60 protein-coding genes and 1 other annotated feature are annotated in these 57,274 nt (G+C 35.4%); of the genes, 54 read left to right on the top strand and 6 right to left on the bottom strand.

The window, feature by feature from the left end:
- The 3 genes from K5Q12_RS07270 to K5Q12_RS05985 form a co-directional block, all read left to right on the top strand.
- Positions 1 to 137: SH3-like domain-containing protein (locus tag K5Q12_RS07270; protein ID WP_220742805.1), on the top strand; the 137-nt coding region annotated here is incomplete at its 5' end.
- A 396-nt stretch (positions 138 to 533) separates the two neighbouring features.
- On the top strand, positions 534 to 1,817 hold the full coding sequence (locus tag K5Q12_RS05990) for an adenylosuccinate synthase (protein WP_220742802.1): 1,284 nt from the start codon (positions 534 to 536) through the stop codon (positions 1,815 to 1,817).
- 18 nt (positions 1,818 to 1,835) lie between these two features.
- On the top strand, positions 1,836 to 2,348 hold the full coding sequence (locus K5Q12_RS05985; RefSeq protein ID WP_220742801.1) for a YiiX/YebB-like N1pC/P60 family cysteine hydrolase: 513 nt from the start codon (positions 1,836 to 1,838) through the stop codon (positions 2,346 to 2,348).
- Positions 2,349 to 2,389: 41 nt separating this feature from the next.
- Here K5Q12_RS05985 and K5Q12_RS05980 read toward each other — a convergent pair whose 3' ends face one another.
- Positions 2,390 to 4,444, bottom strand: a complete 2,055-nt coding sequence (locus K5Q12_RS05980) for an ATP-dependent Clp protease ATP-binding subunit (protein ID WP_220742800.1) — start codon at positions 4,442 to 4,444, stop codon at positions 2,390 to 2,392.
- A gap of 165 nt (positions 4,445 to 4,609) precedes the next feature.
- Here K5Q12_RS05980 and ykzS point away from each other — a divergent pair, with 165 nt between their 5' ends.
- From ykzS to K5Q12_RS05805, 35 genes are all read left to right on the top strand, one after another.
- Positions 4,610 to 4,783: a protein YkzS gene (gene ykzS, locus K5Q12_RS05975; protein WP_220742799.1), complete on the top strand. Its 174-nt coding sequence runs from the start codon at positions 4,610 to 4,612 to the stop codon at positions 4,781 to 4,783.
- Positions 4,784 to 4,871: 88 nt separating this feature from the next.
- Positions 4,872 to 5,879 carry a rod shape-determining protein gene (locus K5Q12_RS05970; protein ID WP_220742798.1) on the top strand — a complete coding sequence of 336 codons (1,008 nt, stop codon included), beginning with the start codon at positions 4,872 to 4,874 and terminating at the stop codon, positions 5,877 to 5,879.
- Between the two features lie 72 nt (positions 5,880 to 5,951).
- Complete coding sequence (mreC, locus tag K5Q12_RS05965) at positions 5,952 to 6,809, top strand: rod shape-determining protein MreC (RefSeq protein ID WP_220742797.1); 858 nt, start codon at positions 5,952 to 5,954, stop codon at positions 6,807 to 6,809.
- The gene (mreD, locus tag K5Q12_RS05960) at positions 6,809 to 7,336 is read left to right on the top strand and encodes a rod shape-determining protein MreD (protein ID WP_220742796.1); all 528 of its coding nucleotides are present in this window, start codon (positions 6,809 to 6,811) and stop codon (positions 7,334 to 7,336) included. The genes mreC and mreD overlap by 1 nt, the downstream gene beginning before the upstream one ends.
- Before the next feature lie 43 nt (positions 7,337 to 7,379).
- Positions 7,380 to 7,713 (top strand) — a binding site (T-box leader).
- A gap of 58 nt (positions 7,714 to 7,771) precedes the next feature.
- Positions 7,772 to 8,413, top strand: a complete 642-nt coding sequence (locus K5Q12_RS05955) for an amino acid ABC transporter permease (protein WP_220742795.1) — start codon at positions 7,772 to 7,774, stop codon at positions 8,411 to 8,413.
- Between the two features lie 3 nt (positions 8,414 to 8,416).
- A complete protein-coding gene (locus K5Q12_RS05950) occupies positions 8,417 to 9,055 on the top strand; it encodes an amino acid ABC transporter ATP-binding protein (protein ID WP_220742794.1) in 639 nt (212 codons plus the stop codon).
- Positions 9,055 to 9,906, top strand: coding sequence for an amino acid ABC transporter substrate-binding protein (locus K5Q12_RS05945; RefSeq protein WP_220742793.1), 852 nt, complete (start codon positions 9,055 to 9,057; stop codon positions 9,904 to 9,906). The genes K5Q12_RS05950 and K5Q12_RS05945 overlap by 1 nt, the downstream gene beginning before the upstream one ends.
- 116 nt (positions 9,907 to 10,022) lie before the next feature.
- Positions 10,023 to 11,477 carry a cardiolipin synthase gene (gene cls / locus K5Q12_RS05940; RefSeq protein ID WP_220742792.1) on the top strand — a complete coding sequence of 485 codons (1,455 nt, stop codon included), beginning with the start codon at positions 10,023 to 10,025 and terminating at the stop codon, positions 11,475 to 11,477.
- Complete coding sequence (yfmF, locus tag K5Q12_RS05935) at positions 11,474 to 12,748, top strand: EF-P 5-aminopentanol modification-associated protein YfmF (protein ID WP_220742791.1); 1,275 nt, start codon at positions 11,474 to 11,476, stop codon at positions 12,746 to 12,748. The genes cls and yfmF overlap by 4 nt, the downstream gene beginning before the upstream one ends.
- Positions 12,745 to 14,016, top strand: coding sequence for an EF-P 5-aminopentanol modification-associated protein YfmH (yfmH, locus tag K5Q12_RS05930; RefSeq protein WP_220742790.1), 1,272 nt, complete (start codon positions 12,745 to 12,747; stop codon positions 14,014 to 14,016). The genes yfmF and yfmH overlap by 4 nt, the downstream gene beginning before the upstream one ends.
- 13 nt (positions 14,017 to 14,029) lie before the next feature.
- Entirely contained in the window at positions 14,030 to 14,908 is an 879-nt protein-coding gene (locus K5Q12_RS05925) for a helix-turn-helix domain-containing protein (RefSeq protein WP_220742789.1), read from the top strand.
- A gap of 9 nt (positions 14,909 to 14,917) precedes the next feature.
- The gene (pgsA, locus tag K5Q12_RS05920) at positions 14,918 to 15,499 is read left to right on the top strand and encodes a CDP-diacylglycerol--glycerol-3-phosphate 3-phosphatidyltransferase (protein WP_220742788.1); all 582 of its coding nucleotides are present in this window, start codon (positions 14,918 to 14,920) and stop codon (positions 15,497 to 15,499) included.
- 133 nt (positions 15,500 to 15,632) lie between these two features.
- A complete protein-coding gene (gene recA, locus K5Q12_RS05915) occupies positions 15,633 to 16,784 on the top strand; it encodes a recombinase RecA (protein ID WP_220742787.1) in 1,152 nt (383 codons plus the stop codon).
- 113 nt (positions 16,785 to 16,897) lie between these two features.
- Complete coding sequence (locus K5Q12_RS05910) at positions 16,898 to 17,587, top strand: response regulator transcription factor (protein WP_281418954.1); 690 nt, start codon at positions 16,898 to 16,900, stop codon at positions 17,585 to 17,587.
- 165 nt (positions 17,588 to 17,752) lie between these two features.
- Positions 17,753 to 18,667, top strand: coding sequence for a phosphate ABC transporter substrate-binding protein (locus tag K5Q12_RS05905; RefSeq protein ID WP_220742786.1), 915 nt, complete (start codon positions 17,753 to 17,755; stop codon positions 18,665 to 18,667).
- Between the two features lie 71 nt (positions 18,668 to 18,738).
- Positions 18,739 to 20,094 carry a sensor histidine kinase gene (locus tag K5Q12_RS05900; RefSeq protein WP_220742785.1) on the top strand — a complete coding sequence of 452 codons (1,356 nt, stop codon included), beginning with the start codon at positions 18,739 to 18,741 and terminating at the stop codon, positions 20,092 to 20,094.
- 97 nt (positions 20,095 to 20,191) lie between these two features.
- Positions 20,192 to 21,073 (top strand): phosphate ABC transporter substrate-binding protein PstS family protein, encoded by an 882-nt coding sequence (locus K5Q12_RS05895; RefSeq protein WP_220742784.1) that lies wholly within the window; start codon positions 20,192 to 20,194, stop codon positions 21,071 to 21,073.
- A gap of 112 nt (positions 21,074 to 21,185) precedes the next feature.
- Entirely contained in the window at positions 21,186 to 22,109 is a 924-nt protein-coding gene (pstC, locus tag K5Q12_RS05890; protein WP_220742783.1) for a phosphate ABC transporter permease subunit PstC, read from the top strand.
- The gene (pstA, locus tag K5Q12_RS05885; RefSeq protein ID WP_220742782.1) at positions 22,109 to 22,993 is read left to right on the top strand and encodes a phosphate ABC transporter permease PstA; all 885 of its coding nucleotides are present in this window, start codon (positions 22,109 to 22,111) and stop codon (positions 22,991 to 22,993) included. Before pstC ends, pstA begins: the two co-directional genes overlap by 1 nt.
- A 76-nt stretch (positions 22,994 to 23,069) precedes the next feature.
- On the top strand, positions 23,070 to 23,909 hold the full coding sequence (gene pstB, locus K5Q12_RS05880; RefSeq protein WP_220742781.1) for a phosphate ABC transporter ATP-binding protein PstB: 840 nt from the start codon (positions 23,070 to 23,072) through the stop codon (positions 23,907 to 23,909).
- The gene (pstB, locus tag K5Q12_RS05875) at positions 23,906 to 24,676 is read left to right on the top strand and encodes a phosphate ABC transporter ATP-binding protein PstB (protein ID WP_220742780.1); all 771 of its coding nucleotides are present in this window, start codon (positions 23,906 to 23,908) and stop codon (positions 24,674 to 24,676) included. Before pstB (K5Q12_RS05880) ends, pstB (K5Q12_RS05875) begins: the two co-directional genes overlap by 4 nt.
- Positions 24,677 to 24,713: 37 nt before the next feature.
- On the top strand, positions 24,714 to 25,388 hold the full coding sequence (gene phoU / locus K5Q12_RS05870; protein ID WP_220742779.1) for a phosphate signaling complex protein PhoU: 675 nt from the start codon (positions 24,714 to 24,716) through the stop codon (positions 25,386 to 25,388).
- A 173-nt stretch (positions 25,389 to 25,561) separates the two neighbouring features.
- The gene (locus K5Q12_RS05865; RefSeq protein WP_220742778.1) at positions 25,562 to 25,915 is read left to right on the top strand and encodes a phage holin family protein; all 354 of its coding nucleotides are present in this window, start codon (positions 25,562 to 25,564) and stop codon (positions 25,913 to 25,915) included.
- Between the two features lie 2 nt (positions 25,916 to 25,917).
- Complete coding sequence (hprK, locus tag K5Q12_RS05860) at positions 25,918 to 26,880, top strand: HPr(Ser) kinase/phosphatase (RefSeq protein ID WP_220742777.1); 963 nt, start codon at positions 25,918 to 25,920, stop codon at positions 26,878 to 26,880.
- Entirely contained in the window at positions 26,873 to 27,883 is a 1,011-nt protein-coding gene (locus tag K5Q12_RS05855) for an NAD(P)H-dependent glycerol-3-phosphate dehydrogenase (RefSeq protein ID WP_220742776.1), read from the top strand. The genes hprK and K5Q12_RS05855 overlap by 8 nt, the downstream gene beginning before the upstream one ends.
- Before the next feature lie 34 nt (positions 27,884 to 27,917).
- Positions 27,918 to 28,790 carry a UTP--glucose-1-phosphate uridylyltransferase GalU gene (gene galU / locus K5Q12_RS05850; protein WP_220742775.1) on the top strand — a complete coding sequence of 291 codons (873 nt, stop codon included), beginning with the start codon at positions 27,918 to 27,920 and terminating at the stop codon, positions 28,788 to 28,790.
- A gap of 69 nt (positions 28,791 to 28,859) precedes the next feature.
- Positions 28,860 to 29,810, top strand: coding sequence for a thioredoxin-disulfide reductase (gene trxB, locus K5Q12_RS05845; protein WP_220742774.1), 951 nt, complete (start codon positions 28,860 to 28,862; stop codon positions 29,808 to 29,810).
- A 275-nt stretch (positions 29,811 to 30,085) separates the two neighbouring features.
- Positions 30,086 to 31,288 carry an MFS transporter gene (locus K5Q12_RS05840; RefSeq protein ID WP_246570511.1) on the top strand — a complete coding sequence of 401 codons (1,203 nt, stop codon included), beginning with the start codon at positions 30,086 to 30,088 and terminating at the stop codon, positions 31,286 to 31,288.
- Positions 31,289 to 31,374: 86 nt separating this feature from the next.
- The gene (gene gtfA, locus K5Q12_RS05835) at positions 31,375 to 32,826 is read left to right on the top strand and encodes a sucrose phosphorylase (RefSeq protein ID WP_220742773.1); all 1,452 of its coding nucleotides are present in this window, start codon (positions 31,375 to 31,377) and stop codon (positions 32,824 to 32,826) included.
- 63 nt (positions 32,827 to 32,889) lie between these two features.
- Entirely contained in the window at positions 32,890 to 33,546 is a 657-nt protein-coding gene (locus K5Q12_RS05830; RefSeq protein ID WP_220742772.1) for a DedA family protein, read from the top strand.
- Between the two features lie 45 nt (positions 33,547 to 33,591).
- The gene (locus K5Q12_RS05825; protein WP_220742771.1) at positions 33,592 to 35,292 is read left to right on the top strand and encodes a phospho-sugar mutase; all 1,701 of its coding nucleotides are present in this window, start codon (positions 33,592 to 33,594) and stop codon (positions 35,290 to 35,292) included.
- A 119-nt stretch (positions 35,293 to 35,411) separates the two neighbouring features.
- Positions 35,412 to 35,771: a 50S ribosomal protein L19 gene (gene rplS / locus K5Q12_RS05820; protein WP_220742770.1), complete on the top strand. Its 360-nt coding sequence runs from the start codon at positions 35,412 to 35,414 to the stop codon at positions 35,769 to 35,771.
- Between the two features lie 310 nt (positions 35,772 to 36,081).
- Positions 36,082 to 37,167 carry a DNA polymerase IV gene (gene dinB, locus K5Q12_RS05815; protein WP_220742769.1) on the top strand — a complete coding sequence of 362 codons (1,086 nt, stop codon included), beginning with the start codon at positions 36,082 to 36,084 and terminating at the stop codon, positions 37,165 to 37,167.
- A gap of 62 nt (positions 37,168 to 37,229) precedes the next feature.
- Positions 37,230 to 38,201: a DHH family phosphoesterase gene (locus K5Q12_RS05810; RefSeq protein ID WP_220742768.1), complete on the top strand. Its 972-nt coding sequence runs from the start codon at positions 37,230 to 37,232 to the stop codon at positions 38,199 to 38,201.
- 33 nt (positions 38,202 to 38,234) lie between these two features.
- Positions 38,235 to 39,605: a DEAD/DEAH box helicase gene (locus K5Q12_RS05805; protein ID WP_220742767.1), complete on the top strand. Its 1,371-nt coding sequence runs from the start codon at positions 38,235 to 38,237 to the stop codon at positions 39,603 to 39,605.
- Positions 39,606 to 39,631: 26 nt separating this feature from the next.
- On the opposite strand, the gene K5Q12_RS05800 is transcribed toward K5Q12_RS05805, so the two are convergent.
- Both K5Q12_RS05800 and K5Q12_RS05795 read right to left on the bottom strand, forming a co-directional pair.
- Positions 39,632 to 40,456 (bottom strand): alpha/beta hydrolase, encoded by an 825-nt coding sequence (locus K5Q12_RS05800; RefSeq protein ID WP_220742766.1) that lies wholly within the window; start codon positions 40,454 to 40,456, stop codon positions 39,632 to 39,634.
- Complete coding sequence (locus K5Q12_RS05795) at positions 40,456 to 41,661, bottom strand: PTS sugar transporter subunit IIC (RefSeq protein WP_220742765.1); 1,206 nt, start codon at positions 41,659 to 41,661, stop codon at positions 40,456 to 40,458. The genes K5Q12_RS05800 and K5Q12_RS05795 overlap by 1 nt, the downstream gene beginning before the upstream one ends.
- A gap of 174 nt (positions 41,662 to 41,835) precedes the next feature.
- On the opposite strand from K5Q12_RS05795, the gene K5Q12_RS05790 reads away from it, so the two are divergent.
- From K5Q12_RS05790 to dltD, 5 genes are read left to right on the top strand one after another with little or no spacing between them, the layout of a single operon-like run.
- Positions 41,836 to 41,976, top strand: coding sequence for a teichoic acid D-Ala incorporation-associated protein DltX (locus K5Q12_RS05790; RefSeq protein ID WP_220742764.1), 141 nt, complete (start codon positions 41,836 to 41,838; stop codon positions 41,974 to 41,976).
- 15 nt (positions 41,977 to 41,991) lie between these two features.
- Positions 41,992 to 43,524, top strand: a complete 1,533-nt coding sequence (gene dltA, locus K5Q12_RS05785; protein ID WP_220742763.1) for a D-alanine--poly(phosphoribitol) ligase subunit DltA — start codon at positions 41,992 to 41,994, stop codon at positions 43,522 to 43,524.
- On the top strand, positions 43,517 to 44,722 hold the full coding sequence (dltB, locus tag K5Q12_RS05780; protein WP_220742762.1) for a D-alanyl-lipoteichoic acid biosynthesis protein DltB: 1,206 nt from the start codon (positions 43,517 to 43,519) through the stop codon (positions 44,720 to 44,722). The genes dltA and dltB overlap by 8 nt, the downstream gene beginning before the upstream one ends.
- Positions 44,723 to 44,752: 30 nt before the next feature.
- Entirely contained in the window at positions 44,753 to 44,989 is a 237-nt protein-coding gene (gene dltC / locus K5Q12_RS05775) for a D-alanine--poly(phosphoribitol) ligase subunit DltC (protein WP_220742761.1), read from the top strand.
- 6 nt (positions 44,990 to 44,995) lie between these two features.
- Positions 44,996 to 46,279 carry a D-alanyl-lipoteichoic acid biosynthesis protein DltD gene (gene dltD, locus K5Q12_RS05770; RefSeq protein ID WP_220742760.1) on the top strand — a complete coding sequence of 428 codons (1,284 nt, stop codon included), beginning with the start codon at positions 44,996 to 44,998 and terminating at the stop codon, positions 46,277 to 46,279.
- A 37-nt stretch (positions 46,280 to 46,316) separates the two neighbouring features.
- Here dltD and K5Q12_RS05765 read toward each other — a convergent pair whose 3' ends face one another.
- A complete protein-coding gene (locus K5Q12_RS05765; protein ID WP_220742759.1) occupies positions 46,317 to 47,018 on the bottom strand; it encodes a YslB family protein in 702 nt (233 codons plus the stop codon).
- Between the two features lie 90 nt (positions 47,019 to 47,108).
- Between K5Q12_RS05765 and murI the strand changes: the two genes are divergently transcribed.
- Genes murI through ruvA form a run of 7 tightly spaced genes read left to right on the top strand, consistent with a single transcriptional unit; the run spans position 47,109 to position 52,761 of the window.
- A complete protein-coding gene (murI, locus tag K5Q12_RS05760) occupies positions 47,109 to 47,951 on the top strand; it encodes a glutamate racemase (RefSeq protein WP_220742758.1) in 843 nt (280 codons plus the stop codon).
- A 4-nt stretch (positions 47,952 to 47,955) separates the two neighbouring features.
- Complete coding sequence (gene rdgB / locus K5Q12_RS05755; protein WP_220742757.1) at positions 47,956 to 48,564, top strand: RdgB/HAM1 family non-canonical purine NTP pyrophosphatase; 609 nt, start codon at positions 47,956 to 47,958, stop codon at positions 48,562 to 48,564.
- On the top strand, positions 48,564 to 49,100 hold the full coding sequence (locus tag K5Q12_RS05750) for a YfcE family phosphodiesterase (RefSeq protein WP_220742756.1): 537 nt from the start codon (positions 48,564 to 48,566) through the stop codon (positions 49,098 to 49,100). The genes rdgB and K5Q12_RS05750 overlap by 1 nt, the downstream gene beginning before the upstream one ends.
- Positions 49,101 to 49,140: 40 nt before the next feature.
- Positions 49,141 to 50,202, top strand: coding sequence for a Holliday junction branch migration DNA helicase RuvB (gene ruvB / locus K5Q12_RS05745; RefSeq protein ID WP_220742755.1), 1,062 nt, complete (start codon positions 49,141 to 49,143; stop codon positions 50,200 to 50,202).
- Positions 50,199 to 51,059, top strand: a complete 861-nt coding sequence (locus K5Q12_RS05740) for a metallophosphoesterase family protein (RefSeq protein WP_220742754.1) — start codon at positions 50,199 to 50,201, stop codon at positions 51,057 to 51,059. Before ruvB ends, K5Q12_RS05740 begins: the two co-directional genes overlap by 4 nt.
- The gene (queA, locus tag K5Q12_RS05735) at positions 51,052 to 52,119 is read left to right on the top strand and encodes a tRNA preQ1(34) S-adenosylmethionine ribosyltransferase-isomerase QueA (protein ID WP_220742753.1); all 1,068 of its coding nucleotides are present in this window, start codon (positions 51,052 to 51,054) and stop codon (positions 52,117 to 52,119) included. Before K5Q12_RS05740 ends, queA begins: the two co-directional genes overlap by 8 nt.
- Positions 52,120 to 52,170: 51 nt before the next feature.
- Entirely contained in the window at positions 52,171 to 52,761 is a 591-nt protein-coding gene (ruvA, locus tag K5Q12_RS05730) for a Holliday junction branch migration protein RuvA (RefSeq protein ID WP_220742752.1), read from the top strand.
- 31 nt (positions 52,762 to 52,792) lie between these two features.
- Here ruvA and K5Q12_RS05725 read toward each other — a convergent pair whose 3' ends face one another.
- Both K5Q12_RS05725 and mscL read right to left on the bottom strand, forming a co-directional pair.
- On the bottom strand, positions 52,793 to 53,425 hold the full coding sequence (locus K5Q12_RS05725; protein ID WP_220742751.1) for a deoxynucleoside kinase: 633 nt from the start codon (positions 53,423 to 53,425) through the stop codon (positions 52,793 to 52,795).
- Positions 53,426 to 53,522: 97 nt separating this feature from the next.
- Positions 53,523 to 53,903, bottom strand: coding sequence for a large-conductance mechanosensitive channel protein MscL (mscL, locus tag K5Q12_RS05720; protein WP_220742750.1), 381 nt, complete (start codon positions 53,901 to 53,903; stop codon positions 53,523 to 53,525).
- 157 nt (positions 53,904 to 54,060) lie between these two features.
- On the opposite strand from mscL, the gene K5Q12_RS05715 reads away from it, so the two are divergent.
- The 4 genes from K5Q12_RS05715 to rpsP all read left to right on the top strand — a co-directional run bounded on the left by K5Q12_RS05715 (position 54,061) and on the right by rpsP (position 56,720).
- Positions 54,061 to 54,249 (top strand): hypothetical protein, encoded by a 189-nt coding sequence (locus tag K5Q12_RS05715; RefSeq protein WP_220742749.1) that lies wholly within the window; start codon positions 54,061 to 54,063, stop codon positions 54,247 to 54,249.
- 27 nt (positions 54,250 to 54,276) lie between these two features.
- Positions 54,277 to 54,768: a PH domain-containing protein gene (locus tag K5Q12_RS05710; protein WP_220742748.1), complete on the top strand. Its 492-nt coding sequence runs from the start codon at positions 54,277 to 54,279 to the stop codon at positions 54,766 to 54,768.
- A complete protein-coding gene (locus K5Q12_RS05705) occupies positions 54,761 to 56,218 on the top strand; it encodes a PH domain-containing protein (protein WP_246570509.1) in 1,458 nt (485 codons plus the stop codon). The genes K5Q12_RS05710 and K5Q12_RS05705 overlap by 8 nt, the downstream gene beginning before the upstream one ends.
- A gap of 88 nt (positions 56,219 to 56,306) precedes the next feature.
- Positions 56,307 to 56,720 carry a 30S ribosomal protein S16 gene (gene rpsP / locus K5Q12_RS05700; protein WP_220742746.1) on the top strand — a complete coding sequence of 138 codons (414 nt, stop codon included), beginning with the start codon at positions 56,307 to 56,309 and terminating at the stop codon, positions 56,718 to 56,720.
- Positions 56,721 to 57,274 lie beyond the last annotated feature (554 nt).

The following is a 57,274-nucleotide window of genomic DNA, read 5'->3' as shown; positions in this document are numbered from 1 at the left end:
CAACTGCGTATCAAAATCAAGCTGTCCATGTGACAGGAGAATATACGAATGCTTCAGGAATCACATGGAGTCAGTTCACGTTAAGTGGCAAAGAAGACAGCAAGCTATGGATTGATAAGCGTGCTTTGCAAGCTTAATTATTCTTCAAATAAAAAGAGTAGCACTTTAAATGACAAGGTTACTCTTTTTTATTTGGCTAATATAAATATAATAGTATGAAATATGCACTTGATTTTGTTTTTTAAATAAAAATTTATGTCAATATACGTTAGGTTATAGCCTTACTATTTAATAAACATCAAAATAGAATTTTAATATGCTTTAGCCTATCTTATGCTTAGTTTGTATGGTAAAATTTATTAGTAAAAGACGTTCAAGCGTTTATTGTTCGTTTTTTACTAAAAAATAAAAATGTACACTCACAGAGGGACACTCACGGATGGGCGCAAACAAATTTGACAATGATGAATTGTTAACTTTCTCCGACAAACTCATCCCGTCTGAAAGCAGCTGTATTGTACTAGGAGAAAAAAATGTCTGGTGTAATTGTTGTCGGTTCTCAATGGGGCGATGAAGGTAAAGGTAAGATCGTTGATTTTTTTGCTGAAAATGCAGATGCGGTCGTTCGTTATCAGGGTGGAAATAATGCTGGTCATACTATTTGGCATGGTCAAACAAAGTTTGAATTATCCGCATTACCTTCAGGAATTCTAACAAAAGGGCAATTAGCAGTAATTGGAAATGGCGTTGTCGTTAATCCGGAAGCCTTATTAGCAGAAATTGCAGAAGTGCAGTCCCAGGGAATAGCCGTTGATAATTTACGTATTTCTAATCGAGCACATGTCATTATGCCTTATCATATTGCACTTGATAAAGCTGCTGAATCTTCAACGAATAACCGCATTGGGACAACAAAGAAAGGAATTGGTCCAGCTTATACGGACAAAATTTCACGTGTTGGCATTCGTGTTGCAGATTTAATTGATCCAGAGGTTTTTGCTAAATTATTAAAAGAATATTTACCTTTTAAAAATGATCAACTAACTAAATTGTACGGTGAAGAGGCACTTGATTATAATCAAATCTATGAAACGTATGTAGAATATGGACGTCAATTAGCGCCATATGTTACAGATACTTCTTATTTACTAGGGCAACTTATGGCAGAGAATAAACGTGTCGTATTTGAAGGGGCTCAAGGTATTATGTTAGATGTTGACCATGGTACATACCCGTATGTTACAAGTTCTAACCCGACTGCAGGTGGGGTCATGAACGGTGCTGGAGTAGGACCAAAGCAAATTCAAGATGTTGTTGGTGTCATCAAAGCCTATACGTCACGTGTTGGAGAAGGTCCATTCCCAACTGAATTACATGATGACATTGCTAGTCATATTCGTGAAGTTGGTCATGAATACGGTGTTGTAACAAAACGACCAAGAAGAATTGGTTGGTTAGATGCAGTGGCGTTGAGACATGCTGTTCAAGTTTCTGGACTAACAAAGTTAGCAATTAACTCGTTAGATGTTTTATCTGGCTTGAAAGAGTTAAAAATAGCAACATCATATACCTATAAAGGAGAAGAAATTCACCATTTTCCAGCGTCAGATACTTGGTTTGAAGGCTTGGATGTGAATTTTGAAACTTTTCCTGGATGGGATGAAGATATTACCGGTGTTCAAACATTTGACGAATTACCACAAAATGCTAAAAACTATCTCAATCGTATATCAGAACTTCTAAATGTTGAGTTATTAAGTTTTGCAGTAGGACCAAAACCTGAAGAAACACATCTAATGACTGATGTTTGGCATTAAAATATAAGGAAATATGGCATGATAAAACCTGCGGATTTACTATTTGTATCTAACCAACATGAGGGTATGGATGATGCGATTGTTGCTTCAACAGGGAATTATGTTCATGTTGCGCTAGTAGTTGATGATAGACACATCATTGATGCTTCCCCTAAATATGGTGTTGCCTTACGAACATTATCTGATTTTTTAATCACATCACCGCAACCTGATATTTTTAGGCCAAGGATTACTAATCAAAATCAAATAGTTCTAAAAGCTAAAATGTTTATAGGCTTACCATACAATGTGTCATTTTATCCTGAAGACAAGGGAATGTATTGTTCAGAATTCATTACAAACGTTTTTAAAGATACAATAACGTTTGAAAATCAACCGTTATCGTTTGCGGATGGCTCGCAACTGATATCAAACTACTGGCAGCACTATTTTAATAAATTAGGGGTGCCAGCACCTGTCGGTCAAAATGGTTCCAATCCTACGGCAATGGCAAAAAATGAATATTTAGATTTTATTGGAAAGCTAAAATAAAAAGTGTTTGCAGATTTTTTGACTGCAAACACTTTTTATTTTTATATTTTTGCCTGAACAAATGACTTTTCGTCAATGATAATATGTCCGTTTTCGTCAATATCAGCGTAGAAATTAGAACTATTAGGGTTTGATAAATAATAATCAGCTAATTTGTCTGCTATCTCAGTCTGTAGAACACGACGCAATGGGCGAGCGCCCATTTTAGGGTTATAGCCAAGATCAACCAATTTAATTTTTGCATTCTTACTGATTGATATATGTAAATGATTATCTGACAAGCTATGGTTCATGTCATCAATTAGTAAATCAATAATCGCCATAAGATGTTCTTTGGTTAGCGCTTTGAATTCGATAATGTTATCGAATCTGTTTAAAAATTCAGGTCGGAAATAATTTTCTAATCGTTCGATTAAGCGATTTTGTTCAGTAGCTTGATTAAAACCGACTGGTGAATTTCCAGTGTCTGACGAACCAGCATTAGAGGTCATAATAATAATAGTATCTTTGAAGCTAACAACATGCCCTTGAGCATCTGTTAATCGACCATCATCTAATATTTGAAGAAACATGTTCATGACATCAGGATGAGCTTTTTCAGCTTCATCAATTAATACTAATGAATAAGGATGACGTCGAACTTTTTCGGTCAATTGTCCGGCTTCTTCGTAACCGATATAACCAGCGGGAGCACCAACCAGTTTTGATATTGCATGTTTTTCCATGTATTCAGACATGTCAAACCGAATGAGGGCATCTTCGCTACCAAATATTTCCTTGGCAAGTTGTTTAGCTAACTCAGTTTTTCCAACACCTGTTGGACCAACGAATAGAAATGAGCCGATTGGACGTCCTGATTTTGTTAAACCAATGCGGTTTCGTCGAATAGCTTTGGCCACGGTTGTAACCGCTTCTTCTTGCCCAACGACATGATTTGAAAGATGAGAGTCAAGATTTTGCAATTGATTTGCTTCATTGTCTTTTAGTTCACCTACAGGAATGTTGGTCTTGGATTCGATAATCTTTAAAATATCTTTTTCTGTTACAGATTGAGGCTTGAACATTTCTGGATGCGCTTCAATTTGAGCTTTTTGTGACTCTAATTGATTCGTTTGATCACGCCAATAACTCGCTTTTTCAAAGTCTTCTTTATCAATTGCTTCCTGTTTTAATTGTTCTGCATTATCAATTTTTGCTTGAATTGTTTTTGGATCTGGAATTTTCATAGATAGATTTTTGCGAGATCCTGCTTCATCCATTAAATCAATTGCCTTATCGGGTAAGAAACGATCAGTAATATAACGATCTGATAAATCTACTGCTGCCTGAATAGCTTCTTCAGTAAAAATAACGTGATGATAGGTTTCGTAACGTGCTTGAATGCCTTTCAAAATAGTTATAGTTTTTTCTTTTGAAGGCTCTTCAATTTGAACAGGTTGGAATCGTCTTGCAATGGCACCATCTTTTTCAATTTTTCGGTATTCATTAAGAGTTGTTGCACCAACAAGTTGGAATTCACCTCTCGCAAGAGCTGGCTTTAATATATTACCAGCGTCCATACCGCCTTCAGCGTTTCCTGCTCCCATGATTTCATGAATCTCATCAATAAAAAGAATGATGTTAGGATCATTAGCAACTTCTTTCATTAATTGGCGCATACGTGCCTCAAACTGGCCACGCATTGCAGTCCCTTGTACCATTGACGACATGTCTAATTGTATTACTTCTTTTGATTGCAATTTTTCTGGTACGTTGTTTGCTACGATAGCTATAGCTAATCCTTCAACAACAGCTGTTTTTCCAACACCAGGTTCACCAATGAGAACAGGATTATTTTTTGTACGACGATTTAAAATTTCAATTGTGCGTTTTATTTCTTGGTCTCTTCCAATAACAGGGTCTAATTTACCATCTCTTGCTTGTTGTGTAAGATTAATACCATATTCTTCCAGTAAAGTAGATTGCTTATTTTTTTTATTTTGAGATTGATTAGAAGTTGTGTGACCGCTTTGAGCTGATTGCATTTGTTCGTTCATTGCTCTCATCATTTCATCAAAGTTAATATTTCCAAATCCAAATGGGTCTTGAGATGCCATAATATGTCACGTGTGGAACAAGCAATATTACTGTTCCTACACTTCCTTTCTATGTTTATACTTGAATTATAGCAGTAATAGATTAAATTGCAATTAAAATTGGCACTCTTTTTAAACGAGTGCTAATTTTTAAAATAAGATATAATTATGGTGGAGGTGTCAAAAATGAATTATACAGAATTACTTGATAACTTAAAAGATGGTAAAATTGATGAAATCAACATTACACCAGAAAACTTTCCAGAATTTCAAAAAATATGGCGTGACTTTCCTTCACAAAATAAAGTTCGAGGGATTGCCGGTAAGGGAGGACATATTAAGTATGTACGAGCAAATTAATCGGCATTTGAGAGTGGTTTTATGCTACAATACTATAAGTTAAGCATATTATTACATGCGAAGTTTTAAAAGATAAAGGGGCAGCACAGTGGCATTCTCATTTGGACAACGAAACGTCGGTATCGATCTTGGCACAGCCAACACATATGTATATATTGAAGGGCGTGGTATAGTGTTGCGAGAGCCATCAGTTGTTGCACGTAATACACAAACAAACGAAGTGGTAGCTGTTGGTTCTGAAGCCAAAGATATGTTAGGGCGTACACCGGCTAGCATTGCCGCAATTAGACCAATGCGTGATGGCGTTATTGCTGATTATGACACAACTGTTGCTATGATACGATACTACTTGCAAAAGGCACTGGGTGGACGTATTGGCAAGCCTTATGTCACTATTGGCGTACCGTCTGGAGTGACTGCCGTCGAACGACGTGCTGTTATTGATGCAGCACGTGTAGCGGGTGCTCGTGATGCATACGTTATTGAAGAACCGTTTGCTGCAGCTGTTGGTGCAGGATTGCCAGTTATGGATCCTACTGGATCAATGGTAGTTGATATGGGAGGCGGCACAACAGATGTTGCGTCAATTTCTTTAGGTGGTATTGTATCGAGCCGTTCGATTCGCATTGCTGGTGATAAATTAGATGAATCAATCGCTAATTTTGTTCGCAATAAATACAATATCACAATTGGTGAACCAACTGCAGAACGATTAAAAATTGAAATTGGTGCAGCTTCTCTAGAATTAGCAAGAACTTTACCTAATGCATCTGTACGTGGACGTGATTTATTGACTGGATTACCAAAAACAATTGACGTTACAGCTGAAGATGTAGCATTAGCTATTCAAGAACCTGTTCAAGAAATCGTGGTTGCTATCCGTGAAACATTAGAATCAACTCAACCTGAATTAGCAGCTGATGTCATTGATCATGGTATGGTTCTCACTGGTGGTGGTGCCATGCTACGTGATATGGATAGAATTATTCAAGAAGCTACAAAAGTGCCTGTCTTAATTGCCAATGAACCACTCGATGCTGTGGCTATTGGTACGGGAGAAGCTTTAAAATCCATAGATGTTATGCGACAAGGATAGTATGGTAATGTTAACATCAATTAGCGTAGCGCTTGCGCTACGCTTTTATTTTTAAACAAGGGGAAAAACTACATGCGTAAACTATTTTCATCGCGAACTGTAGTGACAATTATTATTGCTTTCATTGTTATTGTTGGTTTGATTACAGGATCAAATTGGTTATCTAAACGGACTAATACACCACCTTTTGTGCAACGATTCAGTAATGATTTGGCTGGAGGCGTAAGCCGTCTAATTTCTGTTCCAACAACAGCAATCGGACGAACAGCAAATAGTATTGGTAACTTACTTGATACATTTGAAGAAAATCAAATACTAAAAGCTAAAATTGATCAGTTTGCTCAGGACAAAGTGCGCTTGCAAACAGTTGAAGAAGAAAATAGGTCATTAAAAAAACAGTTAGGATTACAAGCAACATTAACTGATTTTAAGACGGTTTCAGCTGTGACAATTAGCCGTTCACCGACGACTTGGCAATCACAGTTGGTGATTAATCAAGGTATTAAGGCTGGTCTAAAAAAAGGCATGCCGGTTTTATCTGGTGCGGGAATTATTGGTAGAATTAGTGAAGTCAATACGACTAACTCAAAGGTTGCTCTAATTTCAGATACTAGTGAGGATGCTAATCGATTCGCCATAACTATCAAAGGAAATAGTGGTGAAATTAATGGTATTATTACAGGATTTAATCGTGAAAAAAATCAGTTAATTATGGGTCAAGTCACCTCAGATAATACGATAAAAGCTGGAGATTTAGTTGAAACATCTGGATTAGGCGGTGTAATTCCTTCTGGTCTGTTTGTCGGAAAAGTAGCACGTGTTACTAAAGATGACTATGGTTTATCGAAGCGAATTTACATTGAACCTGCTGCTGATTTAGGAAACATAACGACAGTCGTTGTTGCTGTATCAGAGATTGGAGCAAAATAATGGCATTTTGGCAATTAACAAGAATTCGTGTTGTTTATCCTGTTATACTATTTTTTTTATTATTTGTTGATGGTGCCGTCATGTCTGGAATGGGCGCATTTTTTACCGCCTTTCCCTGGCATGTACTACCATTAGCAACACTAATTTGGTTATTTTATGGTGTGCAATTTGATGTGGATAAAGATATGCCCTTTTGGATTTATGTTACAGCAACAGGTATTTTATTTGATGCTTATTACACAGGTATTTTTGGAACTTACACCGTTGCTTTTTTAATAGCGACTATGGTAATGAAGCAAGCAAAAAATATACTTGATGAACGCTTGTTAAGCGGATTAACAATGTTTCTGTTCGGTATCCTAACATTTTTAGTCATTACATATTTTGCTGGTTATATAATCGGGATCGCTAACGTTAGTATAGTAACATTTTTATTGTTTGAAGTACTACCAACAGTCGCTTTGAATGCCTTTTTTGCTGTAATAGGTTATTTTCCTGTATGGTCATTTTTTAATTTCTTGAGATAGAACTTGACAGTTACTGAAAAATAAGATATATTAATAACAATATTAAAAAACGATGAGCAGAAGAGTAGTTTAACTTTTTTTAAAGGGAGTTTGCGGGTAGTGTGAGCAAATAAAAATGTTAAGTGAACCACATCTGTGAGTATACATCTGAATTCAGTAGGTTGTATCGGAAGTGCCCGTTATCGCATCCAGTCTTTTGACTGATTAAGACATATTCAGTGATGATAATGTGATTAAGAGGTGGCACCGCGGTAAACGCCCTCTAAGTAGATATCTACTTAGAGGGCGTTTTGTGTTAACAAACAAGAGACTGACTAAGTGGTTTTGTGTGAACAAAATCAAAATATGAGGTGGTACCACGCTCAAGCGTCCTCTTGCTTTTTGCAAGAGGTTTTTTAATACAAATCTTTATTAAATTAGGAGAAGGAGAGCAGAATGAATTATTTTCTTGAAATTTTGCCCAGCTTGTTATCTGGATTAAAAATGACACTAGGGGTATTCTTTATTACAATTATTGGTTCTGTACCCCTAGGTATTGTTGTTTCATTGGGAATGAAGTCAGAATTCTTTGTACTTCGCTGGCTAATTAATGGATATATCTGGATTATTAGAGGTACACCATTACTTTTACAGCTAATTTTTGTATACTATGGTTTAGGCATGATGGGCATTACGTTTCCAAGATTTGAGGCTGCTATTATTGCGTTCATTATTAACTATGCAGCTTATTTGGCAGAAATCTTTCGCGGCGGATTGCAATCAGTTCCTAAGGGACAATACGATGCTGCTAAAGTATTAGGGTTTAGTAAGACGCAAACTTTTTTCAAGATTGTGTTGCCACAAGTGATTAAAATTGTTGTACCATCTTTTGGTAATGAAGTGATTAATTTAGTAAAAGATACTTCATTAATTTATGTTATTGGTTTAGGCGATATATTAAGAGCTGGGAATATTGCTGCCAGTCGAGATGTGACGCTCATTCCCTACTTATTGGTAGGATTAATTTACCTACTCATGACAGCTGTTGTGACCGTAATATTACGGCGCAGCGAAAGTCGTTTAAATATATGGAGGTAGCAGATGTTAGAAATAAAAGGATTAACCAAAAAATATTCAGATAGTGTTATATTCAAAGAATTATTTTTAACCGTTGGGGATGGCGAAGTACTTAGTATTGTAGGACCTTCTGGAATTGGGAAAACAACTTTAATTAAAATATTGGCAGGTTTAGAATCAGCTGATCAAGGGGAAGTATTATTAAATGAGGAGAAATTAGCTATCGATGGGTCACAATCTGGAGCAAAAGTTGGCCTAATATTTCAAGATTTTAATTTATTTCCAAACTATACAGTTTTACAAAATATTATGTTGGCACCAATAAATGTTTTAAAAACAAGTAAGACAGATGCCAAGAAATCAGCACAAGAGCTGCTGGCCACATTAGGTATGTCTGATAAAGGTAATTTATATCCCTTTCAATTATCAGGAGGACAAAAGCAGCGAGTGGCGATAGCTAGAGCTTTGGCAATGCAACCTCAGATTTTAGCTTATGATGAGCCGACAAGTGGTTTAGATGAAGTTTCTACAAAACAAGTAGCAGAAGTTGTCAATACATTAAAAATACAAGGTGTGACGCAATTAATTATTACACACGACCAGTATTTTGCGGAGTTAGTTTCTGATCGGGTATTTGATTTTTCAACAGAGGTAAAACGTTAATGACTAATAAAAGTAAGAAAATTATTGTTAATAGTGTGATAGGGGTAGTTGTCATTTTGATTGCAATATGGGCATTTACCAGTTTAGGAAGTAGTTCTAAAGATAGCAAATCAACTAAATCAAACATTCAGACTGATCAATGGTCACGTATCAAAAAAGATAAGCAAATTACAATTGGCTTGGATGATACCTTTGTACCTATGGGATTCCGTGATAAGGATGGAAAAATTGTTGGATTTGATGTCGATTTAGCTAACGCAGTCTTTAAAAGTATGGATATCAAAGTCAAATGGCAACCAATTGATTGGTCTATGAAAGAAACCGAATTAAATACTGGTAACATTGATGCTATTTGGAATGGGTACACGGTAACGGATGATCGTAAGAAAAAGGTAGCATTTTCAGATTCTTACCATAAAGCAACCCAAGTTTTGGTTACCTTGAAGAAAAACAATATTAATCGTTTTTCTGATATGAAAGATAAGGTACTTGGTGACCAGACTGCATCAAGTGGAGATGAACAATTTAATAAGTCACCCAATATTTTAAAACAATATGTCAAAGACCAAAAAGTAATTGGCTATGATACTTTTGACAAAGCATTTAATGATTTAAATGCTGGACGAATTGATGGCTTATTGATTGATGAAGACTATGCACGTTACTATGTAGCACGTCAACCTAAACCAGAAGATTACACGATTACTGTGGGTGATTTTCCAATTGATAATACCGCTGTTGGGTTCAGAAAGTCTGATGATAAGTTGCGCGAAGCTGTCAATAAAAAGCTGCAAGAATTTAAGTCGGATGGACGTATTAAGGAAATTGAAAATAAGTGGTTTACCAAATAAAATAAAAGCTAAAGTTATATAACTTTAGCTTTTTTATATGGCATGATTACTGTCATATAAATCTTTAAAAATGTTACACTAGTATTGTTACATCTATTTCATTTAAGGAGTGACAGATGCTAAGAGATTCACTTTGGATAATTGTTGTCACGCTTTTAGTTACAAACACGCTTGGTGCCATACTAACTGTTTTTAGTCAGAAAAGAGATATAGCAACAATATGGGCATGGCTCCTAGTACTTATTACATTACCTGTTGTGGGGTTTTTCGTATTTTTTCTTGTGGGAAGTCGAATATCTAATAAAAAAATATTTAGATTGCGTACACAAGAGCAACGTGGACTGGAACAAATAGCTGATAATCAAAAAAAGCAGTTACAACAAATTGAAGAACTATTACCGATTCCGGATGCTGCCTCGGAACTTGTTAATTTATTTTTAGTCTCCGATGAGGCTATATTGACCCGTGGTAATAGTATTGATATTTTTGACAATGGTGAAGATAAATTTGAAGCATTATTTAATGATATCCGCCAAGCAAAACATCATATACACATTGAATACTTCACTATATATGATGATAATATTGGCAATCAACTCATTGATTTACTAACTGAAAAAGCCCAGCAAGGGATCGAGGTACGTGTTATTTTTGATCAGTTTGGATCCCACGGTCAGCATAGAAAACTTTACAAACGACTACGTCAATCTGGTGGTATTGCAGTATCTTTTTTGATGAGACCTTTTCAATTATTGACTTTAAGATTTAATTTTAGGAATCATAGAAAGTTAGCGATTATAGATGGTCTGATTGGTTACATAGGTGGATTTAATGTTGGGGACCAATATCTTGGTGAGTTTAAAAAGTTTGGGCATTGGCGTGATACGCACATTCGTATAACTGGAGATGCCGTGTTATCATTACAGAATCGTTTCTTAATGGATTGGAATGCTACAGCAGAAGCGCATGAATTATTAGTCAATACAACGGTATATTTTCCTGTAATTTCTAAATTACCAGGTAGATCAATGATACAAATTGTATCTAGTGGTCCAGATAATGATATGAAACAAATTAAACAAGGATTTATGCGAATGTTTGCTTCAGCTCGAAAAAGTATTACAATCCAAACACCATATTTCATACCAGATGCTGCTATTTTAGAAACCTTGGAAATTGCAGCTATGTCAGGAGTACGAGTTAGGTTAATGATTCCTGATAGACCAGATCATCCATTTGTTTATCGCGCAACACAATATTATGCCAAAGAATTACTTGATTTAGGTGCCGAAGTTTATAGATATGATGGTGGATTTTTGCATAGCAAAGTCGTCATTATTGACAATGAAATTTCAACGGTTGGGTCAGCAAATATGGACATTCGGTCTTTTGAACTTAATTTTGAATCTAATGCTTTCATGTATGATCCTGATTTTGCTGAAAGGTTAGAAAAACTATTTGAAAAAGATGTTAGTCAGTCTACTCAACTCACAGTTACTTATTTTGAACAACAATCTGTTTGGATGACTATTTTACAAAAATTTAGCCGACTATTTTCACCAATACTATGAAAAAAATAATGATTAAAAAGGGTGTTAACTTAGTGTTAATGCCAACAACACAATTTAAAACACTAAACATCGCAGTTGATTTTTGTGCGCCTATAGATGTCACGGATTTATCCTCACGAGCTTTGCTAACTTATGTTACAGCTGTAAGTTCGCAAAAATATCCAACTCAGCAAGCGGTAGCTAAAAAAACAATTGAACTCTATGGTGCACAATTTCAAACCGATGTTATTCGATTTGGCCAAACACATCATGTGCGCTATAATTTGCAATTACCAGCGCCTACATATGTTGCTAACAGCGAGAATAATAATTTAATGTCTATGGCTTTCCAATTTATGGAAGACATGATTTTTGATCCCTTGATTTTAGACGAGCATTTTGATACAGCAGTATTTAATCAAGAACGACAAAGTCTCATAAATGAAATTACTTCAATTAATGAAGATAAGAAACGTTATGCTTTAAGTAAATTACGTGCGATAACTTATGAAAACCGAGCCCTTCAATTACCTGCTTTGGGTTCAGTTGAATACGCTAAAAAAATAACTAGTTCCGGTCTATTAAAAACATATACAAACATGATTAACAATGATAATATCAATATTGTTGTTTTTGGCGACATATCAGGAAATGAAGTTGAAGAACTGGTTAAACGTTGGCCACTGACTAATCGGGATTCAACAGTAGAGACACCTTTCTACCGTCAAAAGAAGAGGACACAATTCGAACACGTAGTAGAAAAACAATCTGACATTAATCAGGCAGTTTTGACTTTATCATATCAATTAAGTTTGAAACCAAATGACCCACGTCGCTTTACAGCAATCGTTTTTAACGCGTTATATGGTGGTTCACCATTATCAAAGTTATTTATGAATGTTCGTGAAAAAGCTTCTTTAGCTTATAGTATTTATTCACGTTGGCAACATGATACTGGTATGTTATCAGTTATTGCAGGGCTGTCCGTAGATGATGTTGAACGGGCAGATAAAATGATTCAAGAAGAATTAAAGAAAATTCAACTAGGTCAATTTGATCAATCAACTTTATCTGCGATTAAGACATCTATTATCAATGATTACTTAAGCCAACAAGATTCCCCTAGTAGTGAGATGTCATTAGCATTTTTGCGCATTTTAACACAACGAACAATAAGTATTCAGGAATGGGTAAATGCTGTTGAGAATGTATCAATCGAAGATGTTGCTGACTTAGCTAAAGAAGTAACTTTACAGGCTAAATTCACATTAATTCCCGAGACCTCAAAATGAAAATAAAGAAATACGAACAATTAAAAGAAACAGTTATCTCAGAGACACTTGATAATGGCTTGAAAATTACGATGGTACCAAAAAATGATTATCACAAGACATTTGCTGTTTTGACAACACCATTTGGTTCCTTGCACCAACACTTTAGCATTGATGATGGTAAGTTGATTGATATTCCCGCAGGAACAGCACACTTTTTAGAACATAAATTGTTTGAAAAAGAAGACGGTGATGCTTTTTCTCGGTTTGGCGAATTAGGTGCTGATGCTAATGCGTTTACAAATCAATACCAAACAAGCTATTTGTTTTCTTCAACAAGTAATTTTAAACCAGCGTTAATTCATTTATTAGACTTTGTTCAAACACCTTATTTTACAAATGAGACAGTAGCAAAAGAGCAAGGAATTATTGGTCAAGAAATTAAAATGTATGAAGATGATGTTAATTGGATTGTCTACATGGGGCTACTACAGACGTTGTATCCTAATTCTGCAATCTCATATGATATCGCAGGAACGCAGGATTCGATTGCCAAGATAACACCTGAGTTACTCTATCAAATACACCAAGCTTTTTATCAACCTAGCCAGTTAACTTTACAAATAGTGGGCGCTTTTGATCCACAAGAAACACTAGCCATTATCAAATCTAATCAAAAGCATAAAACAATTAATTCTTGTCAAGTTAACGTGATACAAAATACATTACCAGAAACACAAATGAAAATAAAAATTCAACATTTTGACGTTTCAAGACCTAAAATTGCGTTAGGTATACGTTTGCCAGATAATCACATCACAGGTAAAGAAGCAACCAAAATTGGATTAGTTGCTGACATTTTATTAGATATGATGTTTGGAGAACATACAGATTGGTATCAAAAACTGTATAATAAAGGTATTATAGATACAGAGTTTGAAACGTCTTTCGATATGATGTACCCGTATCAATTTATCAGTTTTTTTTCAGAAACTACCGAATATGAAACGCTAACGACAGAGATTTACAAACACATTACTAACTATAAAGAGGTGTTGTCAAATCAAGAGTTGACTTTCAATGCTTTAAAGAGAGCAACGCTTGGAGAAGGAATTCAACGTCTTAATAGCTTAGAGAGTATTGCTCTTAGAGGAGATGACATTTTGTTTGGCAATAATTTGTTTGATAAAATTATGTTGTTACAAAAAATTACGTATAATGACGTATTAGATCTTTCAGAAATAGTCTATAAAAATTTTGAATTGCAACGTTTTATTTTAAAAAAATAATATTGGAAAAATTATGAGTGAAACTTTAACACAACAAATTGGTGAGCAACTGAAGTCAGCAAGATTAGTAAAACATCTTACTTTAGATGACATTCAAGACATCACTAAAATACAAGTGAAATATTTAGAAGCAATAGAGACCAATAATTTAAGTGTGCTTCCCGGTGATTTTTACGTACGTGCATTTATTAGACAGTATGCTATGGCTGTCAACTTGAATCCGGAAGAAGTGCTTGGTGAAACGCGTCCTGCTTCTATTTCTCGTACGAATAATTTAACGCGTGCGCACAGGGATACAGATGGCGTTGTCAGGGCAGGTAAAGAGACTAAATTATCAACTAAGTCTCGTCTATCAAATATGCTGCCTTCTATTTGGATTGGTTTTTTTGTGGTTGTAGTTTTGATTTTAGTGTGGTTTGGGTTAACACGTTTATCCCAAAGTGGACAGCAACCAAATGATACTGATAAGGTTTCTGTATCAAATTCATCAGTGCCTACGTCATCATCTAATAAATCAGTGCAATCATCAAAATCTGTTGATAAAAAAACAACTAAAAAATCTGAAAAAGTGGTGAAGTTAGGCACACCAGAACAAAATACAGAGTTACAGACAACAATATACAATATTTCTGGGCAAAGTAAAAATACGCATCATATTAAAGTGTCAGCACAAGGATCTGGTACAAATGTCAAAGTTTCCATTGGATCAAACGTGTTACTAAATGAGTTAGTTACGACGAACAAAACTGTTGATATTCCTGCGGGAAGTGAATCAGTGAATGTTCAATTTTCAAACGTTTCGAATGCAGTAATGACATTTGATGATGAGAAAGTTTCCGTAATTAGCTCGGCAACACCATTTTGGAATGTTTTGTTTAATTTAAATCAATAAGAGGAAAATATGAATTTACCTAATCAACTAACTGTTTTTCGTATTATTTTAATACCAGTATTCATTTTAGTATTAACTGTCCCTTATACTTGGCACACAATATTAATTGCCAATACAAGTCTGCCAACTAATTGGTTGATAGCCGCAATTATTTTTGCTGTTGCCGCATTGACAGATTTCTTAGATGGACAAATTGCCAGACGTCGACATTTGGTAACTAATTTTGGGAAATTTGCTGATCCTTTAGCAGATAAGCTGCTAGTTATGACAGCCTTAATTTTTTTAACAGCATTTACTGTTGTACCTGCATGGATGACTTCTGTGATTATTATCAGAGAGTTAGCCATTACAGGATTGAGGACACTTATTGTCGAAAATGATGGTAAAATATTGGCAGCTCAAATGCCGGGTAAAATTAAAACATTCTCGCAAATGTTTGCAATTATATTTTTATATCTCAATAATGTGCCATTTACTGTAGTGCATTTTCCTATCGGGCAAGTTTTACTTTGGATAGCAGTTATTTTTACAATTTACTCAGGATTGGATTATTTTTGGAAAAATCGGGATGTATTTTCAGATGGTTTATAAAAGCGCCTTTGGCGTTTTTTTCGTATTATAAAACAAAGACGAACACGAACGAACAATTGTTCGTCAAAATACTTGCTTTTGGTGGTATAACAAGTTAAACTATTGAAGTAAGATAAAAGGAGTTAGCATAAAAATGGTAACAAAAAAAACAGCCAAAAAAGATGATAAAAATAGTCAAACAGATGGCCGTAAGGCGGCATTAGACGAGGCCTTAAAAAAGATTGAAAAGAACTTTGGAAAAGGATCAGTAATGGTTTTGGGTGATAATGCTCAAGTTCAGGTTGAAACCTATCCATCGGGGTCTGTTAAGTTAGATGTTGCTCTTGGAGTAGGTGGTTATCCTAAAGGTAGGATAATCGAAATATATGGGCCAGAATCATCTGGTAAAACAACTATGGCATTACATGCTGTTGCTGAAGTGCAGAAAGCCGGAGGTACTGCAGCGTATATTGATGCGGAAAATGCTTTAGATGTTAAATATGCTGAGGCGCTTGGTGTTAAGAAAGACGAGCTCCTTTTATCACAGCCAGATACTGGTGAACAAGGGCTAGAAATTGCAGATGCTTTGGTACAATCTGGAGCAGTTGATATCATTGTTGTGGATTCTGTTGCTGCATTGGTTCCTCGTGCTGAAATTGAAGGTGAGATGGGAGACTCTCACGTTGGTTTACAAGCGCGTTTGATGAGTCAAGCATTGAGAAAACTTGCTGGAACACTTAATCGAACAGGCACAATTGCAATTTTTATTAATCAAATTCGTGAAAAAATAGGTGTTATGTTTGGAAATCCAGAAACGACTCCGGGTGGACGTGCATTAAAATTTTATTCAACAATTAGATTAGAAGTCAGAAAATCAACACAAATAAAAGATGGCACAGATATTACTGGAAATTTGACAAAAGTAAAAGTAGTTAAAAATAAAGTTGCGCCACCGTTTAAAGTTGCAGAAATTGATATTATGTATGGTAAAGGCGTTTCTCAAACAGGCGAAATTTTAGATTTAGGTGCTGAACAAGAAATTATTCGTAAGGCTGGTGCGTTTTATTATTACGGTGATGTCAAAATTGGGCAAGGTAGGGAAAAAGCTAAAGAGTTTTTGGATGCACCGGAAAATGCTGAAATGCGTCAAACAATTTATGAGCAAGTGCGTAGTGCTTTTGGTATTGGTGATGACGAATTACTTGATGATGATGTGTTGACTACTGAAAAAAAGCCAACTGATACTATCGATGAAGTATCTCTTTTATCAGATAATGATGACTTAACGGATGAACCAATTGTATAAATCAGGTAAAGAAAAACGGAAATGCTAGGGCGTTTCTGTTTTTTTTGTTACAATTCAAATAAGTAAAGAATTGGAAAGGGTACACATTAAAGATATAAATGTGTTTAGATATCATGACAAAAATTTTAGTAGTTGATGATGAAATTGCCATTTCAACATTGTTGAAGTATAACCTTGAACAAAATGGCTATGATGTTGAAGTAGCCGCTGATGGACAGACTGCCTATCAGATGGCCAGTAATAGCGATTGCGATGCGATATTATTAGATTTAATGTTACCTGTATTAGACGGTATGACCGTTCTGAAAAATCTACGTCAAGATAAAGTGGAGACCCCTGTTATTTTAGTTACTGCAAAAGGTGATGAATTTGACCGTGTTTTTGGTCTTGAACTTGGCGCTGATGATTACATTACAAAACCGTTTAGTCCACGAGAAGTTGTTGCACGTGTTAAAGCAGTATTGCGAAGATCGCAAAGTGATAAACAATCATCTGATGATAGGGATATTATTAAAATACAAGACCTTATAATTGATGATAATAAAAAAATTGTTACAAGAAGCAATCAAATTTTAACGCTGACACCACGCGAATATGAGTTGCTACTCTATTTTGCACATCGTGTTGGACGTGTAATTGATCGAGAAACAATATTAACAGCTGTTTGGGGATATGAATTTACTGGTGAAAGTCGAATGGTAGATATGCATATTAGTAATTTACGTGAAAAAATAGAATTAAATCCAAAAGCACCCCAACTTTTGAAAACTGTTCGTGGATTTGGCTATACTTTGGTTTCGTAATTGTAAATCGATATTTACAATTGTTTGCACAACGATGACTAATTTCTGCCCCTTATATTGACATAACTTGCGTATTATATAACTTGTAAGCAAGGACAGGCACCCAAGAGCCTCTACTACACCGTGTTTACACTACATAATAGCTCATTAAAGGGAGATTTACTCATGAACAAAACAGTTGTTGGAATCGTAGGCGGTGTTGTTGTTATTGCAGCAGGTTTCGCATTGTACGCTAATTCTAATCATTCTGGTAGTAGTGATGCTAAGTCGTCAAGTTCAACATCATCCACAAAAGTAAGTGGGAAAGTACTTGCACTAGGATCTACAGCACTACAGCCTTTGGCAGAGCAAGTTGCTTCATCATTCCAAGAAAAGAATCCAGGGGCAACTATTACTGTCCAGGGTGGTGGTTCAGGTGCCGGATTGAGTCAAGTTTCGAGTGGTTCTGCACAAATTGGAAACTCAGATGTGTTCGCAGAAGAAAAATCTGGTGTAGATGCATCAAAACTTAAAGATCATAAGGTCGCTGTTGTGGGAATTGCACCAGTTGTTAATTCCGACGTTCAAGTTTCAAGTTTATCAAAAGAGCAACTACGTGACATTTTTACCGGTAAAGTAACTAACTGGAAAGATGTTGGTGGTAAAGATGAAAAAATTGTTGTTATTAATCGTGCCACAGGTTCTGGAACGAGAGCTGTTTTCGAAAAGAACGTCTTAGAAGGCCAAAGTGCTGTTAATACAACTGAACAAGATTCTAATGGAACTGTACAAAAAATTGTTTCAACAACACCAGGTGCCATTTCATATCTTGCCTTTGCATACCTTGATGCTTCAGGCATTAAAGCGTTAAATATTGATAAAGTAACACCTGACAAGAAAAACGTTGAAGATAATTCATGGCCAATTTGGGCATATGAGCATATGTATACTAAGGGAGAACCAACTGGCCCAACAAAGGCATTCTTGGACTACTTCTCAACTAGTGAAGTTCAGAAAACTTTGGTACCAAAACTTGGATACATTGGTTTGACTGATATGAAAGTCACTCGTGATTCATTAGGAAAAGTAACTAAAAATTAATTGTAAATACAACAAAAGTCCGCTTATGTGGGCTTTTTTGTTATGATATAAATAATGAGGATAAATTATTTATGAGAAAAAAAATATTTAAAATATCCATTTTTTATATAATTAACATCAGTGTCATTATATTATTTGGGATAGTTTTTAAGTTTAGTATTAATCAATGGCTACTCATTTTTTTTGGAGCTATTATTGTATCTATTGTGGATTCTTGTTTAATATATTTTTGGTTAAATCAAAAAAATAGTGAACTGGAAATCATGAAAAATAGAATGGCGATGACTAGGGAAAATCATGAGCCTAGAGGCGTAGTAGCGGAAGACAGATCGCCACATTATGCGCTAATTAATGAATTTAATGAATTGCAAAATTATATTAAGCAGATGAAATTAAATACTGAACGTGACATTAATAATTATCAGTCTTTACTTTCTAGTTTACCGGTTGGTGTTATTAATGTTAATCGGCGCCATATTATTGATGTATTTAATGAAACCGCTGCGCAACTTTTAGGCATGCATAAACCAGAAGTACCAATTGCTGAAAGTATAGTAATCAGGCAGTTTACGTTGTCAGAATTGATTAACCAAACTTTTAACACTAAAAAAAATCAACAATCAATTTTGAATTTACAAATTAACGGTGAAACAAAGCAATATGACGTCAGCACATTGTATAGATCCAGCGATATTCAAAATGCTGAGGTTATGATTATACTGTATGATTTAACAACGCTCTTACAAATAGAGCAAATGCAGTCTGATTTTTTAGCTAATGCCTCACATGAACTAAAGACACCTTTAACGGCTATTACAGGGTTTATAGAGACATTGCAAGGACCTGCAGGTCAGGATACAGCAACGCGAGCGCAATTTTTACAAATTGTTGCTGATGAATCTCATCGATTATCATCTTTGGTTAATGACATACTATCGCTGTCTCATGCACAACAACGCGATGGTAAGGATCAAACATACTTTTCGGTTAAAAATCTGGTTAGCGAACAATGGCAACAAATTAAAACCTTATTTCCTGAAAAAAAAGTCATATTACATAATAATATCGATGAAAACTTTAATATTAATAGTATTTATACCGAAATTAGCGCTATTTTACAAAATTTAATAGTGAACGCAGTAAAATATAATGTTTTGAATGGATCAATAACTGTCCAGGCTAAAAAAAATCAACAAAATTGGGAATTAGAAGTTTCAGATACAGGAATAGGTATTCCAACCAATCAACAAAGTAGAATATTTGAACGCTTTTATCGTGGTGATGAGTCTAGGCAACGAACTATAGCAAGCGGAACTGGCTTAGGACTAGCTATTGTTAACGAAATTGTTACCAAACATAATGGTCAGATTAAAGTAACATCGCAAGTTGGTGTTGGGACAACTATAACAATAATACTACCTCTGTAAATGTTTCCTTTACACTATCTTTACAAAATGGAGTTACCTTTTTTACATTGTTTTAAGATAATAGAGAAGTAGTAGTAAAATCTTGGGAGGCATTAATATGTCGAAATCACATCGCGGAACGTTTGTGTCTGCATTTTTAGTTGTAATCATTATTGCAGCGATTGGCACAGGATATGTAACGCGCGAAAAGAACAGTTCAGGCGTATCTATCACTGCAGTTGGATCAACAGCTTTACAACCTTTTGTAGAGTCTGCAGGTGAAGAATATACGAAAGAAAATCTAGGAACATTTATCAATGTTCAAGGCGGTGGTACAGGTACCGGTCTAAGCCAAGTATCACAGGGAGCTGTTGATCTTGGTAATTCTGATGTATTTGCAGAAGAGAAACAAGGAATCGATGCTAAAAAATTAGTTGATCATCAAGTAGCAGTTGTTGGTATTGCACCGCTATTAAATAAAAATAATGGTGTTGAAAATTTAACAACAAAACAGTTACAAGATATATTTACTGGAAAAATCACGAATTGGAAGCAAATTGGTGGTAATAATCATAAAATTGTGATTATAAATCGCGCAACGGGTTCTGGAACGAGGGTGACATTTGAAAAATGGGGATTGAAAGGTCTTAAGAGTTTATCAGCTCAAGAACAGGATTCTTCTGGTATGGTGCGATCAATTGTTTCAACAACACCTGGGGCAATATCCTATGCGTCATTTGGTTATATTGATAAATCTGTCGTTGCTGCCTCAGTGAATGGTATAGCACCAAGCAATGTCAATGTGATGAACGGTAAATATCCAATTTGGTCCTATGAACATATCTATACTAATGGTCGCCCGAATAAATCAGTACAACAATTTTTGGATTATCTAGTGTCACCTAAAATACAAAAAACACTTGTCCCTAAGTTAGGTTACATTTCTATCCACGACATGAATGTGGTTCGCCAATTAGATGGACAAGTAGTTGAAAAATAGTTCTATACTTTATCTGAATTAAAAATAATACTTCAAGTTATTTTGAAGTGTAAGAGAAATAATGTTGGAAACAAACAAGCAACATGTTTCCAGTTAAGACTTTGGAGAAAAAATGGATAACATTACACAGAAGTTGACTCAGAAATCTGAATCAACAAAAAAAGACTCGATGGGTCGGGCTGTTAGTTTAGCAGCATTAGCTTTAATCGTTATTGTTGTTGTTGCAATCTTTGCATTTGTTATTAGTAGAGGTATGTCAACTTTTTTCAAAGATGGTGTTAGTGTATCGGATTTCTTATTTGGTACAAATTGGAATCCATCAGTGATCAATCCACATACTAAGCAACCTTATATTGGTGCGCTACCAATGATTTTAGGCTCATTTTTGGTTACATTTTTAGCGGCTATTGTGGCTACACCATTTGCAATTGGTACGTCACTATTTATGACAGAGATTGCGCAAAAGCGCGGGGCTAAAATCATGCAACCAATTATCGAGTTACTTGTTGGTATTCCCTCAGTTGTTTATGGATTTATTGGATTAACAGTTGTGGTGCCATTTATCAGAAGTGTGTTTGGTGGATCAGGTTTTGGTATTTTGTCAGGAACAATTGTACTTTTTGTTATGATACTGCCTACAATTACCTCAATGACTGTGGATACTTTGAAATCAGTACCTCGGCATTACCGTGAATCAGCTTTAGCAATTGGCGCAACACGTTGGCAAATGATTTATAAAGTAGTACTTAGAGCAGCAACGCCAGGCATTTTAACTGCTATTGTTTTTGGAATGGCGAGAGCCTTTGGTGAAGCCTTGGCTGTGCAAATGGTTATTGGTAATGCAGCATTAATGCCACATAATTTGATTTCACCTTCCTCAACATTAACATCAGTTTTGACCATGGGAATTGGAAATACTGTTATGGGTTCACTCCAAAATAATGTATTATGGACGCTAGCGATGATCCTGTTACTAATGTCTTTGGTATTTAACTTAATTGTCCGTGCAATTGGACGTAGAGGGGAAATGAAGTAATGAATGCAAAAACTTCCGATAAAATAGCTACTGGCGTGATATATGCTATTTCAAGTATTGTCGCTTTAATACTAATAGCAATGCTAGCATTTATATTAGTGCGTGGTGTACCACATCTGTCTTGGCATTTTCTAACGTCACCAGCCAAAGCATTTGAAGCAGGTGGTGGTATTGGTATTCAATTGTTTAATTCTTTTTACTTACTAGTATTGGCCATGGCTATTAGTTTTCCAATAGCTCTTGGAGCAGCAATCTATTTAAATGAATATGCTCATAAAGGCAGGTTTACAACGATCGTTAGAACGGCAATTGAAATACTGAGTTCGTTACCTTCAGTTGTTGTTGGTTTGTTTGGTTTCTTATTATTTGTTGTTAAATTTCATTTTGGTTTTTCTATTTTGTCTGGAGCTGTTGCATTAACAATATTCAACTTACCATTGTTAACACGATCAATAGAAACGAGTTTAGCCCAGATTCCTAATCTACAACGAGAAGCAGGATCAGCTTTAGGTTTATCACGCTGGGAAACAGTCATCCATGTTATTTTACCTGCAGCTGTTCCTTCAATTGTTACTGGAGTTGTGCTATCTGCTGGACGTGTCTTTGGTGAAGCTGCGGCTTTGATTTATACAGCTGGACAATCTGCGCCAGCGCTAAATTTTGGTGACTGGAATCCATTTAATATTGCAAGTCCACTAAATCCGATGCGACCTGCAGAAACTTTAGCTGTACACATTTGGAAAATTAATTCAGAAGGTATTATGCCAGATTTGAGTGCCGTTTCAGCTGGTGCTTCGGCTGTTTTGATTATTGTTGTATTAATCTTTAACTTTAGTGCACGTAAAATTGGTGCTAAATTACACAAAAAGTTGACAAGTGCTTAATTAAGTTAAGAGTCATATTAAAATTATGTGTTGAATGGCGTTAAAAATAATTTCTGATAGAATTTATGGAGAAAAAATGGTTAATAATATTGAACTAAAACCAGTAAGTGAATTTATTCCTGAAAATGCCCCAGAACGATTTATTTACGATATGCCTTCCGAAAAGCATGAAATTGCTTTATCAACTAAAAATTTACAGGTTTATTATGGAGATAACTTAGCGTTGAGTGAAGGAGATCTATCATTTGAGCGTTACAAAATAACAAGTCTCATTGGTGCTTCTGGTTCAGGAAAATCAACATTTTTACGATCACTTAATCGAATGAATGATGGAGTTGCTACTGTTAAAGGCAATATCATGTATCGAGGTGTCGACATTAATACAAAAGCAATCGATGTTTATGAAATGCGCCGGCATATCGGAATGGTGTTTCAACGGCCTAATCCTTTTGCTAAATCGATTTATAATAATATTACGTTTGCTTTGACACAGAGGGGAACAACCTCTAAACAAGAATTAGATGAAATTGTTGAAACGAGTTTGAAACAAGCAGCTTTATGGGATGAAGTAAAAGATGAACTCAATAAGTCAGCATTGGCATTATCTGGTGGACAGGCACAACGTTTAGTAATTGCTAGAGCATTAGCATTGAAGCCGGATATATTGTTACTTGATGAACCTTCCAGTGCTTTGGATCCAATATCTTCTTCTCAAGTTGAAGATACGTTACTTGAATTAAAGAATAAATATACAATTATTATTGTCACGCATAACATGCAACAAGCAGCTAGAATCAGTGATTATACAGCGTTTTTCCACATGGGTAAAGTCATCGAATATGATCTGACACGTAAAATATTTACAAGACCTAAAGTGGCATTAACTAATGATTATATATCGGGGAACTTCGGATGACAGATACGACACAAAAAAATATTCTTGAAACGCGTGACGTCAAGTTATGGTATGGTCAGAAAGAAGCATTACATGGCATCAATCTTACTTTCCCTGAAAAGGGAATAACAGCTTTAATTGGACCATCTGGTTCAGGTAAATCAACTTACTTACGTGCATTAAATCGTATGCATGATTTGGAAGATAATATTACTGTGACAGGAACATTTGATTTCAATGGGACTGATATATATGCTCCTACTACAGATACAGTGGAGTTGAGAAAACGCATTGGGATGGTTTTCCAACAACCTAATCCTTTTCCTTTTTCAATTTACGAGAATGTCATTTTTGGCTTGAGATTAGCAGGCGTTAAAGATAAAGTTGTACTAGATGAAGCTGTTGAAAAAGCTTTGAGACAATCCTCTGTTTGGGATGAAGTAAAAGATGATTTGCATAAATCAGCATTAGGGTTGTCGGGTGGGCAACAACAACGTGTTTCGATTGCACGTGTATTGGCAACCTCTCCAGATTTATTGCTACTTGATGAACCAACTTCAGCTTTGGATCCGGTATCAAGTCACAATATTGAAGAAACCTTGATGAATTTAAGAAATGATTACGCTATGATTATAGTAACCCATTCTATGTCTCAAGCTTCAAGACTATCAGACAGGACGGCATTTTTCTTGAGTGGTAATTTAATTGAAGTGGATTCAACAAGACATATTTTCTTGGATCCTAAGAGACAAGAAACGCAAGATTACATTAGTGGTCGATTTGGATAGTAACATTAATAGTTATAGTTGAAGAGGAGAAAAAAATATGCGTCGATTATTTGATGAAGAATTAGCCGATCTAGACAATTCTTTTACTGAGATGGGGATGTTGGTTGCGCAAACCATCGAAAAATCAGTGCAATCATTTGTGGATCATGATCGTGAAGGTGCGAAAGCTATTTTAGATAATGATCATCAAATTAATGAACGTGAAGCAGCAATTGAAAAGAAAACTTTTGAAATGATAGCGTTATATCAGCCAGTCACAACAGATTTACGTGAAATTGTGACGATTTTAAAAGCTGTTTCTGTTCTTGAACGAATGGGAGACCAAGCAAGAAATATAGCCAATTCAACAATCCGTGTTAAAGGAACCAAACACATGGCAAGTATTGAAAAAGAATTAGGTGAAATGGGGACACAAGTTGCCCAGATGGTTTCAACAGTCATGGGATATTACATCAAAAATGATGCGCTAGGGGCTGAAGCTATCGCTGATGAAAATCATTCGTTATCTCAACGTGCAGCCAAAGTACGCTCAGATTCAGTTAATGGCATGAAGGAAGATTCCGAATTAGTTGATTCCGCAGCAGACTACTTGGTTATTGCAGGATATCTTAAGCGTATTGGTGATTATACAACAGATATTGCAGAATGGATTGTTTATAAGCGAACAGGTAAAATCATCGAATTAAATCCAGGATATAACTACTTTATTTAAATTTGTTGCAAATAGATAATAGTATGAAAAGATTAAACATGAGTTTAGTCTTTTTTTTATTTCATGATTTCATAAGGTTCATTATTTGGTATAATGTATTTGTTAAGCATAAATAAGAACTGCATAATATCAATATTTAAACCGCTTACAATTTTTAAATGGGAGGCTCAAATATGCGATTTGCTGCTAGATTAGCAACTACAATGCTCGTGTTTTTAGTTATTTCAGCCCTATTTCCAGAAGGCTTTAGGGTAATGAATTGGCTTACGGCACTAGGTGCAGCGTTATTATTATCAATTTTAAATACAATCATCAAACCTATTATTTTAATTTTAACGTTACCGCTTACTATTGTAACTTTTGGTTTGTTTACGATTGTTATTAATGCGATGATGTTAGAAATGACAGCCTCTCTCATCGGTGGTTTTGACTTTGCCGGATTTGGATGGGCAATATTAACAGCAATTGTATTATCAATTGTTAATAGTATTTTAACAACTGATGTTTACATGAATTCAGGAAGATAAATATGGCACAAAATTCAGTAACAGTAAAACAACTTGTGGAAAATACAAGATTAGAAGTAGTGACTGGCGAAAATTATTTGAATCGGCCTATTACAACTTCTGATATTTCTAGGCCAGGCTTAGAGATGACAGGGTATTTCAATTACTACGCACCAGAGCGCATACAATTATTAGGAATTACTGAAACATCTTTTTCGGAAAGAATGAGCCATGATGAATTACGTATGATTTATCGTCGAATGGCAGAAGAGACGACACCAGCATTTGTTGTTTCAACTGGGCTATCTATCAGTGATGAATTAAAAGCAGCTGCAGAGGAAGCGCAAATACCTATATTGACATCTACATTAACATCTTCACGGATTTTATCAAATATGACTTATTACTTGGGTGGACAACTTGCACCTAGAGAAAATGTACATGGCGTATTGATTGATGTACATGGCCTAGGCGTTCTCATAACTGGCGATGCAGGTATAGGTAAGACAGAAGCAGCACTTGAACTCATACAACAAGATAAAGCACGTCTCGTTGCTGATGATCGAGTTGATATTTACCAAGAAGATGAAGGACGATTAATTGGAGAACCAAACGGTGTTTTACGTAATATGATGGAGATTCGTGGTGTTGGTATTATTGATGTCCAACAAGTTTACGGGGCTGTTTCGGTCAGATCACATGCGACAATTGCATTAAATATTCATTTGTCAAATGGAAAAATAGGGGAACAAAATTTTGATCGCCTAGGTAATGATAATGATACATTGGAAATTCTTGGTGTTAAATTAAAACGAATGGTTGTACCAGTAACACCAGGACGTAATACAGCGAGTGTTATTGATGCAGCTGCTGTTAAATTTAGAACTGCTAATATGGGTATTGATGCATTGAAAACGCTCGAGGAAAGAATGACTGTTGAGATGAAAAAAAACGAAAAACGTGACTTGGAGAACAAAAATGACTAAAATAGCAGTTCTAGGTGCGGGATCATGGGGAACAGCGCTTGCAAATACAGCAGCAGAAAATGGTCATGACGTCTATTTGTGGTCACATAAAGAAGAACAAGTAAATGAAATTAACACCCATCATACCAATAAAAAGTATTTACCCAATGCTAATCTTTCTTCTAACATAAGAGCTACTTATGATATGAAAATTGCTGTTGACCAATCAGAAATTGTGTTAAGTGTTGTACCAACAAAAGCAGTCAGAGAAGTTTCTCAGCGTTTAAATGAAGTGCTTAGGCAATTAAATCATAAAGTTATCCTGGCCCATGCAACAAAGGGTCTGGAGCAAGGAACCTATAAGCGTATTTCAGAAATGTTGGAAGAAGAGATCGATGCTAGTTATCGAACATCACTAGTTGTGGTTTCAGGGCCGTCACACGCAGAAGATGTCATCAAGCATGATTTAACAGCAGTATCAATTGCAAGTAGTGATTTGCGTGCTGCAAAACTGTTACAAACAGTATTATCTAACGATAGTTTTAGAGCATACACCAACAATGATTTACTTGGTTCAGAGCTCTTTGCAGCTTTAAAAAATATTATTGCTATTGGTTCAGGGGCTTTAATAGGATTAGGATATGGCGCGAATGCTCAAGCAGCCTTGATTACGCGAAGTTTAGTCGAAATGAGACAGTTGGGGGTAGCTATGGGCGCGCAAGAAAAGACTCTGTACGAATTAGCTGGTATAGGTGATTTAATTGTAACAGGCATGTCTCCCAATTCGCGTAATTATCGTGCGGGGGTTGGTTTAGGACAAGGAAAATCTTTGCAAGAAGTATCCAGAGATATGGGTATGGTAATTGAAGGGGTTAATACAACAAAAGCGGTATATGATTTTGCACAACAACATCAAATAGACATGCCGATAACAACAGCTATTTACCAAGTATTGTATGAGAATAAAGCACTTAAAGAGGCTATTGATGATTTAATGCAACGTCCATTAAAATCAGAAGATTAATTTTATTTGGTATATAGAAAGAGAGAAAGTACACATGAAACCAGTACGTAAAGCAATTATTCCAGCAGCAGGATTAGGAACACGTTTTTTGCCTGCCACAAAAGCTTTGGCTAAGGAAATGCTACCAATAGTTGACACACCAACTATTGAGTACATTGTACGTGAAGCTATTGCTTCTGGCATTGAAGATATTGTTATTGTTGACGGAAAGTCTAAGCGTTCAATTGAAGATCATTTTGATTCAAATCCGGAACTTGAAAATAATTTAAGAGACAAAGGTAAGGATGCACTATTAAAAGTCGTTGAAGAAACAACTGATATTAACACGTACTTTATCAGACAGTCTCATCCTAAAGGGTTAGGGGATGCGGTCCTAACAGCAAAAGCATTCATTGGTGATGAACCTTTTGTTGTGTTACTTGGTGATGATTTAATGGAAGATGATGTCCCTTTGACCAAACAACTCATTGAGCGCTATGAAGAAACAGGAGAGTCAACATTAGCCGTGATGAAAGTACCACATAATCAAGTTTCTGAATATGGGGTAATTGATCCAGCCGCAGAAGCCTCCGATGGTCTATTTAGAGTGAAGTCTTTTGTTGAAAAACCAAAACCCGAAGATGCACCGTCTGATTTAGCTATTATTGGACGTTATTTACTCACACCTGAAATTTTTGAAGAATTAGAAAATACAAAACCAGGTAAAGGCAATGAAATTCAGTTAACTGATGCAATTGATTCATTGAATAATCGTCAACATGTTTACGCTCATCAGTTTAAGGGGAGCCGTTATGATATTGGTTCAAAAATTGGATTTTTAAAAACAAATATTGAGTTTGGTTTGAAACATACTCAGATAAAAGATCAATTACGTGCCTACATCAAAGAATTGGCATCAAAATTATAACATTCGACAAATTAGTAAATAACGTGTAGAATGTTGTTAATAAAAAGTAAGTGAAATGAGGCTGATAACATGTCTGATACAAAGTATTATGATGTCGTAGTAATTGGGGCAGGACCAGCAGGAATGACAGCAGCTACTTATGCTTCTAGAGCTAATCTTTCAGTAGTGATGTTAGATCAAGGTATTTATGGCGGACAAATGAATAATACCGCAGAAGTAGAAAATTATCCTGGATTTGATAATATTATGGGACCTGAGTTAGCCGAAAAAATGTATAGTTCATCAACTAAATTTGGTGCTGAATATGCCTTTGGAACGGTTGAAAATATTGAGGTAGAAACTGGTAGTAAAATTGTACACACTGATTCTGGTGATTACGAAACAAAAGCGATTATTATTGCTACAGGGTCTGAGCATACTCATTTAGGTGTTGATGGTGAAGAAACATACCAAGGTAAAGGGGTTAGTTACTGTTCAGTCTGTGATGGTGCTTTCTTTAAAGATGAAAATGTTGTCGTAGTTGGTGGTGGTGATTCAGCTATTGAAGAAGGACTTTATCTAACTAATTTAGCTAAATCTGTAACAGTGCTTCATCGACGTGATACTTTGAGAGCACAACAGATAATACAAGATCGTGCTTTTAATAATGAAAAAATGGCGTTTAAGTGGCATACAGAAGTTGTTGAAATTACCGGTGATGAAGATAAGATGACGGGCATCAATGTTATAGATAATCAAACAAATGATGTGACACATATTGATGCAAGCGGAATTTTTATCTACGTTGGTTTGAAAGCAAATACACAAGCATTTGAAAAATTGGGCATAACTGATCAAGATGGTTGGATTATAACTGACAATAAAATGCAAACTAAAATACCTGGTGTGTTTGCTGTAGGTGATGTTCGAGCTAAAGATTTACGTCAAATTACAACAGCTGTTGGTGATGGTGGCATAGCAGGCCAGGGTGTTTATAATTATATTAGTAATTTAAATGCTTCTATTGAAGAAACAGCCTAGTTTTATTAGGATAAACTTGTACAAGTTTATCCTTTTTTCTTTAGATTTTTTAAAAGTTAATTTTATATATTTTTTTCTAATAAAGTAGTCTAAAAGCTGTGCAGAAGTGTATTGAAAAATTAATGAAAATTACTGAAAACAAAATGTTATTTTTTCATAATGAAAAACGTTTGACAATTAAGGTGCAAGCGTTTACAATTATTTGTGTTGAGTTGCACAAGGAAGTTTTAAAACAAAAGGAACCGGTTCCTTTTGTCGAACTGAAGGAGATAATAATGAAGAGTCAGGATAAATGGATTACCAAAGTAGCGTTTTTAGGTATTTCATTCATGTTAACAAGTGCGTATGCAATTAACGGTGCTTTGCCACAAATGACAAAGTCGTTAGGCGTATCAGCTACAGAGGTTCAAGCGCTAGCAACAACACCCTCAATTGTTGTAACAGTTTTCGTGTTGCTTAGTTCATTTATTGCAGCAAAGCTAGGTGATAAAAAAACAATAGCATTGGGAATGTTGTTAGTTGGATTCGCCGGTGTTGTGCCATTTTTTGTGTCATCTTACCCTGTTATCCTAATTTCGCGAATGGTTTTAGGGGCAGGATTTGGTATTTTTAATTCACTTGCTGTTTCCATGATTGCTGTAATGTATCAAGGACAAACACGTTCTACGATGTTAGGTTGGCGTGCTGCTGGTGAACAAATTGGACAGGCTGTTTTAACTTTTATAGCTGGACTACTACTTAACTTTGGCTGGCAAACAACTTTCTTAGTTTACTTGTTAGCATTTCCAATATTGTATCTTTTCTATGTTAGAGTGCCAGACACAACAGAAATGTTGTCAGATGAGCATAAAGAGAAGTCAACAGATGCTGCCAGCACAAAGCACAACGAACCTACTAAAATTAATCCTTTAGTATGGGTATTAACATTATTTGCTGCATTTTTGGTTATAGACTATATGGCAATTCAACTTAGTTTTCCATTTATGGCGCAAAGCCTTGGTGTTAATGGATTGGTTGTTTCAACAATTTTATCATTCATGTTGGTAGCCGCTATGTTAGGTGGTATTGTCTATGGTACAATTCACAAAATATTCGGTCGATTTACATTACAAGTTGGATTGGTATTAATGGCCGTATCAAACTATTTAGTTGCATTTTCCAACCATAATTTCATTATGTTAACAGTTGGTGTGTTGTTAATTGGATTTCCTATGCAACTCATCTCACCATTCATTTTTAGTCAATTACCAAATTTGGCACCACTTAAAAAGCAATCATTTGTTACTTCCATTATATTAATTGGATTTAACGTCGGTGTCTTTGTCGAACCATTTGTTATTTCATTACTTGCAGGATTGATGGGTAATCACACAAGTAATGTTGCAGAAGCAGCTTACACTACAATTCCTACTTTAGGTGTTGTATTAATTCTAATTGCAGTTATTACATTTTTCACTAATCGTAAGAAGACAGTATAATTTTTAAAATAGTTTGCGCTACTTGGCGGCGCAATATAAATAGCTACTAAATTTATCGTCATTGTTTTTAAAAAGGAGAACAAAACATGAAAAAGCTTACCAATGAAGCTATGCTTATCACATATGCTGATTCATTAGGAAAGAACCTTAAGGAATTGGACCAAGTATTATCAAACGAACTTGATGGAGTTGTAGGTGGAGTTCACGTCTTACCATTTTTCCCTTCAACAGGTGATCGCGGATTCGCCCCTGAAGAATACGAAACAGTCGACCCAAAGTTTGGTGACTGGTCAGATATCGATAAGTTAGCAGATAAGTATTATTTGATGTTTGATTTCATGTTGAATCACATTTCACCACAATCAAAGTATTTCCAAGACTTCTTAGAAAAGAAAGAAGAATCAGAATACTATGATATGTTCTTGAAGTATTCTGAATTTTGGCCTGAAAACCGTCCTACTGAAGCTGATATTGATTTGATTTACAAGCGTAAGGATAAGGCACCATTTGCACCCGTAACGTTTGCTGATGGTACAACCGATCAAGTATGGAACACTTTCGGTGACCAACAAATGGATTTGGATGTCACTAAAGAAGTAACTAAAAAGTTCATCAAAGACTCATTGGTTAATTTGGCACATCATGGTGCGTCTGTTATCCGTTTGGATGCCTTTGCTTATGCTATTAAGAAGTTGGACACAAATGATTTCTTCGTTGAACCGGAAATTTGGAACATCTTAGATGAAGTTCGTGAAATCCTGGCAGCGGAAGGTTCAGAAGTTTTGCCAGAAATTCATGAACATTACAAGATTGTTCGTAAGATTACTGAACACGACATGTATTCATATGACTTTGCTTTGCCATTGATTACTTTATATTCATTGTATTCAGGTAAGACAAATCGTCTTGCAGATTGGTTACGTCAAAGCCCAATGAAGCAGTTTACAACCTTGGATACACACGATGGTATTGGTGTTGTTGATGCTAAGGACTTGTTGACACAAGAAGAAACTGACTTTACAACTGAAGAAATGTACAAAGTTGGTGCCAACGTTAAGAAGATTTTCTCATCAGCAGCTTATAACAACTTAGACATTTACCAAATTAACACGACTTATTACTCAGCATTAGGAAACGATGACGCTGCTTACTTGCTAGCACGTGCAGCTCAAATTTTTGCACCAGGTATTCCACAAATTTATTATGTTGGTTTGCTTGCGGGTGAAAATGATATTGAGTTACTAGAAAGCTCAAAAGAAGGCCGTAACATTAACCGTCATTATTATGATTTGGCTGAAATTGCTGAAACAACAAAGCGTCCGGTTGTTTCAAACTTGTTTAACTTGCTACGTTTCCGTAACACAAGCTCAGCGTTTGATTTAGATGGTACAATCGATGTGATCAATGATGGTGAAAACGAATTGACAATCACACGTACGTCTGCAGATGGTAAGACAACAGCTGTGTTGGATGCTAATTTTGAAACAAAACAATTTACTGTAACAGAAAATGGTGTTGAAATTTTCGCTACAAAGTAAAGACGTCAAGAAAAGCGCCTCGGCGCTTTTTTGCTATAATAGAGGCAAATAAAGGATAACGTTATGCTCATACTTGCTTCTAATTTACCTCACTTTTTAACAGATATTCTTTCAGCGGATAATCCGTTTTCAATGACTAAGCTCGTGATTCTTTTTTTGCTTATTTTTATTGAGACAGCAGGTATTGTGACTGGTTTCATACCAGGGGACACAATATTAACCACTGCTGGTGGACTTGCAGGAACACATCATAATTTCGGCGAATTAATGGCTTATATTGCTATTTTTTCATTGGCTTCTTTTTTGGGCGATGCCGTCAATTATTGGTTCGGTGCCTTTTTGATGAAACAGATTAGTAAAATCCCGTTTTTAAAGCGACACCTACAGGGAGAAATGTTAGATAAATTAGCTACTAATTTTCATCCAAAGCGTTGGCTATTATTTGTTGTTTTAGGACGCTTTTTACCTTTCATTCGTGTTGTTGTACCGCTATTAGCAAGAAGATTAGGACTGTCATTTGTGATCTATATTCGTATGGCGGCTTTTGCGAGTGTATTGTGGTCTGCAGTCATTGTTTCTGCAGGATACTTCATTGGACACCTAGATATACCGTCAGATATGCTGTTAATTATCGTTGTAGGCATAGCGATCGTCTTTATCGTGGCTTTAAGAGCCCCAAAATTTAGACAAGCAATCGTTAACTTGTTTGTTCGGAAATAATCAAACTTTGTTATAATAAAGCTAGAATACACATAGGAGAAAATCATGAGCTATCAAGAACAATTAGCAAAATGGGAAGCAGCAGTTTTGCCAGAATATTTGGCCAAGGATTTGGCGCACTATACACCTGAAGAGCAAGAAGATGCGTTCTACCAGAATTTGAGTTTTGGTACAGCTGGCATGCGTGGTATTTTGGGTGCCGGCACAAATCGTATGAATATTTACACAGTTCGTCAAGTCACTGAGGCATTAGCGCGTTATATTGACGCCCAGGGCAATGCTGCAAAGACTAGTGGTGTTGTTATCAGTTTTGATTCGCGACACTTTTCACCAGAATTTGCTTCAGATGCAGCGCAGGTTTTATCTGCACATGGTATTAAAGCCTATTTGTTTAGCAGTTTACGACCAACACCGGAATTGTCTTTTGCTGTGCGCGAACTTGGCACATTTGCGGGCATTATGATTACAGCATCGCACAATCCTAAAGAATATAATGGCTATAAAGTATATGGAGCGGATGGTGGACAAATGGTGCCAGAAGCTGTTGAGGCGGTTGTTTCAGAACTTGAAAATATACAAGATGTCTTTACGATTGCTTTAGATGAATCAAATGCGCATGTGCAAGTTATTGATTCAGAAATTGATGATAAATATTTAGCTAACGTTGCCACAGTAACGGTTAACCCAGAGTTGGTTGCTAAGGAAGGGGCTTCGTTGAAATTTGTTTATTCACCGCTACATGGCACAGGACAGTATATTGGTGAAAAAGCACTACAACAAGCTGGTTTTACAAACTATACCATTGTAAAAGAGCAAGCGGTGATTGACGGAGATTTCCCAACAGTTAAGAAGCCAAACCCAGAAGATGCAGCAGCCTTAGTTATGGCTATTGATTATGCTAAGCGTGAAGGGGCTGATGCGGTTGTGGCGACTGATCCCGATGCAGATCGTATGGGAGCAGCTGTCAAATTAGCTGATGACACATTCCAAGTCTTAACAGGGAACCAAATTGCGGCTGTGCTTGTGAATTATCTTTTGACGGCAAAGAAACAAACAAATACATTACCAGAAAATGGTGCTATTGTGACTTCAATTGTTTCTTCACGTTTTGCTTCAAAGATAGCGGCTAGTTTTGGGGTAACAACAGCAGACGTCTTGACAGGGTTCAAGTACATTGCTGCAACGATTGATGAGTATGAAGCAACTAAATCACATCAATTCTTATTTGGCTTTGAAGAGAGTTTTGGTTACCTGGTTAAGCCATTTGCCCATGACAAAGATGCTATTCAAGCTCTTGTGTTATTTGCTGAAGTAGCAGCATATTATAAGTCACAAGGCAAGACGTTCGCCGACGGCCTACAAGAGTTATTTGAAAAGTTTGGTTACTTTGAAGAAAAGACAATTAGCCTAGACTTTCCAGGGATACATGGCAATGATGAAATGTTAGCCATTATCGGTAAGTTCCGTAATGAACAGCCGAAGACAATTGGTGGTGTGGCAGTCAATCGTGTACAAGATTTTTCAACGGCAACTGAAACATCAGCAGACGGTCAACAAAAAACATTACCACAGCCAAAATCTAATGTCTTGAAATATTGGTTAGCAGATGGTTCTTGGGTGGCTGTGCGTCCTTCGGGAACAGAGCCTAAGCTTAAATTTTATATAGGTGTTGAGTCTGACTCTCAAGAAGCATCTCAGTTAAAAATTGATACTATTGCAGATGATTTAATGAACTTTGCAAAATAGTATTGGACAACTAATTAATAATTTGGTAGAATTAAAAAAGCCATAATGGCAATATAAACAATAATCCGCTGTGCGTTCAGCCTAAGGGCTAGTGTAAGATTATTGATCAGGAGAAGACCATGCGTCAAAATACTATTTTAGAAAATGTTACATCAGCACAACTACGTTCTGATATTCCAGATTTCCGTGCAGGTGATACAGTTAAGGTGTATGCCAAGATTGTTGAAGGTTCACGTGAACGTATTCAATTGTTTGAAGGTGTAGTTATCAAGCGTAAGGGTGCAGGCATCCAAGCTACATACACAGTACGTAAAATTTCATCTGGTGTGGGTGTTGAACGTACATTCCCATTACATTCACCACGTGTTGATAAAATTGAAGTTGTTCGCTATGGTGCCGTTCGTCGTGCAAAGTTGTACTACTTACGTGCATTACAAGGTAAGGCAGCTCGTATCAAAGAACGTCGTCGTGATGTTTAATAAAATAGCACTCTGCGGAGTGTTTTTTTATTTTTAAATATGAAAACCCTTTGTAACATTTAAGAAATGTTAAAGTAATATTTTTGAAAAAAATATTATCATAAAGCAATAATTATAGTGTATAATTACTATATACTCAATTAATTGAGTTCATTACTCCCCTAGTAATGTTTCAATCAGCCCCCCCAATTACTGATTGATTGTTAATGATAGTTTGACTATCATATCCCTAACCAATCCCCTCTTTGGTTAGGTTTTTTTGTGCATTTACAAGAACATGTGTTCGAGTTAGTGGTATAATCATTGCTATATGGAAGAATTTTTAATTACAAATGATGTTAGACTAATATTACATGTTGATATAGATGCATTTTATGCGCAAGTTGAAATGGTAGAAAATCCAGAATTGTCAAAGGTGCCGTTAATTATTGCTAAAGATCCTTCTACAACTGAAGGACATGGTGTTGTAACAACAGCTAATTATCTCGCAAGAAAAGTTGGCGTACATTCGGCCATGAGTTCATTTGAAGCTAAAAAACTATCACCAGATGCGGTTTTTATAACACCAGATTTTGAAAAATATAAACAAATATCTAGTAAAATCCACGATATATTTTATTTATTTACAAAAAAAGTTGAACCAATAGCTTTTGATGAGGCCTATCTAGATATTACTGATTGTGATTTATCAGGATCAAACATGGCTGCTAAAATCAGACATGAAATTTTAAAACAAACTGGATTAACAAGTTCAATAGGTGTTTCTCATAATAAGTTGTTAGCGAAACTAGGTTCAGAATATAATAAGCCAAACGGAGTCACAGTTATTACTAAAAAGAATATGCTATCTTTTTTAGCAAAATTACCTATTCAAAATTTTAGAGGAGTGGGTGATAAGACTTATCAGAAATTTAAGTCATTAAATATTACTAATGGTAGTCAGCTTAGAGCTATTTCCAAAGAAACATTAAAAAGTCATTTTGGTAAAATGGGCGAGTTGTTCTATTGGCAAGCACGTGGTGTGCATTTTGGAGAAGTTAAATGGCAACGCATAACTAAATCAGTTGGAAAGGAAGAAACATACCGCCATTTCTTAAATACTGATCAACAAATTAAGCAAGCGCTGAGTAAACTAGCAATTGGAATGATTACTAGCTTGAAAAAAAGAGAGTTAACGGGGCGTACACTGAACATTAAAATTAGAGATAATGAATTTCATACAATAACACGTTCAGTGACTAAAGAAGTAAATTGGGAGCTTTCAGAGAAAGCAATCGTAAAAGCGAGTTATGATATTTTTGTTGATCTAATGATGCCACCGTTTTCAATTAGATTGTTAGGTATGTCGATGACAAACTTAAATTCAAGCGCTTTTGAAGAAATTACTTTGTTTTAAACATGGTATACTTTAATTGATTGAATTTAGAGCTTAAAAGAGACAACTAGAAAGACGAGAACATGGCATCCATTGAAGAACAAATTTTAGAACAAATAAAACGTTACGACACAATTATCATTCATCGGCATCAGCGCCCAGATCCGGATGCGTTTGGATCTCAATTAGGATTGAAAGCTATTTTACAAGCAAGTTTCCCTGATAAAAAAATTTATGCAGTGGGTAAATCAGTTCCAGGGCTTGCTTGGATGAGCGAAGACGATACTTTTATGGACGATGTTCCAGATAAAGCCTATAAGCATGCCTTAGTAATTATGGTAGATACAGCTAATGCACCACGTATTGATGACCAACGTTGGCAGAATGGCTTGGAAACCATAAAAATTGACCATCATCCTAATGATGAACCTTATGGTGATTGGCAATGGGTTAAAAATGGACATTCAGCCACTAGTACTATGATTTATGAATTTTACGAGTCGCTTAAACATCAAGGACTCATGATGACAAAGAAAGCTGCTCGATTGCTTTATATAGGTATTGTTGGTGATACTGGTCGATTTATGTATAGTATGGATAAGGAGACTTTTCGAGTCGTTTCTGAATTATTTGGATTTGGGTTTGATTATGAGGCTGTTCATCATAACATGGAAACAATTTCTGAAAATGCAGCTAAATTTTCAGGTTATGTTCTTCAAAACTTAGAAATATTACCCTCTGGATTTGCTTATATTATTTTATCAAAAGAGTTAATTGAAAAATTTGATTTAAGAGACTCTGGTACGTCTTTTGTTGTTTCGCTACCGTCAAAAATTGACCGTGTTAAAGCATGGGCAATTTTTGAAGAACAAGATGAAGGAAATTATCGTGTTCGTTTGCGTTCTAGAACGATAGTCATCAACAAAATAGCTAATCAGTTTGAGGGTGGAGGACATGCAATGGCCTCAGGAGCTTGGGCACAAACAAAAAGTGATATCGAGCGTCTCATTACCTTAGTAGATAATGAACTCATGACCATTAATAATAGTAATTAAAAACATTTGAAATATTGAAAGTAGAGAAAATTGATGGCAGAAACTGCAAACCAATTTGGACAATTTAATTTAAAACAGGAAGTTATCCATGCATTATCGGGTATTGGATTTACACAACCAACTGCTGTACAAGCAAAACTTATTCCAGCTATATTGCAAGGCAATGACGTTGTAGGGCAGTCACAAACTGGTTCAGGAAAGACACATACTTTTTTGATTCCAATTTTGAATCAATTAGAACAAGACAAACATTATGTACAAGTTGTGATCACAACACCATCAAGAGAATTGGCAGCTCAAATTACACAAGCAGCTAAGCAATTTGCTGGGCAGTTGAATGAGAAAGTAACTATTGCTGAGTATGTTGGTGGTACAGATAAAGTACGTCAAATTAAGCAATTAGAAAACACGCAACCGCAAATTGTTATTGGGACGCCAGGACGAATTAAAGATTTAGTTTCATCTGGGGCATTAAAGTTACATGCAGTGCGTACTTTAGTTGTTGATGAAGCCGATATGACTTTAGATATGGGATTTTTAAATGAGGTGGACTATATTGCTGGGGCTATGCCAGAAAATTTGCAAACACTGGTTTTTAGTGCAACAATGCCTGAAAAACTGAAACCATTCTTAAAAAAGTACTTAGATAATCCAAAATTTGAAGCAATTCCAGTTTCAACGGTTATTGCTGAAACAATTGACAATTGGTTGTTAGCAACAAAGTCAAAAGATAAAAATGATGTGATTTATCAAGTACTTAAATTAAGTAATCCGTATCTTGCATTGGTATTTGCAAATACAAAAGAACGTGCTAAAGAGATTGCTGCTAATTTACGTGGTAGGGGATTAAAAATTGCCGAGATACATGGTGATATTGAGCCTAGAGAACGTCGTCGTGTCATGAAAGCGATTCAAAATTTGGATTATCAATATGTTGTTGCTACTGATTTGGCAGCTCGTGGTATTGATATAGAAGGTGTATCTCATGTTATAAATGATGATATTCCAGATGAACTAGAATTCTTTGTGCACCGTGTTGGTAGAACAGGACGAAATGGTATGCCAGGACTGGCAATTACATTGTATGGCCCTGATGAAGAGGATGAAGTAGCAGAACTTGAAAATCTTGGTATTAATTTTAATGCTAAACAAATCAAAGATAATCAAATTACTGATATAAAAGATAGACGTGCGAGAAAACAACGCGTTGCTTCTAATAAGAAATTAGATCCTACAATGGTTGGCATGGTCAAAAAGAAGAAGAAGGTCGTAAAACCTGGTTATAAGCGTCGTATAAAATCAGCAATACAACGTAAAAATCAAATGGATCGTCGTATTTCAAAAAGGGAAGAGATGCGAGCAGTACGTAAGGAAAACAAAAAACGTGGTGATTCAAATAGATAAAAAAACTTGGCCTAGGCCAAGTTTTTTTATCTATTTGAACGTTTGTTATGTTTTAAGATGTTAGATTCAATTAGCTTAACAGTTTCTGGATTCTCAGGTAAACTCGAGTGTTGAGCGTTATCGCCAGATACGGTGATTTGAGTATAAGATTTAACAGTTTTTTGATAAACATATTTTCCTGCAATCACGCTTTGAATGGGAACAATGCCATCATCCGTATAATCCTCAGTTCCAGCGACAGAAATCATTTGAAGATTTTTCGGCAGGTTATGACTATCTGATATTAAATCATTAAGCATTTCTGTTTTACGATTTAATGAGTTTTCTGAAAAATTAAAAGGAGTTCCCAGAGTCATTAATATTGGCACGTCGAAAGAATTGCGATCATAATATTTTTCAAAAAATATTGTCCAATTTAAACCACCATTTGAATGGCCAATAGCTGAAAAAGTTCTGAAATGGTAACGTTTTTGTAAAGCTTCTAATGCGATGGTCAACCATTTAGCCTGCTTTTTAATATTAGTGTAGCCATCTTCATTATCTTGGAATCCAATAACAATGAAAGGCTCCTTATCACTGGACTTAATACTACCTGAGAAACTTAGTGTGTTGTCAGTATTGACTTTGACCTTCAGAATACTGTGGTTAACATTTTTCGCATTTATATTAGAAAACAAATCATCAAAACGATTGATTGTTGCACTTGATCCAGGCACAAAAATTACAGGTGTCATTTTAGAACGTTGTATTTTAGATTGAACTTGATTGAGTTCAGAAATCCAAACATGTCCATAATAACCCAGGAATAGAAGCAATAAAAAACTTAATGATAGTATAATTTTATTTTTCATCAGTTTTCCTCACTAGTAAGTTTCATGACAAATGGTTTATATATAATATAAGACATGATTAAGATAACGATGGTTAGTATGGTACTCCTAATTGGTGTACCACTGGCAATAGTTGGCAGTAACAGATTAGGTAGATGCGTTGGGGTAATAAAAATAACTGGTTTAACAAAATGTAAAGCAATTGCCAGATAACTAATTAAAAAACTAAAAGTGCTAACTAGTACATTTGGAACAATCAGGATAGGTCTAAAAAACATTGGCAGGCCACTATATAATAGATAATTATTATCAAATAAACTTGGGAGCCAAGCAATTTTACCTAAACGCTTATAGGGTTCATTCTTCATAAATAGTAGCAACAAGCTGACAACGATAGTATTGCCAATACCACCAAATAGTGTGTAAGATCCATACGTACTGTATAAATTTTCTGGGAACGGTAAGACTGCATTGGTAGAATTTAAAAAGGCATCTAAATTTGAAATAACTGTATTCAATGTGGTTTGATCATCTGTTAACTCGGAAGGTAAAGGAAAGCCGATGATAAACATAATTGGGGATAGCACTGCAATGAGTAATAAACCAGTAAACGAAGAAAAAAGGTTTTTAGAGAGTAAAGTGGAAAAACTACTTTGAAAGTGCATATTTACAATATAGTGGTAACTAATCATAGTTAAGCCAATGACTATGGCTGACCAAAGTAGGTTTCTTAAATCGTAAGGTGAAACCGTATCTTTTAAAAAGTGTGTTCTTTGGTAAGCATAGGATCGTACACTGAAAAATACAAAAATTGTAATAAGTAAATATTGTGAAGTATTGGTCGTTGAAAACTGGTTATTACCTGATAAAACTAAATAAGTGATTAAAAAATTTGTTAAGATAGGCAAACTCGTATCATGAATCAATTGACTAGATAAATAATTAAATGTAAAACCAGCTACAAAAATCATAATAACAAGTCCGTCTAACAAACTTAATCCAAAACGAATATTGTCGGCTATTGGTGGTGCAACATGTAACGGGTGATTAAAGAAATAACTCATAAGTGAATCTGGATAAATTGTTAATCGATAGAGCAGGTGCAGATAAATATTGACAGCCAATATGGGAACCGTTTGTTTAAGTGCAATGACTATTGATTTTGCTGATTGGAAGTGAAACAGCCATTGATCGACTTTATAAGTGGTGATAACTAATCGATTCATCACAAATTTCTCCTGTCTGTAAGTAGATTTAGCATAATACTATACTACACCCCCCCATAGTTTATGCTATAATTAATTTAATTGTTTTCAATATTAGTATAGACGTATACTGTGAAAATGTAGCAATATATTATGTTGATTATACCTTAAAAGATAGATAGGAGGTAACTTGAGTTGATAAAACAGTTCTTTAATAAATCAATTGTTAACTTTATTGGACGTACAGTATTCTATTTCTTCATTATATTGATGTTAATATATTTATACAGCTATTCTGGTGTCGGTGGCGGACACTTTATTTATAACGAATTTTAAACTTAGGGACGAATTATGATAATTAAAAATGTCATTAAAACAATTGATGAAGTAGCAATAACTAATGCTAATGCAATTGCTTATGATGAACTTACAAGAACACATACTTACACACAGCTTAAATCTCATTCTGATAATTTAGCTGCTTACATTGAAAAACTTGAGATTGAAGCAATCACACCGATTATGATTTATGGTGGGCAACAATATGAAATGATTGCCAGTTTCTTAGGTAGCGTTAAATCAGGACATGCATATATTCCAGTTGATGTGAATTCAGCAGATGAACGTTTAACAGATATTATAGAAATCGGGCAACCAGGATTAGTTATAGCAGTTGATGAGTTGCCAATTTCGATAACTCAAGTGCCTGTCATTAATCAGGAAAAATTAGAAGAAATATTTAATCAAGATGTTCATTTTGATCTTACAAATCCTGTTAAAGATGATGAAAATTTCTATATTATTTTCACATCAGGAACAACAGGAAAGCCAAAAGGTGTTCAGATTTCTCATAACAATTTGATAAGTTTCTCCGAATGGATGCTGAGTGATGATTTTAATTGGGAAAATGGTAGTAATGTTCTTTCTCAACCACCTTACTCATTTGATTTGTCAGTTATGGACTGGGTTCCAACGTTACTTTCGCAAGGAACGCTTAAAGCATTGCCTAAAAATGTTGCTGATGATTTTAAATCTTTGTTCAAAACGTTACCTGAAATGGATTTGAACAAATGGGTTTCAACACCATCATTTGCTGACGTTGCATTATTAGATCCAGAGTTTAATCAAGAAACACATCCTGGTTTGAATGCATTTCTATTTTGTGGAGAAGTGTTGACCACAACCACTGCTCAAAAGTTGTTAGAACGATTTCCTAAAGCAAAAATTTTTAACACTTATGGACCGACAGAAGCTACTGTTGCTGTCACTGGTATACAGATAACACAAGATGTAATTGATCAAAACGATAAAATGCCGATAGGCTATGTTAAGTCAGATACTGAAATTATTATCCAAGATCCTGATGGTATGGCACTAACTGACGGAGAAGCAGGAGAAATTGTTATTGCAGGGCCATCGGTTTCAAAGGGGTATCTAAACAATCCTGAAAAAACAGCTGCAGCATTTATCACTGTTAATGGTCTACAAGCCTATAAAACAGGAGATTTAGCCTCCAGAGATGCTAATGGGCTATTGCACTATAAAGGTCGAAGCGACTTCCAAATTAAATTGCATGGCTTTAGAATTGAATTGGAAGAAGTTGCCCAGCAGCTTCAACAAAGTCAGTGGGTTGAACAGGCAGTTGCAGTACCAAGATATGATGCTGATGGTAAAGTTAAACAATTGTTAGCAATTATTGTTGCTAAAGAAAATAACTTTGAAAAGCCAATTTTACTGACAAATGCTATTAAGCAAGATCTTGAAAATATTATGATGCCGTATATGATGCCAAGTCGTTTTATTTATCGGGACAGTATGCCGCTAACGCCAAACGGAAAAATTAATCTTAAGGGGTTGATTGCAGAGGTAAACGGGAATGCTTAATTTACAACCGTATGCTGATCCGCAGTATTTTGTATACTTATTGTTGGCATTAGTACCATTAGCAGTCGGATTATATTTTGGAAAACGTATAGATTGGTATGAAGTAATCGTTTCACTTGTTTTTATCTTTTTGATGTTTAATGGTAAAAAGTATCATGAAGGATACGCCATAATTGGATTTATGATATGGCAGTGGCTGTTAGTATGGGGTTACACACTTTATCGCAAAAAGAGTAATAATGCTCTTGTGTTTTACTTTGCTACCTTATTGGCTATACTACCTTTAGTTATAGTTAAGGTATCGGCGCCAGCACATTGGACTCATGTTTCGACATTATTGGGATTTTTAGGTATTTCTTACTTAACGTTCCGCTCCACTGCAATGATTTTAGAAACAAGAGATGGGTCAATTAAGACATTTAACCCTTGGCTATTTTTGCGGTTCATGCTTTTCATGCCATCAATTTCTTCAGGGCCAATCGATCGTTATCGTCGCTTTGAAAAGGATATTACTTCCGTTCCTAGTCGCGAAAAGTATGTTAGTATGCTTGAAAAAGCTGTCTGGTACTTTTTTCTAGGATTTTTATACAAGTTTATCATCTCGCATTATCTTGGAGAAGTATGGCTACCATATATACAAGCTTTTGCGATTGACGCTGCACAAGTTCATCATGGATGGACTTGGTGGTTGATTCCTTATATGTATACAACCGGTCTTAATCTCTTTTTTGATTTTGCAGGATACTCACTTTTTGCAGTTGCCACAAGTTATGTTATGGGTATTGAATTGCCTATGAACTTTGATAAGCCATTCTTATCGAAAAATTTGAAAGAATTTTGGAATCGGTGGCATATTACACTTTCATTTTGGTTCCGTGATTATATCTTCATGAGATTTGTTTTTCTTATTATGAAGAAAAAATGGATTAAAAGTCGTGTCACAACATCTAATATTGCTTATATATTTAACATGTTAGTTATGGGATTTTGGCACGGATTGCATTGGTATTACATTGCCTATGGTTTATTCCACGGTGTAGGATTAGTTATAAATGATGCATGGATACGATACAAAAAGAAACACAATGTACCACACAATAAGTGGACAGATGCTATAGCTATAGTGATCACATTTAACGTAGTAATGCTAAGTTTCTTGCTGTTTAGTGGATTCTTAGACACACTATGGTTTAAATAATTTAAAGTTAAAAAGAAAGAGGAAATAAACATGGCAGTAAAAGAAGAAGTTATTGAAATTTTAAATACAATTATTGGTGAAGACATCTCTGATCAAATGGACGAAGATTTCTTTGATAATGGATTACTTGATTCAATGGCAACAGTTGAATTGCTATTAGATTTGGAAAGTAAATTCGATATTCAAGCTCCTGTTTCAGAATTTGATCGTAACGAGTGGAACACACCAAATAAAGTCGTTGCTAAAGTTGAATCATTGATCGGGTAATTTATAATGAAAAAACGTGGCTTATGGTGGATTTTCGGGCCGGTGATTATTGCTTTTATTCTCATCGCAGCGTTGTTCTTAGCGCCTTTTTCCCTAAATCACATCACGAAAAAAGATGTACGTGAAGCTTCTGTTTCTTTCTCAAAAAATGTTTTTAAAGGTGAAGCGGTTAAGCATGCTGCGTTTAGTGATAAAAAGACTCGTTATGTACCTTTTTTTGGGTCCAGCGAATTATTACGTTTAGATACAATGCATCCTTCAATGTTAGCAGCAAAGTATCATCGTAATTATCAGCCTTTTCTATTAGGCCAGGCTGGTACTGAGTCCCTTACGCATTATTTGAGTATGCAGGAAATGCCAAAAGCTTTGCATAAAAAACAAGTTGTTTTCGTTATTTCTCAACAGTGGTTTACAAAGAAAAATTCAAAAGTAGCATTTCCTGAATTTTATTCACCATTACAGACTGCTGATTGGTTAAGACAAATTAAAACAATTACACCTACAGATCGATTTATAGCAGAGAGACTACTTCGCCAAAAGCAAGTCAAAGATAGTGATGTTTACTCAAAATTAGTGACTAAGATAAGTGATAACCAACCACTATCAGCAACTGATAAAAAAATACTGAGTTTAAAACATAGAACTTTGTTGCGCGAAGATCAATTATTTTCAAACTTTTCGAACACCGATAATTGGAATAAATTTGTTGAACCAGCTATAAAGCGTTTGCCTGAACAAGCTGATGTGCCAACTTTATTACGAGAGGCAACTAAAATTGGAAAAGAGCAAACAAATAATAACCCGTTCCGTATTAAAAATTCATTCTATGATTCTCGAGTAAAGTTGAATATTAAAAGGTTGAAAGATTCTCAAAGAGACTTTGATTACAGACAGTCAGAAGAATATGGTGATTTTCAAGCTGTGTTAGCTGAATTTGCTAAAAAAGATACAGATGTATTATTTATCATTCAACCAGTTAATCAGCGTTGGTCTGATTATACAGGTCTAAGAACTGATATGTACTACCAAAGTGTAAACAAAGTAAAGAAACAATTACAATCTCAAGGTTTTAATAATATTGCTGATTTTTCTCACGATGGTGGTCGAGATTACTTCATGCAAGATACCATACATTTGGGATGGAATGGTTGGGTCGCAGCTGATGAGAAAATTAAGCCATTCTTAACGAATGGTTATCATGCACCTAAATATCATATCAATAATAATTATCTTTCCACACGTTGGCAGAATTTGATGCCAACTGAAGAAAATTTGCAAGAATTCAAATAAAAAGTGTGTGCTACAGTTATCGTAGCACACACTTTTTTTAGTCTTTGAAAGGTTTTGTTGGAAAATTAAAGGGATCTATTTCGTCTTCATTTGATAAAGCACTTAGACTTGATTGTTCGTCAGCAGGTAAACTGATGTCATCAAATTTAAAGGCTAATAGAGAATCAGTAATTGATTGTTCTATTGATATGTCATTATCATCTCTTATATCTACTAACTTGGCATGTTCGACACTTTCATGTGTCTGCTTTAAAAAGGCTTCACGTGCCGCTACACGTTGTTTGACATCAGAAACGTTAACTGTCTCATTGAGATCCGTGACTACCTCAAAACTGACCATCAAGTTTTTTTTGTTGATTTTAAAAGTTGCTTCTGCAATTGCAGCGGTTTGACTTTCAAGTTGTTGCGCTAAAAAACCTGCTTCCAAGCTAAAATCGGGATCTCGGTTTAGCTCTAATCGCTGCTTAACTAAATCACCAGATAATAGCCAACGCTGGTTTTTACTATCTTGGGAGGCAATCTCTAATTGTCCAAATCCAGCGTTATCAAAAAATTCAATAACAGAAGACAAGGCATCTGTCGGGAATTGACGAGCAATTTCTTTTCCTGCCCAATACAAAATGTGAGGATAATCTTCTTGTAATAGATTTTTGAGTAAACCATCTCTTAGTAAAGTTAAAGCAAAGCTATTAACTTGAAAATTTGTTTTTAAAATTTTATCATAATCATTGATATTCATGAGTTTATTAGACCTTTCAAAATTTTATTATACCAAACTTTCAAGGCTAAAAGCTTGCAATATTGCAATTTAAACGTAATAATTATAGGTATGAATAATAATAATCCTATAGGTTTGGTTGATTCAGGTGCTGGTGGCTTAACCGTTGTAAAACAAGCAATAAATCGTATTCCTAATGAGCAATTTATCTTTATCGGTGACACGCAAAGAATGCCATATGGCCCAAAATCTGTTGAAGAAGTGATTTCATACACTTTTCAAATGGCAAACTTTTTAATTGAACAAAAAAATATAAAATTGTTAGTTATTGCTTGCAATACAGCTACAGCTAGAGCACTGGATAAACTGCAACAGCAATTACCAATCCCTGTTATTGGTGTAATTCAAGCAGGTGCAGTAGCTGCTCAACATGCAACAAAGAATCATTTGATTGGTATTATTGCCACAGAAGGCACAGTTCAGTCAAATGCTTACCCTAATGCTTTGAAACAAATTGACATTAATGTGGAAACTTTTCAGCAATCAGAACCTGAATTTGTCCAAATTGTTGAGTCAAATCAGTATCATTCTCTGACTGCAAAGCAAATAGTAGCAGCCCATTTAGCGAACTTTAAAGTACAAAAAATTGATACGTTGGTACTAGGGTGTACGCATTTTCCGTTACTATCTTCATTTATTAAAGACGCTGTTGGTCATCATGTTAAATTGGTAGATTCTGGTTTTGAAACTGTGCAAATTATTGAACAAACTTTAATTGATCAAAATTTATCTAGTTTTGTAAAGCATGATAGATCGGAAGATATTTTTTATACAACAGCTGATCCTGATAGGTTTGATGTGATTGCTACGGATTGGTTGGCACCTGAAATGCCACTAGATGTCCGACATTTGAAAATCATTGGCTCAGGATCAATGCAGTATTTACAGGAGTAGGAAAATGGCAAGACTAATACTAGCAAGCAATAACGACCATAAAATAAAAGAATTAAAGGCAATGTTGAGAACGATTCAAGTTGAATTGGAAGTGGTGCCGCTAAAAGCATTGGGTCAAAATTTGCCAGAGATTATTGAAGATGGGAACACATTTGAAGAAAATGCCTTAAAAAAAGTCTTAACTATTGCAAAGATTGCGCCAGATGATTATATTTTGGCGGATGATTCAGGATTAAGTGTTCCTGCATTAAATGGTGAACCAGGGGTACTTTCAGCGCGATATGCCGGTGATCATGATGATGATGCAAATATTGATAAATTACTCACCAATTTGTCAGAAAGTTCTGACCGAAAAGCATATTTTACAAGTGTTTTGGTTTTAATTGATAAAAATAAACGTCGTTTAATTTCGTGTGGTGATATTGAAGGTAGTATTACACAAGAACGCATTGGAAAGAATGGATTTGGTTACGATCCCATTTTTTTGGTACCAAAATTCAATAAAACATTCGCAGAACTTAGTGATGAAGAAAAAAATGAGGTTAGTCACAGAGGGTTAGCATTGAAGTCATTGGGTCAACGCTTACCAGAATGGTTGAAGGAGGATAATTAATGTCAAAGTTTTTGATTGTTTCAGATATACATGGTGATCGAGATGTTTTAGAAACGGTATTTAATCACTGGCAAAAAGACGTGGATGCTGTATTTTATAATGGCGATTCAGAATTACAAGCAGATGATAGCGTATTTGAAGGTGTTTCAACGGTTATTGGAAATATGGATAGTGATCTTGATTTTGTAGATGCTCGTGTAACAACGATTAAAGGGATCACGTTTTTTCAAACGCATGGTCATTTATATGATGCACGAGCATTTGATGCGTGGGCAAATTTATTGTTAATGAATCAAGCTGCCTCTGAGGCAGGAGCGAGTGTTGTATTATTTGGGCACACACATCTTGATGGTGTCGTGTATTTTGACGATAAGTTGTATATTAATCCTGGTTCTATCACGATACCAAAAGGAGAACACGCAATGTATGGTGGAACCTATGCTGTATTGACAGTAAGTGATGATGCTTATAAGATAGATTTTTATAAGCGAAATCATCAACATTTAGCCGAGTTAACTAAAACTTTTAAACGCTGAAAAGTGATAAGAATCTGGTAAAGATGGTAAAATAGTAGTCATGACAAATAATGAAAAACCTCAATTTAATCAGTGGTATGAGACCAATAATGAAACTGATCAACTTGTTAGACAAGCGACTGCTAATCAAGGCGAGCAACATGATGAGCTGTCATTGAGACCACAGTTTTTGCGTGAATATATTGGGCAAGAACCCCTCAAGGAAGAATTGAGTGTGTATATTTCTGCGGCAAAACAGCGTGAGGAAGCTTTAGATCATGTCTTATTATTTGGACCGCCTGGATTGGGTAAAACAACACTAGCAATGATCATCGCTAATGAGATGTCAGTAAATATCAAAACGACATCTGGGCCAGCTATAGAAAAGCCAGGGGACTTGGTAGCTTTGTTAAATGAGCTTGAACCGGGTGACATTTTATTTATTGATGAAATACATCGTTTACCAACTAATGTAGAAGAAATCATGTATTCTGCAATGGAAGATTATTTCGTAGATATTATGGTAGGACAAGGGCCCACTGCTAGGGCTGTACATTTTCCATTGCCCCCATTTACATTGATAGGGGCAACAACACGCCCAGGTATGCTTTCTAAGCCATTAAGAGATCGTTTCGGTATTATTAGTGGTATGGCTTACTATACGACTAATGAACTAAAAGAAATTGTAGTTAGATCATCTGATATATTTAAAGCACCTATCAAATCTGAAGGTGCATACGAGGTGGCTTTACGTTCACGTGGGACACCTCGTATAGCTAATCGTTTGTTAAAACGTGTCAGAGATTTTGCCCAGGTTCAAGGAAAATCGGCTATAGATCGGCAAATTGTTGATATTGCGTTAGATAAATTACGTGTAGATAATCGTGGTTTAGATGATACAGACCACAAATTATTAGATACAATGATTGAATATTATCAAGGTGGTCCTGTGGGCTTAAATACAATTGCTGCTAATATTGGTGAAGAATCGGAAACACTTGAGTCTATGGTAGAACCGTATTTATTACAAATTGGCTTCTTACAACGTACCCCTAGGGGTAGAGTGGTTACGGAAGCGGCTTATAATCATCTTGGGGTACCCTATCAAAAGGAAATTCAATGAATTATATTATTTCAGATACTCACTTTAATCACGATAAAATATTATATTTTGACAAGTCACGCGCTGAGTCACTAAAGCAGTTGGGCATAGAGCCAACTGTTTTAGAAATGAACAAATATCTTGAACAAATTTGGAATCAAACAGTAACAGAAGATGATACTGTTTATTTTCTTGGTGATTTGGGGATGTTTAGGAAAAAGCAAGATTTTGTCGCTCAATTATCGCGTTTAAAAGGAAATAAAATCTTTTTCAAAGGCAATCATGATCATTCTGATCAATTGAAAGCAGCTTTAAAATCTGAAACAAGCGGTGTGATTGAAGTTGTAGAAACAGCAAAATCACTTAAAATACAAGGTGTTACAATATGGCTTAGCCATTACGCTGTTGATTTACCATATCCACTCTTATCTATTCATGGGCATATTCATGAAGCAGAGTACCAACAAGACAATATGATTAATTTATCATTAGACTCTGCTTTGATGCAAACAAGAATATTTGGGCAGCCTATCAGTTTTGAAGAGATATTACCAGTCTTAAAAAGGCGACTAAATAATATCACATTGAGTTATCAAGTGGAGTCAGAAAATAAACGCTATGACAGACTGATTGAGCGAGCATTTGATGAAACAATTACAATTAATAAACCAACAGCTACGCAACGTCATGAATTAGCACTTTTAGTTGACTATCTTAACAAGCAGAATTTAACTTATGCTGATGTGCTTGATAAATTTAATATTCCAAATGAAAATAAAAAATTAACACAATTAGAAAAAGAAAAAGTAGCCCTGACTGGATTTGAATTTGAAAAACAAACTGGATTATCAGGTAGCACAGGTGGGAAAAATGACTGAAGAGAAACAATATCAACTAGCGGATTTTGATTACAATTTACCAGAATCTCTTATTGCTCAAACGCCTTTGAAACAGCGAGATGCTTCGAGGATGTTAGTGTTAGACGCAGATACTGGTAATTATCAGGATAAACACTTTTACGATATTATTGACTATGTTAATGCTGGTGATGCAATTGTTATGAATAATTCGCGCGTTTTACCTGCACGTCTTCACGGGGCACGCCCAGAAACTGGTGGGCATGCCGAAGTATTGTTGTTACGACAGGATCACGATAATGTTTGGGAAACATTAGTAAAACCAGCAAAAAAATCACCTATAGGATCCACAATTGTTTTCGGAGAAGATATTAATAATCCTGTTATGACAGCAACAGTAGTGGGTGAGCTTGAACATGGTGGGCGTTACATTGAGTTTAATTATGATGGTATTTTTATGGAATTATTAGAAAAATTAGGTGAAATGCCATTGCCACCATATATTAAAGAAAAGCTGGATGACCAAGAACGTTATCAAACGGTTTACTCTAAAGTTGATGGCTCAGCGGCCGCACCGACTGCTGGATTGCATTGGACACCTGAATTACTGGATAAAGTCCGTGCAAAAGGAGTTAAGACGGTTGAATTAACATTACATGTTGGTTTAGGGACATTTAGACCAGTTGAAGAAGAAAATATTGAAGATCATAAAATGCATTCAGAGTTTTATCAACTGAGTAAAGAAGCTGCCGATACGTTGAATCAAGTGCATCAAGATGGCGGACGTATTATCGCCACAGGAACAACTTCGATTAGAACATTAGAAACAATTGGTTCAAAATTTGATGGGGAACTACAAGCTGATTCTGGTTGGACTGATATTTTTATTAAGCCAGGGTACCATTGGACAACTGTTGATGCTTTTATTACTAATTTTCACCTACCAAAGTCAACGCTAGTAATGTTAGTTGCTGCATTTACTGGTAGAAATAATATTTTGCATGCTTATAAGCATGCAGTAGAGGATCAATATCGGTTCTTTAGCTTTGGTGATGCGATGTTTATTAAGAGAGATAACTAATTTTGTGTGTAATTTATCATACTTATTTAGTATGACATTTGGAGAAAACTATTGTACGAATATATTAATGGTCTTATAACAAACATTTATCCAGCATATCTAGTTATTGCTGATAGAAGTGGTGTTGGATACAAGCTTTATGCAGCTAATCCATACAGATTTGAACAAAATGTTGAATCACATGTGTATGTTGAACAAATTGTACGTGAAAATGAAATAACGTTGTATGGATTTGTTAACGAAAATGAGAAAATATTATTTAATAAACTTTTGAATGTTTCTGGCATTGGACCAAAAAGTGCGTTGGCTATTTTAGCAAGTGATGATGCCGAAGGTTTAGTCAATGCAGTTGCAACTGATGATGCCTCCTACTTGACTCAATTTCCTGGTGTTGGGAAAAAAACAGCACAACAGATTATTCTAGACCTTAAAGGTAAATTGGATGGGGTAGCTAATTCTGCAGGGTTAGCTACACTTAATAAGCATGATAATCAAAATGCAGCATTGGCAGATGCTCTGTCTGCCTTGGAATCGTTGGGTTATAGTGCAAAAGATGTTGCAAAAATTGAACCACTATTATCAACTGAAAATGATACAACAGATGGTTATATTCGTTCAGCATTAAAATATTTAGTAAAATAAAAAAACTGCATTCCATGTGAATGCAGTTTTTTTAACGGATAGCTTTTAATGCTTCTTCAATTTGATTTAAAATAATCTTCTGATTGTCAGGAATTTCCAAATCATAAGTTTGTAAGTCAATTTTTATTTTAGGTGAGGCGTCGTAATTTTCAAACCATTCGCGATAAGCTGACCAAATGCGGAAATAATATTGACGTAATTCGTCATTATCATCAAACTGTTCATAATCCCGACCACGCTTTTTAATTCGATATAAAATGGTATCAAAATCAGTTTCAGAATAAACCATTAAATCAGGGGCTTTTTTTGGCAACTTATCTAATTCTGACATCATATTATCTAATAAATTAGAGTATACAGACATTTCTGCATCAGAAATGTTGCCATCTTTATGGTTTTCTGATGTAAATAATGCATCTTCGTAAATTGATCGATCCAGCACGTTATTATCATCAGCTAATGCTTTTTTTATCATATCGAAGCGTCGATTCAAAAAATAGATTTGAAGTAAAAATCCATATTGCTTAGGATCAGAATAGTAAAGTGGCAATACTGGATTATCACCAACTGGTTCGTAAAATGCTTGTGTACCAAAATGCTCAGCTATAATACTTGTTAATGTTGTTTTGCCAACACCGATCATGCCTGCCGTAATAATCACCATGAGGACCTCCAATATTTTATTGACCTATTAACTATACAAAAAAAACGCCCAAACAACAAGTAGTGTTGTTTGAGGGTTTGAAACTTAATAGCGAACATTAAGCTTTCTTTTGCGATTCTAATAAATCGCGAATTTCAGTAAGAATTTCAAGTTCTGGATCAACTTTAACTTCTTCATCTTTGCTAGTGCGGAAGATACTGTTAACCATTTTAATAATCATGAAAACAACAAAAGCAGTAATTAAGAAGTTGATAACATCATTAATAAATGCACCATACTTAAATGTCAGTTCTTTAGTGATGACCAGTTGAAGATTGTTCAAATCTGATGTTCCACCAGTGAAAAATGAAATAATAGGTGTAATTAAGTTATTGGTCAATGACTTAACCAATCCTGTGAATGCACCACCGATGATAACACCAACAGCCAGATCCAGTACGTTGCCACGCATGATGAATGTTTTAAATTCTGATAACATACTTATTCTCCTAAAATGCATATAAAATCTATGCATATCCTTTCAATTGTTATACTAAATAATATTTTACATTATCATGTACTTTTTACCAATAAATTTTCATGAAACACTGTTAAAGACATGATAAAATAAACGTAAATGTTGCGGAGGGGAATTTATGACAGAAAAAGATTGTTTAACATCTTGGCACGAGACCTTGATTGATATTATTAAAGATATTAATACACCACATACATTAGGTGGTATTACTAATGATGCTAATCGTGCACATGATTCGCGTTTAGCACGTCGTGCGCTTGATAAATTGATTGTCTTGAGTGAAGAAATCAATGCTAAACGACAATAAGTAATCATGGGGGGCCTGGGGGACAATATGATATCTAAATATGCACAATATTTACCAAAACGTGCGAAAATAGTCTGGGTGTTGGACGATTTAATAGGGATGCTAGTGTTAGGCCTAGCGTTATTAGTCCTTAATTTATGCTTAGGGGCGCAGTGGCCAAGTACCATTATCATGGTTTTAAATATAATGTTAATTGTGATTATTGGTTTGGTCATTGGTCATCTATTACTGATACCGTACTATTATCGTTTTCACCGTTATGCTTTAGATGATACAGCTATTTTAATTTATAAAGGCTTTTTTCTTAGAAAAACAGAAGCGATACCACTTAATCGTATTCAAAATGTTGATACGACTCAGGGGCCATTACTTCAGTTTTTTCATTTAAAGAGACTGGTTATTGTGACAGCGGCACATAGTTTTTCGATTGCAGCAGTTGATGAGCAAGTTGCGCAAACATTGCGTGAACGATTGATTTTAGCGGCAAGACAAGCGAGTGAGGTTAATAATGATGACTAAATCTGCTCATCAACCTGTTGTTGCTGTTATTGCCGAAATCATTATGACAGTACGAGAATTCTTTTTTGTCGTGTTGTTTTTGTTTTTTGGTCACACGCGTAGTATGACGAGTCGCTTAATCGTCATTGTTGGCTTAATCTTGTTAGCGATACTTTTTGGTGTTTTACGATGGTGGTTTTTTACATATGACGTGACACCTCATGAAATAACACTCAAGAAAGGGGTGTTCATTAGAAAATATGTACATATGCCTTTCGAGCGGATACAGACGATTACACGTACACAACCATTTTATTTTCAGCCGTTTGATGTTTATCGGGTAAGTATCGAGACATCTGGCAAAAAAGATGATCGTTTAGTTTTTAGTGCGTTACGCTTAACTCAAATTGAAGTGATTGAGCAATATCGTCAGCAATCACAAACGAAAACAACTGAGTCAAAGGAAGTACCAAAGGCCGATCATGTTTACCATATCCAGACATCTGAACTTGTCGTGTTTGCTTTGACATCATTAGGGAGTTTGGGCATTTTTGGTGCCTTAGCAACAGTCATTTCTGAATTGAGTATGCATATGCCACAGGATTTAGTCGCAAAGTTTGATTACTGGTTTTCAGGTCAAACGTTTGCAGGGTATATCATAATTTTGGCTGTCATCTTAATTGTTAGCTTAGTCATTGCCTTTGCACGAATTTATAACCGCTATTATCACTTTACATTGACACGATTTGGCGTTCATCTAGCCATCACACAAGGTTTATTGACTAAAAAAGAAATACAGTTGCGCTTATCGCGTATTCAAGCCGTACACTACGAGCAATCTTTATTAAGACGTTGGGTAAACCTCGCAACAATCAATGTCTTGTTAGCTTCATCAGGCCGAGGGGATAAAGAGAAACAGGATAAAACGACGATTATACCTGTTGTTAGTAGTTCAAAAGCGTATCATGTGTTGTCTGATTTCTTACCTAGTTATCGGTTGATTACACCAAAAAAGGCTATTGGTATTGACCATGCTATGTTTTATGAGCTACGTTATGAGGTGCTCATGAGCCTAATCTATTTAACTTTGCCGACTGTGAGTTATTTTGGTTGCGCTTATGTCTGGCATTGGCCGACAATCTATAGTGTTATTGGTATTTTCATATTGTCTGTTTTAATAATTTATGTCATGATATGTGCGGCTGTTCGCATGACAGACCAGCGATTAGTCATTGAACAAGAAACATTAACCCTTCAAACATCTCAATGGCTGACCAAACATGTGTATACAATTCCTCGTGACAAGATTCAGGGGGCGAAAGCAACGCAAAGTTACTTTATGATTAAGTCACAAGCACAACATCTTCGCGTTATAATTCGGAATGGCGATGAGGCTAAAATGATTGACATGCGTTATTTACCAGAAGCAGAAGCAGAAAGGATTATACGTTGGATAACACATGTCAAGTAAAAACCCTTGACATAAGATTGGTTTAGTGGGATACTATTAGTTGTAAATAAAGTGCAAAAAGCACAAAAGAAATTTGGAGGACATTAATATGTCAGTAAAAATCCGTTTGAAGCGTATGGGTGCTAAGAAGCGTCCTTTCTACCGTGTTGTTATCGCTGATTCACGTTCACCTCGTGATGGCCGTTTCATCGAAACAGTTGGAACATACAACCCAATTGCACAACCAGCAGAAATCAAGCTTGATGAAGCAAAGATTTTGACATGGTTGAGCAATGGTGCGCAACCATCAGATACTGCACGTAACTTGTTGAGCAATGCAGGTATTTTAACAAAGTTTGCTGAAATGAAGGCTGCTAAGAAGTCAACTGCTGCAAAGCCTGCAGCATCAGCTAAAAAGCCAACAGAAAAGAATACTGTTGCCGAAATCAAGGCATACCTTGATGCACAAGGTACGCAATATCCATCATCAGCTAAGAAAGCTGACTTGTTAGCATTAGTATAAAAAATGAGGAGAGTGCGTACGCATTCTCCTCATTTTTTATACTAAAAATTAGCAGCACTTTTTTGATAATAAAAAGTTTCAATATGTAGGAAGTATTTTTCCAATGATTCATTATTAAGAAATTTTACAGTACGATGGATTTCTTCTAATTTATGTTTATCGTTGGAATATAGAGTAATTAGGAATAAGTATAAAATATAATAATTACTATTATTTTCTATTGGATAGTCTTTAATTTTTAATAAACACCATTCTATTATAATCGTTTTATTTTGTATAATACTACTTTCTAAAAGACCTAGCAGCAATGAAAGTACACACGCATCTGTTCTTTCATGGTAGACATCTTGAATAGTTTGTAAGAGTATGTCAGCGACATAAGGTCTAATTTTTGTTAACGGTAACATATGCTCTTATACTAAAAAATGGACTATTTTTATTCAGTCCGTAAAATGAAAGTATAGGAGTATTTTTATATCAATTCGTTATTCACAAGATTTCAAAGATTCATTGGTTAAACTTCACCAAGAAGGCCGTTCACTTAAATCATTAGC

The sequence above is a fragment of the Leuconostoc palmae genome, from assembly GCF_019656075.1.
In the GTDB taxonomy this organism is placed as follows: domain Bacteria; phylum Bacillota; class Bacilli; order Lactobacillales; family Lactobacillaceae; genus Leuconostoc; species Leuconostoc palmae.
The sequence above is the reverse complement of the archived record's forward strand: the minus strand, read 5'-3'. Positions and strand labels throughout refer to the sequence as shown.

Bases quoted from the DNA above. Each gene is read 5' to 3' on its own strand.
- K5Q12_RS05990 (WP_220742802.1), top strand. From the start codon at position 534: ATGTCTGGTGTAATTGTTGTCGGTTCTCAATGGGGCGATGAAGGTAAA.
- K5Q12_RS05985 (WP_220742801.1), top strand. From the start codon at position 1,836: ATGATAAAACCTGCGGATTTACTATTTGTATCTAACCAACATGAGGGT.
- K5Q12_RS05980 (WP_220742800.1), bottom strand. From the start codon at position 4,444: ATGGCATCTCAAGACCCATTTGGATTTGGAAATATTAACTTTGATGAA.
- ykzS (WP_220742799.1), top strand. From the start codon at position 4,610: ATGAATTATACAGAATTACTTGATAACTTAAAAGATGGTAAAATTGAT.
- mreC (WP_220742797.1), top strand. From the start codon at position 5,952: ATGCGTAAACTATTTTCATCGCGAACTGTAGTGACAATTATTATTGCT.
- mreD (WP_220742796.1), top strand. From the start codon at position 6,809: ATGGCATTTTGGCAATTAACAAGAATTCGTGTTGTTTATCCTGTTATA.
- K5Q12_RS05955 (WP_220742795.1), top strand. From the start codon at position 7,772: ATGAATTATTTTCTTGAAATTTTGCCCAGCTTGTTATCTGGATTAAAA.
- K5Q12_RS05950 (WP_220742794.1), top strand. From the start codon at position 8,417: ATGTTAGAAATAAAAGGATTAACCAAAAAATATTCAGATAGTGTTATA.
- K5Q12_RS05945 (WP_220742793.1), top strand. From the start codon at position 9,055: ATGACTAATAAAAGTAAGAAAATTATTGTTAATAGTGTGATAGGGGTA.
- cls (WP_220742792.1), top strand. From the start codon at position 10,023: ATGCTAAGAGATTCACTTTGGATAATTGTTGTCACGCTTTTAGTTACA.
- yfmF (WP_220742791.1), top strand. From the start codon at position 11,474: ATGAAAAAAATAATGATTAAAAAGGGTGTTAACTTAGTGTTAATGCCA.
- yfmH (WP_220742790.1), top strand. From the start codon at position 12,745: ATGAAAATAAAGAAATACGAACAATTAAAAGAAACAGTTATCTCAGAG.
- K5Q12_RS05925 (WP_220742789.1), top strand. From the start codon at position 14,030: ATGAGTGAAACTTTAACACAACAAATTGGTGAGCAACTGAAGTCAGCA.
- pgsA (WP_220742788.1), top strand. From the start codon at position 14,918: ATGAATTTACCTAATCAACTAACTGTTTTTCGTATTATTTTAATACCA.
- recA (WP_220742787.1), top strand. From the start codon at position 15,633: ATGGTAACAAAAAAAACAGCCAAAAAAGATGATAAAAATAGTCAAACA.
- K5Q12_RS05910 (WP_281418954.1), top strand. From the start codon at position 16,898: ATGACAAAAATTTTAGTAGTTGATGATGAAATTGCCATTTCAACATTG.
- K5Q12_RS05905 (WP_220742786.1), top strand. From the start codon at position 17,753: ATGAACAAAACAGTTGTTGGAATCGTAGGCGGTGTTGTTGTTATTGCA.
- K5Q12_RS05900 (WP_220742785.1), top strand. From the start codon at position 18,739: ATGAGAAAAAAAATATTTAAAATATCCATTTTTTATATAATTAACATC.
- K5Q12_RS05895 (WP_220742784.1), top strand. From the start codon at position 20,192: ATGTCGAAATCACATCGCGGAACGTTTGTGTCTGCATTTTTAGTTGTA.
- pstC (WP_220742783.1), top strand. From the start codon at position 21,186: ATGGATAACATTACACAGAAGTTGACTCAGAAATCTGAATCAACAAAA.
- pstA (WP_220742782.1), top strand. From the start codon at position 22,109: ATGAATGCAAAAACTTCCGATAAAATAGCTACTGGCGTGATATATGCT.
- pstB (WP_220742781.1), top strand. From the start codon at position 23,070: ATGGTTAATAATATTGAACTAAAACCAGTAAGTGAATTTATTCCTGAA.
- pstB (WP_220742780.1), top strand. From the start codon at position 23,906: ATGACAGATACGACACAAAAAAATATTCTTGAAACGCGTGACGTCAAG.
- phoU (WP_220742779.1), top strand. From the start codon at position 24,714: ATGCGTCGATTATTTGATGAAGAATTAGCCGATCTAGACAATTCTTTT.
- K5Q12_RS05865 (WP_220742778.1), top strand. From the start codon at position 25,562: ATGCGATTTGCTGCTAGATTAGCAACTACAATGCTCGTGTTTTTAGTT.
- hprK (WP_220742777.1), top strand. From the start codon at position 25,918: ATGGCACAAAATTCAGTAACAGTAAAACAACTTGTGGAAAATACAAGA.
- K5Q12_RS05855 (WP_220742776.1), top strand. From the start codon at position 26,873: ATGACTAAAATAGCAGTTCTAGGTGCGGGATCATGGGGAACAGCGCTT.
- galU (WP_220742775.1), top strand. From the start codon at position 27,918: ATGAAACCAGTACGTAAAGCAATTATTCCAGCAGCAGGATTAGGAACA.
- trxB (WP_220742774.1), top strand. From the start codon at position 28,860: ATGTCTGATACAAAGTATTATGATGTCGTAGTAATTGGGGCAGGACCA.
- K5Q12_RS05840 (WP_246570511.1), top strand. From the start codon at position 30,086: ATGAAGAGTCAGGATAAATGGATTACCAAAGTAGCGTTTTTAGGTATT.
- gtfA (WP_220742773.1), top strand. From the start codon at position 31,375: ATGAAAAAGCTTACCAATGAAGCTATGCTTATCACATATGCTGATTCA.
- K5Q12_RS05830 (WP_220742772.1), top strand. From the start codon at position 32,890: ATGCTCATACTTGCTTCTAATTTACCTCACTTTTTAACAGATATTCTT.
- K5Q12_RS05825 (WP_220742771.1), top strand. From the start codon at position 33,592: ATGAGCTATCAAGAACAATTAGCAAAATGGGAAGCAGCAGTTTTGCCA.
- rplS (WP_220742770.1), top strand. From the start codon at position 35,412: ATGCGTCAAAATACTATTTTAGAAAATGTTACATCAGCACAACTACGT.
- dinB (WP_220742769.1), top strand. From the start codon at position 36,082: ATGGAAGAATTTTTAATTACAAATGATGTTAGACTAATATTACATGTT.
- K5Q12_RS05810 (WP_220742768.1), top strand. From the start codon at position 37,230: ATGGCATCCATTGAAGAACAAATTTTAGAACAAATAAAACGTTACGAC.
- K5Q12_RS05805 (WP_220742767.1), top strand. From the start codon at position 38,235: ATGGCAGAAACTGCAAACCAATTTGGACAATTTAATTTAAAACAGGAA.
- K5Q12_RS05800 (WP_220742766.1), bottom strand. From the start codon at position 40,456: ATGAAAAATAAAATTATACTATCATTAAGTTTTTTATTGCTTCTATTC.
- K5Q12_RS05795 (WP_220742765.1), bottom strand. From the start codon at position 41,661: ATGAATCGATTAGTTATCACCACTTATAAAGTCGATCAATGGCTGTTT.
- dltA (WP_220742763.1), top strand. From the start codon at position 41,992: ATGATAATTAAAAATGTCATTAAAACAATTGATGAAGTAGCAATAACT.
- dltB (WP_220742762.1), top strand. From the start codon at position 43,517: ATGCTTAATTTACAACCGTATGCTGATCCGCAGTATTTTGTATACTTA.
- dltC (WP_220742761.1), top strand. From the start codon at position 44,753: ATGGCAGTAAAAGAAGAAGTTATTGAAATTTTAAATACAATTATTGGT.
- dltD (WP_220742760.1), top strand. From the start codon at position 44,996: ATGAAAAAACGTGGCTTATGGTGGATTTTCGGGCCGGTGATTATTGCT.
- K5Q12_RS05765 (WP_220742759.1), bottom strand. From the start codon at position 47,018: ATGAATATCAATGATTATGATAAAATTTTAAAAACAAATTTTCAAGTT.
- murI (WP_220742758.1), top strand. From the start codon at position 47,109: ATGAATAATAATAATCCTATAGGTTTGGTTGATTCAGGTGCTGGTGGC.
- rdgB (WP_220742757.1), top strand. From the start codon at position 47,956: ATGGCAAGACTAATACTAGCAAGCAATAACGACCATAAAATAAAAGAA.
- K5Q12_RS05750 (WP_220742756.1), top strand. From the start codon at position 48,564: ATGTCAAAGTTTTTGATTGTTTCAGATATACATGGTGATCGAGATGTT.
- ruvB (WP_220742755.1), top strand. From the start codon at position 49,141: ATGACAAATAATGAAAAACCTCAATTTAATCAGTGGTATGAGACCAAT.
- K5Q12_RS05740 (WP_220742754.1), top strand. From the start codon at position 50,199: ATGAATTATATTATTTCAGATACTCACTTTAATCACGATAAAATATTA.
- queA (WP_220742753.1), top strand. From the start codon at position 51,052: ATGACTGAAGAGAAACAATATCAACTAGCGGATTTTGATTACAATTTA.
- K5Q12_RS05725 (WP_220742751.1), bottom strand. From the start codon at position 53,425: ATGGTGATTATTACGGCAGGCATGATCGGTGTTGGCAAAACAACATTA.
- mscL (WP_220742750.1), bottom strand. From the start codon at position 53,903: ATGTTATCAGAATTTAAAACATTCATCATGCGTGGCAACGTACTGGAT.
- K5Q12_RS05715 (WP_220742749.1), top strand. From the start codon at position 54,061: ATGACAGAAAAAGATTGTTTAACATCTTGGCACGAGACCTTGATTGAT.
- K5Q12_RS05710 (WP_220742748.1), top strand. From the start codon at position 54,277: ATGATATCTAAATATGCACAATATTTACCAAAACGTGCGAAAATAGTC.
- K5Q12_RS05705 (WP_246570509.1), top strand. From the start codon at position 54,761: ATGACTAAATCTGCTCATCAACCTGTTGTTGCTGTTATTGCCGAAATC.
- rpsP (WP_220742746.1), top strand. From the start codon at position 56,307: ATGTCAGTAAAAATCCGTTTGAAGCGTATGGGTGCTAAGAAGCGTCCT.